Source organism: Streptomyces pseudoechinosporeus, from assembly GCF_054783935.1.
The window spans coordinates 347,164-390,012 of sequence record NZ_BAAGPS010000004.1 but is presented as its reverse complement, the minus strand read 5'-3'; the positions used below and the strand labels follow the sequence as shown (position 1 = coordinate 390,012).

The following is a 42,849-nucleotide window of genomic DNA, read 5'->3' as shown; positions in this document are numbered from 1 at the left end:
CCTCGCGCCGGAGCGCTTGGGTGGAGCTAAGGAGATTTGAACTCCTGACCCCCTGCATGCCATGCAGGTGCTCTACCAACTGAGCTATAGCCCCTTGCGCCACGCGGCGGAGCCGCATATTGACTGCGTCGCCCGGTCGCCCGCGCGGCGACGCCAACATTACACGGTCCTACCGGTGCACCACCAAATCGTTTACGGGGCGCACGCGCTGGCCGGGACAGGGCCGGCACAGGGTCCGGACCGAGCCCGGACCGCCCCCTGTTCAGGCCGTGGCGAACGAATAGAACCGCTTGAGCGTGCAGTGCTCGTCGAGAAGCCGGCCATAGATCGGCTCACCCTCCAGCTCGCGGTACGTCTCGATCGGGTCGCCTTTTATGATCAGCGCCCGCGCGCATTCCTCGCACCAGTACTGATAGTCGTGGTTGACCGGTTCCATGTCGCGGACGATGGGCGTACCACTGCCGCACCAATCGCACTTCCGCCTGTGTGCACCCATCGATCAGCTCCAGCTGTGGCCGCAGGCCGTGCACACGTAGGAAACTCCGCCGTTGTCGCCGAGGACCTGGGCGACGTGGGCCGAACCACAGGAAGGGCAGTCGAGGCGGGTGATCCGGTCCCGTATCACCTCTGCGTCGAGGAGGTCGTCGACCTCCCCGAGGATGCTCGCAGGCATCGCCACTCCTCCCGTCGGGCCGCGCCCCCTTCCGGCCGTTTGATTCTGCCACGGCCGGACCAATACGGTCAGCGACGCCTTCGTACCAGTCCGGCCACGGCACCCGCGATACCCGTCGCGGACAGCGCGAACGTACACACGAGGAGCGCCTCCGAAGAGGTATACGCCTCCGGGGCCCAAGTGACTCAAGCCGGTTCAAGAAGACTGTGCCGATCGGCAACGAAAAATCCCGCTCCCCTGTGGGGAACGGGATCCTCGCGCCGGAGCGCTTGGGTGGAGCTAAGGAGATTTGAACTCCTGACCCCCTGCATGCCATGCAGGTGCTCTACCAACTGAGCTATAGCCCCTCGCGTTCACCCGCCGGGGCGGGCTGAACAAGATGAACTTTAGCCTGCGGCCTGCCGGAAAGTGAAATCCGGGGTCCAGGGGTCTACGGCCTCCTGGAGCCGAGGCCCACCGCCGACGACCTCCGCGCCAGTGACCGTCTCCCGGGGGCAATCGCCGTCTTCCGGGGTCAGTCGTCGTCTCCGAGGACCGGCTCCGGCAGCGTGCCCGCGTTGTGCTCCAGCAGGCGCCAGCCGCGGGCGCCCTCGCCCAGGACGGACCAGCAGCAGTTGGAGAGGCCGCCGAGGCTTTCCCAGTGGTGGGAGTCGAGGCCGAGGAGACGGCCGATGGTGGTGCGGATGGTGCCGCCGTGGCTGACCACCACGAGCGTGCCGTCGTCGGGGAGCTTCTCGGCGTGCCGGAGCACCACGGGGGCGGCGCGTTCGGCGACCTCGGTCTCCAGTTCGCCGCCGCCACGGCGCACCGGCTCACCGCGCTTCCACGCCGCGTACTCGTCGCCGTAGCGCGCGATGATCTCCTCGTGCGTCAGCCCCTGCCAGACGCCCGCGTACGTCTCACGCAGGCCCTCGTCGTGGGTCACGTCCAGGGCGGTGAGGGCGGCCAGTTCGCCCGCTGTGTGGGCCGCCCGCTTCAGGTCTGAGGCGACGATCGCGGCGGGCTTCAGGGAGGCGAGCAGCCGGGCGGCGCGGCGGGCCTGCTCGATGCCGATCTCGGTGAGCTCGACGTCGGTCGTGCCCTGGAAGCGGCGCTCCACGTTCCACGAGGTCTGTCCGTGGCGCCACAGGATGACCCGGCGGCCCCGGCCGGCCTTCTGCCCGGCCTCGGACAGCGGCTTGCCGTCCGCCGAGGCCCCCGTTCCCGCGCTCAACGCAGCTCACCGCCCAGTCCGGCGTCCTGAGCCTCCTGGTGCCTGGCGTGCTCGGCGGCCTTGCCGCGGGTGGCCTTGGCGTCGGCGGGCAGCTCGAGCTCCGGGCAGTCCTTCCAGAGCCGCTCCAGGGCGTAGAAGACGCGCTCCTCGCTGTGCTGGACGTGCACCACGATGTCGACGTAGTCGAGCAGCACCCAGCGGGCCTCGCGGTCGCCCTCGCGGCGCACCGGCTTGGCGTCGAGTTCCTTGTTCAGCCGCTCCTCGATCTCGTCGACGATCGACTTGACCTGGCGGTCGTTGGGCGCGGAGGCCAGCAGGAAGGCGTCCGTGATCGACAGCACGTCGCTGACGTCGTACGCGATGATGTCGTGCGCGAGCTTGTCGGCGGCCGCCTGCGCGGCGGTGGTGATGAGCTCGAGAGAGCGGTCAGTGGCGGTCACTACCAAGGCTTTCCGTCGGCGGTCAGGTCTCCCCGAGGGGATACCCCAAGGGTCTCACGGACCGCCGACACCACCTCACGGATTGGTCCGCCGAGCTGCCCACCCTCACTGACCCGCCTAGGCCCTGTCGTCAAACTCCCGTCGTCCGCCCGGAGGGCGGGCCCCGCGGCGTCAGGTGCGTGCTCTCGGCGTGCCGGGCACAGGCCTTCGTACTGGACGTACTTGGGTCTGTGCCCGGTGCGGCGAGAGTGCGTGCATGGCGTCGCGGGGCAGACGGGAGTTTGACGACAGGGCCTAGCCGCCCACTTCGTAGTCCTGCCCGAGCACCACCGACACCTCCGCGTTCGAGGCGCCCTTGCCCTTCTTCACGGAACTGGCCGGCAGCCCCAGCGTCTTGGCGACCTCCACCGCGTCCGCCTTCTGCGCGGCATCGGCGTAGGTGATCTGAGACACCGTCTGGGCGGCATCGGCCTTGCCGGCGTCGACGAAGGCGTAGCCGCCGTTGAGCAGGACGACGCGGGCCTGCTCGGTGGCGTCCTCCTTGCCGGTGGCGTTCCTGATGCCGACCTGGACGGCCGCGTCCTTCTCGGGGCTCTTCGCGGTTCCGCCGAGTACGTCCTTGACCACGCTGTCGCTCGCCTTCGTACTCAGCCTGCCGTCCGACTGGACCGGCAGCAGCACGGACTTGTAGTCGCCGCCCTTGGCGTGGTCCGCGAGCTTGGCGAGGAAGGTGCCCAGGTCCTTGTCGGTCAAGGGGGGCTCGATGATCTGCGCGAGCGTCTGCACGGTGGTCGTCGCGGCCTGCGGATCCGACGACACCTTGCGCAGCACGCCCTGCATGACCTGCCCGAACCGCTCCAGCTGCGCGCTCTGCGACTCCCCGGAGCCACGGTAGGTGGCGTACGCGATGGCCATCTTCCCGCTGAGCGTCTGGCCCTCGCCCTTGTTGACCAGGGGCGCCTCGCCCTTCCTCTTGGCCTCCGGGTCCGGCACGTCCGCGTTGGTGTCGATGTCGATGTTGCCTACGAGGTCGACGAGGTTGCTGAGGTAGGGGGTGTCGAGGCGCCAGGTGCCCTCGATGTCCGTGCCCAGCACGGTGTCGATCGATTCGCGCGTCCCGGAGGTGCCGTCGTCGTCCACGGACTTGGCGAGTGTGGTCGTGGTGCCGTTGTCGTCCGACACGGAAAGGGAGTTGGGGACCAGGACGGTGGTGCCCTGCTTGATGGTGGTGTTGTTGACGAGCAGCGCCGTCGAGGTGCCGCCGCCCTTGGTGTTGTGCAGGTGGACGACGATCACATCGCGGTTCTGGGCGCCCGCGGCCGTCGCGGTGCCGGTCTTCGCGTCCGACGACGTGCCGGGCAGCTTCCCCGCGTACCAGAGGTAGCCGACACCACCGGCCGCGACCAGGGCGAACACCACGACCAAGGCGACGACGCGACCGCGGGCCCGGCGGCGGGCCTCCTCGCGCCGCTCGGTGCGGTTCTCGGTGAACTTCAGCCAGTCGATGACGTCTTCGGAGTCGTCGGTCGGCTCCTCGACGAAGGTGAACTGCTCGGTGCGGTAGTCCCGTTCGCCTCGCTGCCCGTCCGCCGGCTCCTCGGCCTCCGTCCGCTCCGCGGGCCCCTCCTGCTGGGGGATGTAGGCGGTCTGCTCGGCGACGCGCGGCTGCTGACCGCTGCCCGCGGCCTGCCCGTAGGGGTCATACGAGGCGGGAGGGGCCGGAGGGGGCCCCTGAGCAGTCGCACCGTACGGGTCGTACGAGCCCTGCGAGCCGTATGACCCGTACGAGGCGCCAGGCTGCTGATGGCCGCTGCCGGTGTCGTACGACGGCGCCTGCTGCTGCCCGTTCGTGTACGGGTCGTACCCGTACCCCTGCTGCTGCGAGCCGTAGGTGTCGTACCCCTGCGGCGTCTGGGAAGGCTGTGGCACCTGCCGGTACACCGGCTGGCCGAACTCGTCGTAGCCGACGAGCTCGTAACTCTGGTCGTCGTAACTCTGGTCGCTTCCGTACCCAGCGTCGTATCGGTCGTTCACCGGTGCCCCTCTCGGATCACTCGCCTCACCCGCCGCGGTACAGCTCACGCTTGTCGATGTAGCGCACCACACCGTCCGGCACCAGATACCAGACCGGGTCGCCCTTGGCGACCCTGGCTCGGCAGTCCGTGGACGAGATGGCGAGCGCGGGGACCTCGACGAGCGAGACACCGCCCTCCGGGAGCCCCGGGTCGGTCAGTGCGTGGCCGGGCCGGGTGACCCCGATGAAGTGCGCGAGGGAGAACAGCTCTTCGGCATCGCGCCAGGTGAGGATCTGGGCGAGCGCGTCGGCGCCGGTGATGAAGAAGAGGTCCGTGTCGGGATTGAGCGCCCGCAGATCGCGCAGCGTGTCCGTGGTGTACGTCGGGCCGCCGCGGTCGATGTCGATACGGCTCACCGAGAACTGCGGGTTCTCGGCGGTCGCGATGACCGTCATCAGATAGCGGTCCTCGGCCGGGGAGACCTTGCGGTCGGTCTTCTGCCACGGCTGTCCGGTCGGCACGAACACCACCTCGTCGAGGTGGAACTGCGCGGCGACCTCACTGGCCGCGACGAGGTGGCCGTGGTGGATCGGGTCAAACGTTCCGCCCATGACGCCGAGGCGGCGCTTGCCCGGGTTCGACGGGCCGGGGGCCGGGCTGTTGCCCTGGCCCCTCACCGGACCGCTTGGCATGTCCTGCTCTCCCATGCGTGCAGACCTTACCGGCCCGGTCTGTGAGCCCTGCCCCGCGGACGTCAGCGGTCCCGGTTGAAGCGGGTGGTGATCCACAGCAGCAGAAGGAGGATGAAGAGCGCACCGCCGCCGGTCAGGTAGGGGCTGAGGCTCTCGTGGCCGCCGCCGTGCTCCTCGCCCTCGGCGGCGAGGTGGACCAACTGGGCAGCGGTGCTGTGGAAGCTCATCTTCGGCAGAACCTATCCGGTGTGGGCGGGATGCGGGATACAGACGTACGGCCATCGTAAGCGGGCGCCGCCGCCCGGATCACGCCGACTCCGTCACTCCGATCCCATCACGCCGACTCCGACACGCCGACCCCATCACGCCGGACTCCGCTGCCGGGAACTTCGGCCGGGTCTCAGTCGTCCCGCTTGTAGCCACGCAGCAGGAACCAGGCAACCAGAATGCAGCCGACAACCATCACTATGAGCACGACACGGAGTAGATTCCCGGGTCCCTGCTGTTCCGCGGCGCTCGCTGCCTCGGCGAGCCAGGCTTGGGGGTGGTGCTCCATGACGTGCGACTCCTTCGCTGTACTGCACGTCCACGGTATATCCGCCTAGGCTGTACCCCGCCTTGGGGGCACAGGAGGCAACAGACGCATGGGGGACCACATGCCAGAAGAAAGCCACGAGAACGTACCGAGCAGGCAGCGCAGGCGCTTCGAGGGGATCTCCTCCCGGGCGTACGAACACCCCGCGGACCGCTCGGCCCTGGTCGCCCTGCGCAAGCTCAGCGGCTTCGACACGGTGTTCAAGGCGCTCAGCGGACTGCTCCCGGAGCGCAGCCTGAGGCTGCTGTTCCTGTCCGATTCCGTACGGGTCTCGGACGCCCAGTTCTCGCACCTGAACGACATGCTGCGGGACGCCTGTTACATCCTGGACCTGGAGAAGGTCCCGCCGATGTACGTCAACCAGGACCCGCAGCCGAACGCGATGTGCATCGGCCTGGACGAGCCGATCATCGTCGTCACCACCGGCCTCGTCGAGCTGCTCGACGAGGAGGAGATGCGGGCGGTCATCGGCCACGAGGTCGGCCACGCCCTGTCCGGCCACTCCGTCTACCGCACGATCCTGCTCTTCCTCACCAGCCTCGCGCTCCGCGTGGCCTGGATCCCGCTGGGCAACATCGCGATCATGGCGATCGTGACCGCCCTGCGCGAGTGGTTCCGCAAGTCCGAGCTGTCCGCGGACCGTGCCGGGCTGCTGGTCGGCCAGGACCTGCAGGCCTCGATGCGCGGCCTGATGAAGATCGCGGGCGGCAACCACCTGCACGAGATGAACGTGGACGCGTTCCTCGCCCAGGCCGAGGAGTACGAGGCCGGGGGCGACCTCCGCGACTCCGTACTCAAGATCCTGAACGTGATGCCCCGCTCCCACCCCTTCACCACGGTGCGCGCCGCCGAGCTGAAGAAGTGGGCCGAGTCCCGCGACTACCAGCGGATCATGGACGGCCACTACCCGCGCCGCGACGAGGACGGCGACACCAAGGTCACGGACTCCTTCCGCGAGTCGGCCTCCGCCTACGCCACCCATGTGCGCAGCTCCAAGGACCCGCTGATGAAGCTGGTCACGGACATCGCGGGCGGCGCGGGCGACATCGGCGGCCGGGTCCGGCGCGGGTTCGGGGGCTTCGCGAGCGGCTCGAGCAGCAGCTCCCCCAAGGACCGGCCGCAGGGCGACCGTCCCGACGACGAGAGCCCCAACGGCAGCAGCTGATCACCACCAGGGCCGGCTCACCAGGGCCGGCTCACCAGGGCCGGCCGCTAATCACACCCTGGGCTGGGCACTGGCCGACAGCGACCCGCACAGCGCCGTGGCACTGCCCGTCGCGTACGGGTCGGTGCCGGCCGGTCCGCCCGCCTTGGCCGTCTGCCCCGCAAGCAGCGGGCGCAACTGGTTCGCCGCGTCCTCGGCGCAGGCGAGCGGCCCGGCCTGCACATACGAGACGACCAGCTCCGCCTGGCGCATCCGCAGGTCGTCGCGGTCGAACCGGAAATGCAGCTCGCGCCGCACGGTGAACAGCGAGGCCTTGGCACCGTCGTCCGAGCCCGTCGGCCGCAGCGCGTAGACGAAGGTGTGGTCGGCCGTCACCTCAAGGGTGTCGGAGTCGGTCTCGGCGGCCTGCAGTGTGCCCTGCACCCGGATCTTGGGGTCGGCCAGCTGGGCGTGGGTGGGGTCGAAGCGGACCAGCCAGCCGGTGGGCGCGTGCCGCCCGTTCGCGGTCGGACGGTCGAAGCTCTGGTCGAACTGGTCGAGCTGCTGCGGATCGAGCAGGATCCGTACGGGCCGGGTGGCACCGCCGGTGAGCACGTCCGGATCGAGCGCCGACTCGACGAGGTAGTCCTTCGCCGTGGTGAGCGCGGTGACGACCTGGCTGTCCGAGAAGTGCGCCGTGCGCCGGGAGGCGGGCATCGTGATGCCGTCGGCGCCTATACGGAACTGATCGGCCGGGCTGCGCGCGTACAGCAGCTCGGTGTCGGCGGCGCCCGGCACCGCGCCCTGCGGCGCGAGGGGTATGACCGTCATCCGCAGCGGCTCGGGCGGCTTCGCGGCGGGCGTCTGATACGGGTGACGTACGCCCATGTAGATCGCCGTGCCGAAGGCGACGGCGATCAGCAGGACAAGGATCAGCGCCTGCCGGGACAGGCCGCGACGCATCGGCGGGCGGCGGCGCACGGCCGGGGCGTGGTCGGCGATCCGCTCCTGCGCGGAGAACTCCTGGAGACGGGCAGCTCGGACGAACGACTCGTCGAAGACGACGGATCGGTACTCTTCCTCACCACCACCGGGAGCGCCGTCGGGCGCCCCATCCGGTGGGTCTCCTAGCCCGCCCATACTTTCAGAGTAGGTCTCTGGGACCTCGCGTAAACGCCGCCGTACACGTCAAGTTCACGGCGTACTCGGTTCCGCCGGGAGGGGGCGCTGGGAAAAGTCGGCCGAAGCCGAGGGGCCCGTTCCGCCGCCTTGCTCCACGCCCGTCGAGGCGGGCGGCGGGACCTGAGGCTGGCGGCCCGAGGAGCCGCCGCGGTAGACCGCTGTGAAGGCGAGGGCGACCATGCCGATGCCCATCAGGACGGCGAGCATCCAGGCGACGGGGCGGTGCCAGCGAGCCTGTTTTCCGTACGTCCCGTGACCGTAGCGACCGTCGAAGTCGTCACGGTCGTCGAGATCGTCCAGGTCCGGATCATGGCCGAAATCATGACGGCCGTCGGGTCCGAACCCGTCCTCGTAGTGCTCGTCATCACCGCGCGCGCGGTGGATGCGCCCCCGGCGCGCCTCGGCCTCGGAGGCCTCCGCGCGGGCCTGCGCGGCGGCGAGGAGGCGTTCGACGGCGGTCGGCTCATGGACCGTGGCCGCCCGTACGAAGGCCTCGTCGAAGACCACGGAGGCGAACTCTTCGTCCGAGCCTCCGCGGTCGCGGTCGTCGTCGGGCTCCCAGCCGTCAGGAAACGGCGTGCCCCCCACGTCCTCCGGCACGGCTCCAGAGTAGACCTGGGGTTTCAATTTGGGCAGACGGTACGGAAATTCATCCACCTGGCGAGACAGCTTCTTCGCGGCCCGGCCGAGCGGCGACCGGGAGGCGGGCTCAGCGCCGGATGTGCCCGTCGCCCGTGACGATGTACTTCGTGCTCGTCAGCTCCGGCAGCCCCATCGGGCCCCGCGCGTGCAGCTTCTGTGTGGAGATGCCGATCTCGGCGCCGAAGCCGAACTGGCCGCCGTCCGTGAAACGCGTGGACGCGTTCACGGCGACCGTCGTGGAGTCGACCAGCTGGGTGAAACGGCGGGCGGCCGGCTGCGAGGAGGTGACGATGGCCTCGGTGTGGCCGGAACTCCACAGCCGGATGTGCGCCACGGCCTTGTCGAGCGAGTCGACGACGGCGGCGGCGATGTCGTACGAGAGGTACTCGGTGTCCCAGTCCTCGGTGGTGGCCTCGACGACGGTGGCCTTGGAGCCCTTGGCATACGCCAGCACCCGCTCGTCGGCGTGCACGGTGACCCCGGCCTCGGCGAGGGCGTCCAGGGCGCGCGGCAGGAACTCGGGGGCGATGTCCTGGTGGACCAGGAGCGTCTCGGCGGCGTTGCACACGCTCGGCCGTTGCGCCTTGGAGTTGATCAGGATCTCGATCGCCATGTCGAGGTCGGCGTGCGCGTCCACGTACACGTGGCAGTTGCCGGTGCCGGTCTCGATGACCGGGACGATGGACTCCTGCACGACGGTACGGATCAGGGAGGCGCCGCCGCGCGGGATGAGTACGTCGACGAGGCCGCGGGCGCGCATCAACTCCCGTACGGATTCACGGCTTTCGCCCGGTACGAGCTGGACGGCGTCGGCGGGCAGTCCCGAGCCGCCGACGGCGTCGCGCAGCACGCGTACGAGGGCGGTGTTGGACTCGAACGCGGAGGACGAGCCGCGCAGGAGTACCGCGTTGCCTGACTTCAGGCAGAGCGCGGTGGCGTCGACCGTGACGTTCGGGCGGGCTTCGTAGATGATCCCGACGACGCCGAGCGGGACGCGGACCTGGCGCAGGTCGATGCCGTTCGGGAGGGTCGAGCCGCGGACGACCTCGCCGACCGGGTCGGGCAGCGCCACCACGTCGCGTACGTCGGAGGCGATGGCGCGGATCCGCTCGGGCGTGAGCGTCAGCCGGTCGATGATGGACTCGCTGGTGCCGGCCTCGCGGGCGCGGGCGATGTCCTTGGCGTTGGCCTCGACGATTTCGCTCGTACGGACCTCCAGGGCGTCCGCGATCGCGAGCAGCGCGTCGTCCTTCTCGGCCCGCGGCAGCGGAGCGAGGTCGGCGGCGGCGGACTTGGCGCGGTAGGCGGCCTGGGTGACCGGGGACATCGAGTCGTACGGCGAAAGCGTGGTCATGAGGGAAGCGTAATGCTCGCCGCAGAGCCGTCCAGCGGCTGTCCCAGAAACCGAGACAGGCTCGAAAACACCCCCACGCACCGCAACCATCAATTGAGGAACCCAGACGGCGCGCGACCAGGTCCGCGAGAGCGGCGCCGGTTTAGGCGCAAAAGGGGGCGCGGCGCCGGTTTAGGCGCACTAGAAGGGGTGTACGCCGACCGGGGTTGCGGGCTGGGGGCCGTAGCCCTCGGCGATGCGGTGGTGGTAGGTCTCGCGGTCGATGACCTCCAGGCCGACGATCTCCCAGGGCGGAAGTTTCGCGGTCTGCCGGTGCTCGCCCCACAGGCGCAGCGCGACGGCCGCGGCGTCGTGCAGGTCGCGGGCCTCTTCCCAGTAGCGGATCTCCGCGTGGTCGCCGGCGTACCGGCTGGTCAGCAGAAAGGGGTGGTCGTGGGCGAGCTGTTCGAGCGATCGCCGCACGTCGTTCAGCGGGGCCTCGTCGCCCGAGACGCTCAGCGTGACGTGCCAAAGGCGCGGCAGGTCCTTCGGTTCCTCGGCCTCGTACGTGTCTCCGGCCGCGACGCTGGTGAGGGTGCGCTCCTCACCGGCCGCGCGGGAGGTGCCACCACCGCGGGACGCCGCCCCGGGGCGTACTCGTCTCACGACGGCCTCCTTTACGCAATGGGTTCGCCATGGGTTGCTGCATCACTGGATCCCGGGGGCTCCTTGAATCAAAGTTGAGCAGGCGGGGCGGCTTCGTGGGGCGGTTTTGCCGAACGTAGCCCTGCGGAGGCCGTCCCTTTCAGCCGTTTACGCGTGCAGCAGCACCAGATCGTCCCTGTGTACGACCTCGCGTTCGTACGCGGGACCCAGCTCGCGGGCCAGCTCGCGGGTGGAGCGGCCGAGCAGCTGCGGTATCTCCTTGGCGTCGAAGTTGACGAGGCCGCGCGCCACCGCACGGCCCGTGCTGTCGCGCAGCTCGACGGGGTCGCCAGCGGTGAACTCGCCCTCGACCGCCGCGATGCCCGCGGGCAGCAGCGACTTACGGCGCTCGACGACCGCGTGCACGGCCCCGTCGTCGAGCGTGAGCGCGCCCTGCGGAGTGGACGCGTGCTGGAGCCACAGCAGCCGGTCGGCGGAGCGGCGGCCTGTGGCGTGGAAGTGCGTACCGGTGTCCCGGCCTGCGAGGGCGTCGGCGGCGTGCACGGCGGAGGTGAGGACGACCGGGATGCCGGCCGCCGCCGCGATCCGGGCCGCCTCGACCTTGGTGACCATGCCGCCGGTGCCGACGCCGGCCCGGCCCGCGCTGCCGATCTCGACGTGCGCGAGGTCCGCCGGAGTGCGTACCTCCGCGATCCGCGATGTACCGGGCCTGGTGGGGTCGCCGTCGTAGACGCCGTCCACGTCGGAGAGGAGGACCAGCAGGTCGGCGCGTACGAGATGGGCGACGAGGGCGGCGAGCCGGTCGTTGTCGCCGAAGCGGATCTCGTCGGTGGCGACCGTGTCGTTCTCGTTGACGACGGGCAGGGCGCCCATGGCGAGGAGCTTGTCGAGGGTGCGCTGGGCGTTGCGGTGGTGGGCGCGGCGGCTCATGTCGTCGCTGGTGAGCAGGACTTGGCCGACGCGGACGCCGTAGCGTGCGAAGGAGGCGTTGTAGCGGGCGACGAGCAGGCCCTGTCCGACGCTGGCGGCGGCCTGCTGGCGGGCCAGGTCCTTGGGGCGGCGGCGCAGGCCCAGCGGGGCGAGGCCGGCGGCGATGGCACCGGAGGAGACGAGGACGATCTCTTTCTCCCCGCCGCTGCGGGACTTGGCGAGTACGTCCACCAAGGCGTCCACCCGGTCCGCGTCGAGGCCTCCCGACGCGGTGGTCAGGGACGAGGAACCCACCTTGACGACGACCCTGCGGGCGTCCGTCACGCCGTGCCTCACCGCTTGCCCCGCCCTCGCCTGCCCTGCCGCTGACACGCTCTTCCCCAATGTTCTGACCAGCCCCGTCCGTGCAATCTACGTGATTACGGGCAGGGGGCGCCGCCGCGTTTCGAGGGGCGGACGTGCGGCGGGCACACGGCGGACGCGTGCCGGGTGCGAGACGTACGCGTGACATGCGCCCCAGAAGTTCACCGTGGTTTCATCCGATATCCAGCGATAGCTCCTCCGGAAGATTGCTTGGCGGGCCGCACAGGTCATACGGTCAGGGATCGGCCTCGTTATGTTCGGCCGACCGAACCCGTTGCTTCCCCTCATCCGCCGTATCCCTTCGCAGGAGCCCAGCCCGTGCCTTCCGCAGGCCTCAACCCCCGCCGCGCCACGCAGTTTGCCGCGCTGCTGTCGATGTTCGTGCTCTTCACGGCCCAGATCGTCTCCGCGCTGCTGCCGAACGTCCCGGTGCTCATCGCCGCGAGCGCGGCGGGCCTCGCCCTCGACGTATATCTGCAGTACCGCAGTCCCGGGCTGCTCACGCTGCTGGGCAAGGTCCGCTTCGATGTAACGGTCCGTCAGTTGCTACGCGACATGCTGGTCATGGTGGGGCTCCTGCGGATCGACGGCGTCGACCCGGCGAGCGAGCACGCGCCGCTCCTGGTCGCCCTGTGCGCCTTCTACGCCCTGCACTTCGCCTGCCAGGCCGCCGCGGTCCTGGTCCGCCGCACCCGTACGCTGCCGATCGTCACCCGCAACATCGACGCGTCCGCCCTGCATCTGACCGCCGCACCGCCGCGCATCCTGGCCCGCCGTCAGGGGCACCGGCTGCTGACCTTCTCCATCCCGACGACGGCCGGCCTGCTGATCACGGCGGCCACCACGGACGGGTACTGGGGCGGTATCGGTGTCGGCGTCGCCCTCGCGCTGGTCGGCGGCGGCACGGCGTACCTCGCCACCTGGCTGCTGCCCAAGAAGCGCGCCAAGAGCGAGCAGAAGGTCATGGAGTGGGTGGACAAGTGGCTCGCCGACTACCGGCCGACGGTCGGCATGTACTTCTCGGGCGGTACGACCTCCGCGTACCAGGCGAACATGTGGCTGACGACGCTCTCCTCGATCGACGCGAAGCCGCTGATCGTGCTGCGTGAGCGGTTCATGGTGCAGAAGATCGACGCGACGGACGTACCGATCATCTGCTTCCCGAAGGTCACGACGATGTTCTCGCTGGAGAACTCGACGCTGAAGATGATGCTGCACCCGGCCAACGCCGCGAAGACCTCGCAGGTCCTGCGGATCCCCACCATCAAGCACGCGTTCATCAATCACGGCGAGAGCGACAAGCTGTCCTCCGTCAACCCGTACGCGAAGGCGTACGACGAGGTGTGGGTGGCAGGACCCGCGGCCCGCGAGCGGTACGCGCTGGCGGAGGTCGGCGTCGAGGACAAGGACATCGTGGAGGTGGGCCGCCCGCAGCTCGCGCCGATCCGGCCGTACGCGGGTCCGCCGACCGATCCGTACACGACCGTGCTGTACGCGCCCACGTGGGAGGGCTGGGACGGGAACCCCGGCAACACCTCGGTGGTGCTGGCCGGCGAGAACATCGTGCGGCAGCTGCTCGCGGACGAGGGGGTACGGCTCCTCTACAAGCCGCACCCGATGACAGGTTCCGTCGATCCGCGTGCGGGGGCGGCGAACGAGCGCATCATGGCGATGATCCGCGAGGCCAACGCCAAGCGGTCGGGTTCCCGGCCGGACGCGGAGGCCGCGGCCGAACTGGTGCGCCGGGCGGCCGAGTTGGACCAGCTGACGAAGACGGCCTTCCGGCCTGGTGCGGACGAGATGGAGCGCATGCTGCTCCAGGGGACGCCGCGGGGTGACCGTGAGGCGGCGATCGCCGAGGCCACGCTGGCCTGGGACAAGGCGTACTGGGCGTCCTTCCCGGAGTGGGAGCACCAGATCATCACGGACGCGCGTCCGGCGATCTTCGCCTGCTTCAACCAGGCGGACCTGCTGATCAGCGATGTGTCGTCGGTTGTCTCCGACTGGCTCTCGAGCGAGAAGCCGTACGCGGTCGCCAACACCTCCGGGATGCCGGAGGAGGCCTTCCGCACGGGCTTCCCCACGGTGTCCGCGGGCGTTATCCTCACGCCCTCGGCGGACGGCGTCCCGGAGCTTTTGGAGTCGGTACGCCACCCGGAGAAGGACCGCTTCACGGCGGCCCGCGCCGAACTCAAGGAACACCTGCTGGGGCCCTCGGACCCGCCGTCGTTGGCCCGCTTCAACGCCGCGATCTCCGCGCTGTGCACGGCGGCCGACGAGCGCCGCCTGCGCATGGAGTCGCGCCTGTCCTCGGACGTTCCCTCGCCGCGCGAGGAGGCGGCCGAGGAGACGGCTCAGGACCCGAACGAGGCGGAGGAGACTGCCGTCGGCTAGGCAGGTGAGGTCCAGGGTGCGTGGGGTTTGTTGTTGGGTGCGGGTTCGTTGTGGCTGGTCGCTCCCCCACTCTCGGCTCCGCTCGAGCGGGGGGACCCCCATCGCGGCGGAGCCGCAAATCGATACAGCCCCGCGCCCCTAAAAGCAAAAGCCTGCGCTTTCCCGCGCCCCGGACAAGCCCGGGCCCCGGGAAAGCCCGGACCCCCAACGACCCGCACTTGCCCTCCGGCGGGAGGGGTCGTGGGCCGGTGCGTCGTATGCCCGTCGCGTAGCTTCGGTCTCGGAGAACCCGCACCGTGTACCAGCAAAGGGCCGTACGCCCGGCCTGCGACGGGCTGACGCACCGGCCCACGGCCCCGACCCACCACCCACCCAAGGGGCGCGGGGAACGGCGCGAGCAACCACCACGCACCCGCAGCCGCCCAACCGCCGGAGGCACCACCCCCGTAGGCGCCCTGCTCAACCTCCGGAGGAAAACGGCTCGAAGTCGCCGTACTCCCGCTCCGCCTCGTCCCGCTCCGCCTGCTTCTCCCGGCGGCGCGTGACGGCGGGCCGCGGAGCCTCGAAGCGGTGGTCCTCGCCCCGGCGGCCGAGCATCTCCGCGCCGGCCATGACCGTGGGCTCCCAGTCGAAGACGACGGCGTTCTCCTCGGGGCCGATGGCGACGCCGTCGCCCGTGCGGGCTCCTGCCTTCATCAGCTCGTCCTCGACGCCGAGGCGGTTGAGGCGGTCGGCGAGGTAGCCGACGGCCTCGTCGTTGCTGAAGTCGGTCTGGCGGACCCAGCGTTCGGGCTTCTCGCCGCGAACGCGGAACAGCCCGTCCTCCTCGCGTACGACCGTGAAGCCCGCGTCGTCCACGGCCTTCGGACGGATGACGATCCGGGTCGCCTCCTCCTGCGGCTTCGCCGCACGGGCCTTCGCCACCAGGTCGGCAAGGGCGTACGACAGCTCCTTGAGGCCGGTGTGCGCCACCGCCGACGCCTCGAAGACCCGGTAGCCCCGCGCCTGAAGGTCCGGGCGGATCATCTCCGCCAGATCCTTGCCGTCGGGGACGTCGATCTTGTTGAGGAGGACGATGCGCGGGCGGTCGTCGAGGCCGCCGTACTGCCTCAGCTCCGCCTCGATCAGGTCGAGGTCGGACATCGGGTCACGGTCCGATTCGAGCGTGGCGGTGTCGAGTACGTGGACCAGGACCGAGCACCGCTCGACATGGCGCAGGAACTCAAGGCCCAGCCCCTTCCCCTGGCTCGCCCCGGGAATCAGGCCCGGCACGTCCGCGATCGTGTAGACCGTGTCGCCCGCCGTCACCACCCCCAGGTTGGGGACGAGTGTCGTGAACGGGTAGTCCGCGATCTTCGGTCGGGCGGCGGACATGGCCGCGATCAGGGACGACTTGCCCGCACTCGGGTAGCCGACGAGCGCCACGTCCGCGACCGTTTTCAGCTCCAGGACGATGTCCTGCATGTCACCAGGCACACCCAGCAGCGCGAACCCGGGCGCCTTGCGCCGGGCCGAGGCCAGCGCCGCGTTCCCGAGACCGCCGCGCCCGCCCTGTGCGGCCACGTACGCCGTGCCGTGTCCGACCAGGTCCGCGAGTACGTTGCCCGCCTTGTCCAGTACGACCGTGCCGTTCGGCACCGGCAGGATCAGGTCCTGGCCGTCCTTGCCGGAACGGTTGCCGCCCTCACCGGGCTTGCCGTTGGTGGCCTTGCGGTGCGGCGAGTGGTGGTAGTCGAGGAGCGTGGTGACGGACTGGTCGACGACCAGGATCACGTCACCGCCGCGGCCGCCGTTGCCGCCGTCCGGCCCGCCCAGCGGCTTGAACTTCTCGCGATGGACGGAGGCACAGCCGTGGCCTCCGCTACCCGCGGCGACGTGCAGCTCGACGCGGTCCACGAAGGTGGTCATGGGATGTGCCTCCAGTTACGTACGGAAATCTCTGCGTTTTCTGGCGCAGAAATCTCCGCTGAGAAATCTCTGCTCAGTTGGAACACGCGAAAGGCGGACCCGCTTCCCGTACGGGAAGTGAGGTCCGCCTCGCGAAAGATCCGGTCAGGCGACCGGAACGATGTTCACGACCTTGCGGCCACGGCGCGTACCGAACTCGACCGCACCGGCGTCAAGGGCGAACAGCGTGTCGTCCTTGCCGCGGCCGACGCCGCTGCCGGGGTGGAAGTGGGTGCCGCGCTGGCGGACCAGGATCTCACCGGCGTTGACGACCTGACCGCCGAAGCGCTTCACGCCGAGCCGCTGAGCGTTGGAGTCGCGACCGTTCCGGGTGGACGATGCGCCCTTCTTGTGTGCCATCTCTCCTCAGTCCCTTACTTCGCAGCCGCGGGGATCTCAGTGACCTTGATCGCCGTGTACTGCTGGCGGTGGCCCTGACGACGGCGGTAGCCGGTCTTGTTCTTGTAGCGAAGGATGTCGATCTTCGCGCCCTTGTGGTGGTCCACGACCTCGGCCTGGACCTTGATGCCGGCGAGCACCCACGGGTCGCTGGTGACGGCGTCACCGTCGACAACGAGCAGGGTCGAGAGCTCGACCGTGTCGCCGACGTTGGCCGTGGGAATCTTGTCAACCTCAACGGTGTCGCCGACAGCAACCTTGTGCTGTCGACCACCGCTGCGCACGATGGCGTACACGCGGATCTCTCTCTCGCTCGATTCGGAATCCCCGCAGTCCAGCCGCCGACAGAAGCAGACGGCCTCTCCCGGGGCGCGAGCCACCGGGAGGAAGAGGTTTACGGGAATGCGGCGCGTCTGTGGACACGCCGAGGGTCAAGGTTACGGGGCCCTGACCAGCGGGGTCAAACCGGGCCCCGGGGCGGTCCCGGGCCGTCCGCACGGCACGTTGCCGGCTGACCGGCTTCGAGTACGCCGACGCCCTCTGACCGGCGAGTTATCTGCCGGTCAGAGGGCGTCGGGGTGTCGGTCGAGGCGGTTCAGTCCTCGTCGGTGGCGGCCGTGACGGTGGACGACGACGGGGTCTGCTCCGCCGCCGCGGTCTTCTTCGTCGCGGCCTTCTTCGCGGTCGCCTTCTTGGCCGTGGCCTTCTTGACGGCCGCCTTCTTGGCCACCGTCTTCTTCGCGGCGGCCTTCTTCGCCGTCGACTTCTTGGCCGTCTTACGGGCCGTCTTCTTGGCCGGAGCCGCGACGGCGTCCTCGGTGTACTCGGCTTCCGTGGCCGGGGCCTCGGCAGGTTCCTCCGCCGGGGCCGACGGGACGACCACGACGGCCGTCTCCTCCGGGGCGGTGGGCGCGGTGGCCATCCGGACCGCACGGCGGCGCGGGCGCACCGGGGCCGCGCTCTCGGCAACCGGCTCCGGCCGCTGCTCGGCGACCGGCTCGGGCTGCGGCTCAGCTACGGGTGCCGCGACCGGCTCGGTGACCGTCACCACGACCTCCTCCGCCGCCTTCGGCGAACCGGCCGGCGCGGAGACCTTGCGGGTCGCCCGACGACGCGTACGCCCCTTGGGCGCGGCCTCCTCGACGGCCGGGGCCTCGACCACCGGGTCCTCGGCTGCCATGGGCTCCGCGTGCGCGACGGCGGCCGGCTCCGGCTGTACGGGACGCTCGGCCTCGTCCTCGGCGGTCACGGTCTGCGCCGTCGGAACCTCGGCCTCTGCCCTGCGCTCGGGCCTACGGGACTCGGGGCGCGGCGCACCCGCCGGTGCCGACGCACGCCGACTGGCCCGCCGCCGCGAACGGCCGCCCCGGGTAGCCGCGGCCTCCGCCTCGGCGGCGCTGCTGTACAGATCCTCGTCCGGTACGAAAGCGTCCGTCAGCGGCTCCGCCGCGGGGGGCTCGGCCAGCGCGACGGGCGCGGCGACCTCGGCGACGATCTCCGCCTCGGTCTCGGCCTCCTCCTCGGCGGTCTCGACGGCCTCGGCGATCGCGGCAGGGATCTGCTCGGGCACGGTCTCAGCACCCGCACGCGCACGCTTCTTGCGCTTGCCACCGCCGCCGACAGCAGTCGGCTGCTCCATGTGCACGATGACGCCACGGCCGTTGCAGTGGACGCAGGTCTCGGAGAACGACTCGAGCAGCCCCTGGCCCACGCGCTTCCGCGTCATCTGGACGAGACCCAGCGAGGTCACCTCGGCGACCTGGTGCTTCGTACGGTCGCGTCCCAGGCACTCGAGGAGGCGCCGCAGCACCAGGTCCCGGTTGGACTCCAGGACCATGTCGATGAAGTCGATGACGACGATGCCGCCCAGGTCACGCAGCCGCAGCTGGCGCACGATCTCCTCGGCCGCCTCCAGGTTGTTCCTGGTCACGGTCTCTTCGAGGTTGCCGCCCTGACCGGTGAACTTGCCGGTGTTGACGTCGATCACGATCATCGCTTCGGTCTTGTCGATCACCAGCGAGCCACCGCTCGGCAGCCAGACCTTACGGTCGAGCGCCTTGGCGAGCTGCTCGTCGATCCGGTACGTCGCGAAGACGTCGACCTCGGAGGTCCACCGGGACAGGCGGTCGGCCAGGTCGGGCGCGACATGGGCGACGTACCCGTGGATGGTCTCCCACGCCTCGTCACCGCTGACGATGACCTTGGTGAAGTCCTCGTTGAAGATGTCGCGGACGACGCGGACGGTCATGTCCGGCTCGCCGTACAGCAGGCTCGGGGCGTTGCCGCTCTTCGCCTTCTTCTGGATGTCCTCCCACTGCGCCTGCAGCCGCTCGACGTCACGGCGCAGCTCGTCCTCGCTCGCGCCCTCGGCGGCGGTGCGCACGATGACGCCCGCGTCCTCGGGAACGATCTTCTTGAGGATGGTCTTCAGGCGGGCCCGCTCGGTGTCCGGGAGCTTGCGGCTGATCCCCGTCATGGAGCCCTCGGGGACGTACACGAGGTAGCGGCCCGGCAGCGAGACCTGGCTGGTCAGACGCGCGCCCTTGTGCCCGATCGGGTCCTTCGTGACCTGCACGAGGACCGACTGGCCGGACTTGAGGGCGGTCTCGATACGCCGCGGGCCGTTGGCCATGCCCAGCGCCTCGAAGTTGACCTCACCGGCGTACAGGACGGCGTTGCGCCCCTTGCCGATGTCGATGAAGGCGGCCTCCATCGACGGCAGTACGTTCTGGACCTTGCCCAGGTAGACGTTGCCGACGTACGAGGTCGCCTGCTCCTTGTTGACGTAGTGCTCCACGAGCACGTTGTCCTCGAGTACGCCGATCTGCGTACGGTCGCCGTTCTGCCGGACCACCATCACGCGCTCGACGGCCTCGCGGCGGGCCAGGAACTCGGCCTCGGTGATGATCGGCACCCGGCGGCGGCCCTGCTCGCGGCCTTCGCGGCGGCGCTGCTTCTTGGCCTCCAGACGGGTCGAGCCCTTGATGGACTGCACCTCGTCCACGCCGGTACCGGGCTCGTCCTTCTTGCGGGGTTCGCGGACCTTGACGACCGTACGCTCCGGGTCGCCGTCGCCCGGCTCGGCGTCGACGGGCGCGTCACCGGCACGACGCCGACGGCGCCGGCGGCGACGGCTGCTGGCGGAGCCGCCGGACTCCTCGCGCTCCTCCTGAGCGTCCTCTTCGGCCTGCTCGGCGGCGTCCTCGGCGTCCTGGGCGGCCTGCTCGGCAGCGGTCTCCTCGCTCTCCGAGGCCTCGCCGTCGGTCTCGGCGTTCTCGCCCCGGCGACGCCTACGGCCACCACGACGGCGCCGACGACGCGAGCCGGTCTCCTCGGTCTCGTCGCCCTCTTCCTCGGCGGACTCCTCGGCCTCGGGAGCCTCGGCGGGCTCCTCAGCCGCACCCCGACGACGACGGCGCCGACGCGGACCGGCCTCCTCCTCGACGGACTCGACGGGCTCGACCGGCTCCGGGGCCGCCGTCTCGGTGACGTCCTCCTCCTCGACCTCGGCAGCGGCGGCGGCTGCCGCGCGCTCCGGCGTCTGGAACATCGGCTCGGTGAACACGGGCGCCTGGAAGACGGCGACTGCGGGCCGCGCGGGCCGCTGCGCGGTCTCTTCCTCCTCGGCCTGCGGCTCCTCGGCGGCCCTGGGCGCGGGCTCGGCGAAGCCCGCGGCGGCGGTCTTACGGGTCGCACGACGCCGCGTACGACGCGGGGCGGCGTCCTCGGCTGTGGCCTCCGGCTCGGGGGTGGTGGTCTGGTCGGTCTCGGCAGCGGCCACAGGGGCCTCCCTGCGCTCGTCACGGACAGCGGCCTCGGCGGTGGGCTCCGCCTCGGCGGCCTCTGGCGCACCGGCGGGCGCGACGGCGCGACGTGTGGCGCGACGGCGTGCACGGCGCGGGGCGATGTCCTCGGTCTCGGTGGTCTGCTCCGGCTCGACTACGGCGGCGGGCTCGGTGGTGGTCTGTACGGTCTCGGCGGCGGGCGCGGGGGCCCCACCATCGGCCACCGCGTCGGTCTCGGGAGCGGAGACACGACGCGTGGCGCGCCGACGCGTACGTCCGGCAGGCGCGGCCTCACCGACGGCAGGTTCCGCTTCGGCAGCCGCGGAGGCGGCGGTCTTGGCCGCGGGCTCCTCGGCAGCCGGGGCCTCGGCGGCAACAGCGCTCGTCTCGGGCACCGCGATGTCGCCGCCCGACGCGGCAGCGGACGCGGTCACCACGACCTCCGTCGCCTCGGCGGCCTCGGGCGCACCGGCGGGAGCGGAGGCACGACGCGTCGCACGACGACGCGTACGCCCGGCAGGCTCCTCCACGGCCGAAGCGGCGGCAGCGGCCTCAGCGGGCGCAGTGGTCTCGGCCGGCACGGACTCCTCCGCAGCCGGAGCAACAGCAGCAGCCGCAGCGGTGGCTGCCGTCTCATCGACGGCGACCGCCTCTGGCGCCACCGCCGTCTCCTGCGCAACGACCGTCTCAGAGGTCGCCGTCTCCTCAGCAGCCACCGTCTCAGCGGTCGCCGCGATCTCCTCCGGCTCCTCCGCCGCGAGATCGGCGGAGCTCACCGGCGGTATGGCCGGTGCCGTGGTCTCGGCCACGGTCTCGGACGTCGCCGCGGGCGGCCCCGCGGGGCGGGACGCGGCGCGGCGACGGCGCGGCGGCAAGGTGTCGCTGGGGGTGTTGTTCTCGGGACCCTCAGCGGGTTCGTTCGGCTCGAGCATGCGGGTGGATCTCCCGTCAGGCTCCCGGGCGCCGCACCTGGTCCGGCTGTACCGGTGACGTCCGCGGCTCGCGCGATGCGCGGTGCCGCCGTCCGGGGCGCGGGCGCCGCACGGGAGCTCTCTGTGTTCTGTCTCGCCGGTTCCGTACGCCGTGTTGCGTACGGCCTGGCGAAAGTCTTGTGGTCGGTGCGCTGCCCGACCCAGGTGGCTCCCGAGTACGAGGGCGGCGCTACGACGTCCGTCCTTACGCGGGACCTTCCTTACGCCGGCGCCTTCGCGGCGGCGGTGGCTGCGGCCATGAGTGGGGCGGCTGCCACTGCCTCGCGGTCGGGCGCGAGCGGGTCGGTCACCGTGCCGGTCTCTTCATCGAAAAGCCCCTGCGCCAGCCTGGTCACCGCTGCGGGGACCGGCGGCGCCAGGTCGGCCACAGCTCGGAGACCGGACAGGACGTCGTCGGGTCGTACGGCAGGCGTCACGTGCCGAACAACCAGCCGCAGTATCGCACAGGGCTGGTCGGTCGGCCTATCGGGCTGTGAACTGTCCGTCTCGGTACGGGCACTGTGCGCCTCCAGGCTCGCGACCGCGGCGCGGGCGTCGAAGGTGCGCATGCCGTTCTTCATCTTGCGCTGGACCTCGACGGTCTCGGCCTCCTTGAAGGCGTCGACCGCGCGCTCGGCATCCGCGGGTGCCACGCCGTCGAGGCGCAGCTCCCAGACGGAGGCCGTGAGCCGGTCGGCGAGACCCGACGTACGGGCCTCGACCGCGTCGACGATGTCGAGCCCGGCGGGCAGCGACTCGTCGAGGAGCGCACGCAGCTTCTCGGGATCGCGCGCTTCGGTGAGCGCGATCTCCAGGTACTCGGCCTCGCTGCCCGTGCCGGTGGGTGCGGCATTGGCGTACGACACCTTCGGGTGCGGGGTGAACCCCGCCGAGTACGCCATCGGCACCTCGGCGCGGCGCAGCGCACGCTCGAAGGCGCGCTGGAAGTCACGGTGGCTGGTGAACCGGAGGCGGCCGCGCTTGGTGTAGCGCAGTCGGATGCGCTGCACCGCGGGTGCGGGCGGCGGGCCTTCGGGCTGTCGCTTGCCCAGTGGTTCTTCTCCTCGCTGTGAGGCGGTACGTACTGCGCCACCTCGTGGACGTGCGGTGGACCTCGTCGCTCCCGCGTGGGCGGGAACGGTGGCGGACGACGCCCTCCGGCGTCCCCCCGATCCGGATCACCCCCGCGTCGGCGGGGACAGGTCGTCGCGTCCGAACCTACCACCCAGAGTACGCGCAGCGGGCACCGTGGGTTCCCGGAGTCCCTTGGACAAGGACACCGGCTCGGGTTCCGGCGGCGCCCCGAAGAGCATCCGCCGGATGTCGGCCCGGGTCTGCCGCGCACTCTCACGAGCGCTGGTCAGGGCCTGCCGGGCAGCGCGCCCCACACTGCGCGCGGCCTCGGCGGCGGGCCGCCAGATCGCGTCCCGTACGAGGTGTCCGACGGGCGTGAGCACGCTCTTGTACGCCCACCGCACCGGTTCCACGAAGATCCACCGGAAGAGCCGCCCGAGGAACCGCCCCACGGCGAGCGACACATACCCGGCGACCCGCCACGCGTGCCCGATCGCCGCGCCGATCTCGCGCGCGACGACGGCGATCGCCCGCCCGACCGGCACGAACACCCAGCGCCACAGCGCGACGGCGGGCACGACGAAGACCCACCGCAGCAAGGTCCCGACCACCCCCGCAACCCAGGTGACCCCCACCCAGACCCCACGCCCGACCCAGGTCACACCGGCCCAGAGACCCCCACCGATCCATGCCACAACGGCCCACACACCACGAGCGACCCACACGACACCGGCCCAGACCCCGCGACAGACCCACGTCACGCCCGCCCACACCCCGCGGCACACCCACGTCACCCCGGCCCACACCCCCAGGCCGACCCAGGCGATCCCCGCCCACAGCGTCAGCGCCAACCACGCCACCCCGGCCGCGACACCCCGTGCCACCCAGGCGATCCCCCGCCCGCTCGGCGCGAGCACCCGCGCGTACAGCCAGCCCGCCGGAACGACCACCAGCACCCGCCACAACCAGGCGCAACCGGCCCCGACCCCCCGCAGCGCCGCCACGATCCCGTGCCCGAAGGGCGTCAGCACCCGCGCGTACAACCACACACCCGGCACGACGAACAGCACATGCCCGAGCCACCCCAGCCCTCGGCCGACGGGCACGACCACATACCGCCACAGCCCCACCCAAGGCCACACGAACACCAGCTTGGCCAGCCACCCGAGGACGAGCACAACTCCCTCGACCAGCCACACAACCGCCCGCCCGACAGGCTCGAGCACCCACATGACCGCCCGCCCCAGCGGCCGGAACACCGTGTCCCTGAGGAAACGCCCACCGACCACCAGCGCGTCCCACACCATCCGCACCGGCACGACCAGCACGAGCACCACGATCCGCACGGGTATACGGATCGCGACCGCGAGGCACCCCTCGGGCGCCGCGTCCTGCTGCTTCGTCTCGTACGGCCGTGTCTCAGGCGCCGCGGGCGGCGGCTTCTCCAGGTCCATGCCGACGGAGACGCGTCAGCGCCCCGTATGGATCCAGAACCTCAACTTTCCGTCCCGCTCGTCCTCGAACTCTCCACCATTGGCCTCGATGACCTTGCGGGAACCGACATTGGTGGTGTCACAGGTGACGAGCACCCGGTCGAGCCCGAGGGCACGCGCGTACGGCAGAACGTCGCGCAGCATGGCGGTGGCGTAACCCTTCCGGCGCGCGGTGGGCCGTACGCCGTAGCCGATGTGGCCGCCGTAGTCGCGAAGGTGGGGCGTCAGACGGTGGCGTACCTGGATCCGGCCGAGATAGGTCTCGCCGTCCACGTACCAGTACCAACTGCCCGGCACGTACCCCTCGGGCCGGCGCCCCTCCTCCAGCTCCTCCTCGCGGATCGCGGCGACATAGCGCGCGAACCCGTCCGGCTCATACCAGCTGTCGCCGTACACGGCGAGCTCCCGCTTGAGGGTGTCACCGAAATACTCGCCCTCGGCGAGATTCTCCTGAACCGCTGCCAGGAACGACGTACGGAAACGGGGATCAGGACTGATGAGCTGCGGCATCGGCTCATTGTGCCGCGACGCACGAGGGCCCGGCCACGGCATTTTCGCCGGCGGCCGGGCCCTCGCCTCGTCCTACTTGACCACCGTCAGCGGCAGCAACTTCTTGCCCGTCGGCCCGACTTGAATTGTCGTGTCCATGGCGGGGCATACTCCGCAGTCAAAACAAGGCGTCCACCGGCAGTCCTCGACCTCCGTCTCGTCGAGGGCGTCCTGCCAGTCCTCCCAGAGCCAGTCCTTGTCGAGGCCGGAGTCCAGGTGGTCCCAGGGGAGGACCTCCTCGTACGTACGCTCGCGGGTGGTGTACCAGTCGACGTCCACGCCGTACGCGGGCAGTGTCTTGTCGGCGCACTGCATCCAGCGGTCGTACGAGAAGTGCTCGCGCCAGCCGTCGAAGCGGCCGCCGTCCTCGTAGACGGCGCGGATGACGGCGCCGATGCGGCGGTCGCCGCGCGAGAGCAGGCCCTCGACGATGCCGGGCTTGCCGTCGTGGTAGCGGAAGCCGATGGAGCGGCCGTACTTCTTGTCGCCGCGGATCTTGTCGCGGAGCTTCGCGAGACGGGCGTCCGTCTCCTCGGCCGACAGTTGTGGGGCCCACTGGAAGGGGGTGTGGGGCTTGGGGACGAAGCCGCCGATGGACACCGTGCAGCGGATGTCGTTCTGGCCCGAGACCTCGCGGCCCTTCTGGATCACGCGGGTCGCCATGTCGGCGATCTGGAGGACGTCGTCGTCGGTCTCCGTCGGCAGGCCGCACATGAAGTACAGCTTCACCTGGCGCCAGCCGTTGCCGTACGCCGTCGAGACCGTCCTGATCAGGTCCTCTTCCGAGACCATCTTGTTGATGACCTTGCGGATGCGCTCCGAACCGCCTTCGGGCGCGAAGGTCAGGCCCGACCTGCGGCCGTTACGAGTGAGTTCGTTGGCCAGGTCGATGTTGAAGGCGTCGACCCGGGTGGAGGGCAGCGAGAGGCCGACCTTGTCCTCCTCGTACCGGTCCGCCAGGCCCTTCGCGATGTCGCCGATCTCCGAGTGGTCGGCGGAGGAGAGGGAGAGCAGGCCGACCTCCTCGAAGCCCGTCGCCTTCAGGCCCTTGTCGACCATCTCACCGATGCCCGTGATGGAGCGCTCGCGCACCGGGCGCGTGATCATGCCGGCCTGGCAGAAGCGGCAGCCGCGCGTGCAGCCGCGGAAGATCTCCACCGACATGCGCTCATGGACCGTCTCCGCGAGCGGGACGAGGGGCTGCTTCGGGTACGGCCATTCGTCCAGGTCCATGACCGTGTGCTTGGACACCCGCCACGGGACACCGGACTTGTTGGGTACGACACGTCCGATACGGCCGTCCGGCAGGTACTCCACGTCGTAGAACGCGGGGATGTAGATGCTGCCGGTCTTCGCGAGGCGGAACAGGACCTCCTCGCGGCCGCCCGGCCGCCCCTCCGCCTTCCAGGCGCGGATGATCTCCGTCATGTCGAGCACGGCCTGCTCGCCGTCGCCGATGATCGCCGCGTCGAGGAAGTCGGCGATCGGCTCGGGGTTGAAGGCGGCGTGGCCGCCGGCCAGGACGATCGGGTCGTCCACCGTCCGGTCCTTGGACTCCAGGGGGATCCCGGCGAGGTCCAGGGCCGTCAGCATGTTGGTGTAGCCGAGCTCCGTGGAGAAGCTGAGCCCGAGCACGTCGAAGGCGCGAACCGGCCGGTGGCTGTCCACCGTGAACTGCGGGACGCCGTGCTCCCGCATCAGCTCCTCGAGGTCCGGCCACACGCTGTACGTGCGCTCGGCGAGCACGCCCTCGCGCTCGTTGAGCACCTCGTAGAGGATCTGCACGCCCTGGTTGGGCAGTCCGACCTCGTACGCGTCGGGGTACATGAGCGCCCAGCGGACGTCACAGCTGTCCCAGGCCTTGACGGTGGAGTTGAGCTCACCGCCTACGTACTGGATCGGCTTCTGCACATGCGGCAGCAGGGCCTCGAGTTGTGGGAAGACCGACTCGACAGACATCGTGGTGGGGACCTTCGTGAGCTGACAGGGGGACCCTCAAGACTAACGCGTTCCCAGGAGCCCCCCGGCCGCAGCGAAGATCGTCCCCCAGGCTTCCGGCAGCGCCCGCTCGACGTCCGCCGCCCGCTGCTCCTCCCTGCCGTACAGCACGCCGTACGTGAAGGAGTTCTCGCCCGCCGCGTGGGCCTGGGTGGCGAGGTCACGCAGGGCGAGGCGGGTCATGACGCTGTCCTGGTGGTCGCCGAGAAGGCCCTGGAGGGACTTCATCGACTTGACCAGGTCGACGGCAGGTTCGCCGAGCGCCTTGGTGGCGGCCTCCGCCGCGTACCGGGTGCGCTTGGCCTTCTTGCGGGCCTCGTGGATCGCGAGGTCGCGGTCCGTGCCGGGCGGTGTGTCGATGGCCTGGACGACCAGGGCGGACAGCTTGGCGAAGTCGCCGCGGACGGCCTTGCCGATCGCCCGGTCGGGCGGGCCCGCGGCTGCCTTGAGGAGCGGCGGTTCGGCGACCAGGGAGTCGAGGGTGGCGAGCAGGTCGAGGTACCGCTTGCCGTCGAGGACCGCGATCAGCCGGCGGCGCGATCCGCCGCGCCGGGCGTGCGTCCAGGTGCGCAGGCGGGTGCGGACGGGACCGGTGACCAGAGTGCGCGGCAGCTCGTCGAGGGCCGCGGTCAGCCGCTCGGTCAGCACTTCCTGGTCGCGGTCGACGCCCAACTCCCCGGCCAGCCACTTGAGTTCGTCGCCGATCGGGTCGGTGACGGCCCGGTCCAGGACCTTGCCGTACGAGCGGAAGCTGCTGCGCAGCCGACGGGTGGCGACGCGCATCCGGTGCACGGAGTCGAATACGTCGCGTCGTACGGCCGGGTCGAGTTCGATGAGCGCGTCGCGCTGGGCGCGTACGTACGCGAGGACGTGGTCGCCCGCGGTGAGCGGCTCGGGCTCCTTGGTGACGATGGCCTTGGCGGCGGCCTTGGGCTTCTTGCGACCGGTCGGCCTGGTCTGCTCGGCCGGCCCGGCTTTCCCGGTCTCCGCCAGCGCTCTGGCCAGTTTGGACGCGGACTTGGAGCGGCTGATCCCGGCTTTGCGGAGCTTCTTCTCGACCTTGTCGAGGAAGGCGGGGTCGCCGTCGTCGGCCAGCTCCACCTCGATCTCGGTCCAGTCGGTGCTGCCGTCGCCGCCGCTGAGCCGCTCGGCGCGTACGCGGTCGACGCTGACCTCGGCGAGCAGTCCGCCGGAGGCGTCGACGAGGTGGCGGACGTCGCGCGCGGACTGGAGCCGTACGACGGGGAGCAGTTCGGCGTCACGTACCCGGGAGCGGACGAGTCCGGTCAGGCCGCGGGGCAGGGCGTCGGACAGTGGGGCGCGGATCTCGTCGCGTACGCCGTCGGAGACCGGCAGCTTCAGATGCCAGCCCGCGTCATCGCCTCCGGTACGGCGGCGCAGCGTGACGGACGCCGCGGCGAGCCGCTGGTCGGCCGTGTCGTAGTAGGTCGCGTCGAGTTCGGCGACGCCCTTGTCGATGACGCCGCTCACGCCGCTCACGCCGGTCAGGTCGGGAAGTCCCGCACTCTCACCGGCTTCGTACTTACGCTCGATCTCCCGCTTTGTGTCCGCCATGAACTGAATCTAGTCACGATTCCGCATCGGGGGCAGCCCCCAAAAGGCACCCGCTCGCCATCTGAGACGCATTTAACGTTCTTCTGGGCGTTACTTCGCGCTTGCCCCAGCAACAGCCCTGCCGACGCGATCCCCGCCTACGCGCTCTCTGTCTACGCTGACATCGGCCGCTGCACCCTGATCGACTGCAACAACCCCACAGCCACCCACACCGCGAACATCGACGACCCCCCGTACGACACGAAGGGCAGCGGCAGCCCGGCCACCGGCATGATCCCCAGCGTCATGCCCACGTTCTCGAAGGACTGGAACGCGAACCAGGCGATGATCCCGGCGGCGACGATCGTGCCGTACAGCTCGGTCGTCTCGCGGGCGATGCGGCAGGCGCGCCACAGGACGATGCCCAGCAGCAGGATGATCAGGCCGGCGCCGAGGAAGCCCAGCTCCTCGCCCGCGACCGTGAAGACGAAGTCCGTCTGCTGTTCGGGGACGAACTGGCCGGTGGTCTGCGAGCCGTTGCCGAGCCCGGTGCCGAAGAGTCCGCCCGAACCGATCGCGATGCGGGCCTGGTTGGTGTTGTAGCCGACGCCTGCCGGGTCGAGCTCGGGGTTGGCGAAGGCGGCGAAGCGGTTGATCTGGTACTCGTCGAGGATCTTGAGCTGCCAGACCGCGATCGCGCCGGCGGCGCCCGTGCCGATGAGGCCGAGCACCCAGCGGTTGGAGGCGCCGGAGGCGAGCAGTACGCCGAGCACGATGATCACCATGACCATGACCGAGCCGAGGTCGGGCATGAGCAGGACGATCAGTATCGGGACGGTGGCCAGGCCCAGGGCTTGCAGGACCGTGCGGTGGTCGGGGTAGGGCTTGTCGCCGGCGTCGACTCTGGCCGCGAGGAGCATCGCCATGCCGAGGATGATCGTGATCTTCACGAACTCCGAGGGCTGGAGCGAGAATCCGCCGGGCAGCTTGATCCACGCGTGGGAGCCGTTGATCGTGGCGCCGAGCGGGGTCAGCACCAGCAGGATCAGGAACACCGAGAGGCCGTAGAGGATCGGCACGGCCGTACGCAGTGTGCGATGGCCGAGCCAGACCGTGCCGATCATCAGGGCGAAGCCGATGCCCGTGTTGAGCAGGTGCCGGACCAGGAAGTAGTACGGGTCGCCCTGGTTGAGTTCGGTGCGGTTGCGGGTCGCCGAGTAGACGAGGGCCGCGCCGATCATGGACAGGGTGATGGCCGAGAGCAGTATCGGCCAGTCGAGCCGGCGCGCCAGCGAGTCGCGGGCGAACAGCCGGGCCCAGACGGAGCGTTCGGGCCCGTAGCCGGAGACGGAGAAGCCGTTCGCGCCGGTCATTCGGTGGTCCTCCGCCTCTTCCTGGAGCGATCGGCGCGCCGTCGGGTGTCGCGGTTGTTGCCGGTGTTCGGGGAGGGCACGGTGGCGGCCGGGTCGTCACCGGTCGCCGGCTGCGGGCTCTCCTGGGTGGCTTCCTCCTGCGGCACGTATTTCTTGATCTTCGGGGCGTCGATCGAACCGTCCGGCTGGATCTTCGGCAGGCTCTTCTGCGGCTTGGGCAGCAGGGCCTTCTTCTTGTCGATCTTGCCGTCGTCGGAGACGCCGTACAGCGCGTCGTAGATGTTGCGCACGGCGGGGCCGGAGGCGCCGGAGCCCGTACCACCCTGGGAGATGGTCATGACGACCGTGTATTCGTCGGTGTACGTGGTGAACCACGAGGTGGTCTGCTTGCCGTAGACCTCGGCAGTACCCGTCTTGGCGTGCATCGGGATCTTGTCCTGCGGCCAGCCGGCATCGGCGAAACGCCAGGCGGCCGTACCGCGGGTGGCGACTCCCTCGAGGGCTTCGTCTATCTCGCCGAGCGTCTGCTTCGACATCGGCAGTTTGCCGTGCGGCTTCGGGGCGATCTCCTGGACGCTCTTGCCGTCGGCGCTGACGATCGCCTTGCCGACGGTCGGGTCGTACATGGTGCCGCCGTTGGAGATCGCCGAGTAGATGGTGGCCATCTGGATCGGGGTGACGAGGGTGTCGCCCTGGCCGATGGAGTAGTTGACGGAGTCACCGGCGCGCAGCCTGTTGCCTTCGAGGCAGTTCTCGTACGCGATGCGCTCGGCGTAGTCGCCGTTCTTCTTGCCGGTCTTGCACCAGGAGTCCTTGTTGGCCTTCCAGTAGTCCTGCTTCCACTGGCGGTCGGGGACGCGCCCGGTGACCTCGTTCGGCAGGTCGATGCCGGTCTCCTTGCCGAGGCCGAACTGGTGGGCCGTCCTGTAGAACCAGTCGTTGGCGTTCTTCTTCGGCTTGTTGCCGCCGTCCCGCTTCCACTCCTCGTGGGAGAGCCGGTAGAAGACGGTGTCGCAGGAGACCTCGAGCGCGCGGCCCAGCGAGATCGGGCCGTACCCCTTGGACTCGAAGTTCTTGAAGACCTGGCTGCCGATGGAGTACGAGCTGGAGCACTCGTACGGGCCGTCGAAGGAGTAGCCGGCCTTGATCGCGGCGGCCGTCGGGATGACCTTGAAGACGGAGCCGGGGGCGGACTGGCCCTGAATCGCCCGGTTCAGCAGTGGGTAGTTGGACTTCTTGCCGGTGAGCTTGGCGTAGTCCTTGCCGGAGATGCCGCCGACCCAGGCGTTCGGGTCGTACGACGGGTTGGACGCCATGGAGACGATGCGGCCCGTCTTGGACTCCATCACCACGACGGCACCGGAGTCCGCCTTGTAGTTCGTGCCGGTGTTGTCGTCGAACTCCTTGCGGGCTTCCTTCATCGCCTTTTGCAGCTCGTACTCGGCGACGCGCTGGACCCGGGCGTCGATGCTGGTGACGAGGTTCGCGCCGGGCTCGGCCGGGTCGCTCTTGGCCTCGCCCATGACGCGGCCGAGGTTGTCGACCTCGTAGCGGGTGACGCCGGCCTTGCCGCGCAACTGCTGGTCGTACTGGCGCTCAAGGCCGGAGCGGCCGACCATGTCGGAGCGCAGGTACGGGGAGTTGGTGTGCTCGGCCTTGGTGATCTCCTCGTCCGTGACGGGCGAGAGATAGCCGAGGACCTGCGCGGTGTTGGCCTCACCGGGGGCCGCGTAACGGCGTACGGCCTGGGGTTCGGCGGTGATACCGGGGAAGTCCTCGGAGCGTTCGCGGATCTGGAGGGCCTGCTTGGGCGTGGCCTCGTCGGTGATGGGGATCGGCTGGTAGGGCGAGCCGTTCCAGCACGGCTGCGGCGTCTCGGAGTCGCACAGCCGCACCTTGTCCATGACGTCCTTGGGCTTCAGACCCAGCACGTCGGCGAGTTTGGTGAGTACCGCCTCGCCGTCGTCCTTCATCTTCAGCAGATCGGTACGGGAGGCGGAGACCACGAGCCGTGTCTCGTTGTCGGCGATCGGCACACCGCGCGCGTCGAGGATCGAGCCGCGTACGGCAGGGCTGACGACCTGTTGGACGTGGTTGCCGGACGCCTCCTTGGCGTAGGCGTCGCCCTCGCGGATCTGGAGGTACCAGAGGCGCCCGCCGAGGGTGGCGAGGAGGGAGAAGACGAGGATCTGGATGATGATGAGCCGGATCTGGACCCGTGGGGTCCGGCCGGTCTCGGGGATGTTGGTCACTGCGGCTGCCTCCCCCTCTCAGTGTGTGTATGTGTCATATCCGACGCACCTGTGAGACCCGGGGCCCGCCAACTTCCATGCGCTCACAGCCGCTTGACCCCCTTGATGCGTCCCGCGCGGGCGATGCGCGACTTCGTGGACTTCATGCGCAGGCCGGTGCGCTGACCGCCCAGGCGCAGGCCGCCGCGCTGACCGCCGAGGCGCCCGCCCGTGCCGGAGGACAGCCAGCCCGTGGAGACATCGGTCTTGGCGGAGGTGGTGGTCTCGGCGAGGGGGTCGTTGTCGGCGCGGCGGGCCAGATACATGATCCCGGGCACCACGAAGGGCGCGAGCAGCAGGTCGTACAGCGCGGCCGTGAACAGCAGGCTGCCCAGGCCCACATGACGCGCGGCGGTGTCACCGACGAGGGCCCCGACTCCCGCGTACAGCAGCGTGGACCCGATCGCCGAGGCGACGACCACGACCATCGGACCGGTCGCGGATCTGATCTGGCCCTTGTCGGGCTTGGCGAGCCCCGCGAGGTAGCCGATGACGCACAGTACGAGCGCGTAGCGCCCGGCGGCATGGTCGGCGGGTGGCGCGAGGTCGGCGAGCAGTCCGGCGCCGAAGCCGACGAGGGCGCCGCCGACGTGGCCGTACACCAGGGCTAGGCCGAGCACGGTGAGCAGCAGCAAGTCCGGTACGGCGCCCGGGAGTTGGAGGCGGGCGAGGATGGTCACCTGGATCACCAGGGCGACGATCACCAGGGTGGTGGAGAGCAGCATTCGGTTGAAGCGCATGCGGGTTCAGCTCCTACTGCTCTTGCTGCTCTTGGGGCAGGCCGTCGGCGGGCACCTCGGCCGACGGGGTGACCGTCACGGTCACCGTCGGCCTGGGGGTCGGCTTGGGTTTGGGCGGGAGCACCTGGTCGCGCGGGTCCCTGGGCGGGGCCTTGGTGACGACGCCGACGACGTCGAGCTTGCTGAAGCCGACGTACGGCTCGACGTAGATGGTGCGGGTCAGATCGCCGCCGGAGGGGTCGACGCGGGAGACGACACCGACGGGTACGCCGGGCACGAACGGCTTGTCGGCCTGGGAGCCGAAGGTGACCAGGCGGTCCCCCTTCTTGATCTTGGCCTTGCCGTTGAGCATCTCCACGCGCAGCGGCCGGTCGCCCTGGCCGGAGGCGAAGCCGAGTTCGTCGGTGGACTCCATACGCGTACCGACCGTGAAGTCCGGGTCGCTGGCGAGGAGCACGGTGGCGGTGTTGGGCCCGACAGTCGTCACCCGCCCGACGAGACCGTCCCCGTTCAGGACAGTCATGTCGCGCTGGATGCCGTCGTTCGCGCCGACGTCGATGGTGACGGTCCAGGAGAAACCCTGGGCCGCTCCTATCGCGATGACTTCGGCGCCCTTGATGCCGTACTGCCCGGCGCCCGCCGTCTTCAGGATCTTGTCGAGCTGCTTGAGCCGGCTGCGGTTACGGTCGTCGCTGCCCAGCTCCGCCTTCAACGCGGCGTTGTCCCGCTCCAGTTGGGCGATACGGTCGTGCCGGTCGCCGGAGTCGCGGATCGCTGCGATCGCGTTGCCGACGGGGTCGACCGCGGAGGACACCCCGTTCTCGATCGGGCCGAAGACCGTGGCGGCGGCCGAGCGGGCCCCGTCGACGGGTGAGTCCTCGCCGCCGCGGATATCCACCGTGATCAAAGCGAACGCGATGGCGATCAGCAGCACCAGGAGCAGCCGGCTCTCTCGTGTGTCCCTCACGTGCGGCGGCCGTGCCTTCCTCGTCGGATTCGTGTGGGGCTCCCCGAGGCCGGGGCGCTATGGGGGAGCTTATGTCTCTATATCAACGCTCCGCCGCACGAGAAGAGATCGTCTCGTACGGCGGAATCGAAGAGTTACGTCATCTGCGGGGCTGGGCGTCCAGCACCTGCTGGAGCGCCTCGAACTCCTCTACGCACTTGCCGGAACCGAGCGCCACGCTGTCCAGCGGATCCTCGGCGATATGGATCGGCATACCGGTCTCGCGCCGCAGCCGCTCGTCGAGCCCGCGCAGCAGCGCACCGCCACCCGTAAGGACGATCCCGCGGTCCATGACGTCACCGGAGAGCTCCGGAGGACACTTGTCGAGGGTCGTCTTGACCGCGTCGACGATCGCGTTGACCGGCTCTTCTATGGCCTTCCGTACTTCGGCGGCGGAGATGACGACGGTCTTCGGCAGACCGGAGACGAGGTCCCGGCCGCGGATTTCGGTGTGCTGGTCATCGTCGAGGTCGTAGGCCGAGCCGATCGTGATCTTGATCTGCTCGGCCGTTCGCTCACCGAGGAGGAGCGAGTACTCCTTCTTGATGTGCTGGATGATCGCGTTGTCCAACTCGTCGCCCGCGACGCGGATGGACTGCGCCGTGACAATTCCGCCGAGCGAGATGACCGCGACCTCGGTGGTGCCGCCGCCGATGTCCACCACCATGTTGCCCGTGGCCTCGTGGACCGGCAGTCCGGAGCCGATGGCCGCGGCCATCGGCTCCTCGATGATGTGCACCTGGCGCGCACCGGCCTGCGAGGAAGCCTCGATGACGGCGCGCCGCTCGACGCCCGTGATCCCGGAGGGGACACAGACGACAACCCGAGGACGGGCGAGATACCTCCGCTTGTGGATCTTCAGAATGAAGTAGCGGAGCATCCGCTCGGTGATCTCGAAGTCGGCGATGACACCGTCCTTCAGCGGGCGCACAGCGACGATGTTGCCGGGGGTCCGGCCGATCATCTTCTTCGCTTCGGCACCGACCGCGAGGATGCCACCGGTGTTGGTGTTGATCGCGACGACGGACGGCTCATTGAGTACGATCCCTCGACCCCTGACGTACACCAGCGTGTTGGCGGTCCCGAGGTCGACAGCCATGTCACGGCCGATGAACGACATTGAGTTCCCCATCAGGATTCGTCTGGCCTTCCCAAGTGGAGCTTTTGATGGCTTGTTAGGTCGGCGAGGGTGAGCGCTGTGACGTGAAGGCTTCCATCGTAGTCTCGCCTGCACCGAACACCGCGCGAGGGTCTTCGCCATTGTCAGCAGATGATGTGCCGCCTCGCTTGTGGAGACGAGCCAATGGGGCCATGCGTTCCCCCGATCGGCACGCATATGCCAGGCCCTGGCCGCTTTTTTGCGGCAGGGCCTGGCCAGATACGACTCTGGATTGACGCAGCGTCAGAAAATCTTCATGTACGCCGGGTGGGTGGCCGCCGTGTCGCGGGGGAACGCGGTCGGGCGGTGATCAGGTCCGGCTGATCAGGTCCGGCTGATCAGGTCCGGCTGATCAGGTCAGTCTGATCAGGTCAGGCCGGGGAAGAAGATCTTCAGTTCGCGCTCGGCGGACTCCTCGGAGTCCGAGGCGTGGATCAGGTTCTCGCGGACGATCACGCCGAAGTCCCCGCGGATGGAACCGGGCGCCGCCGCGATGGGGTCCGTCGGCCCCGCGAGCGCGCGTACCCCCTCGATGACCCGCTCCCCCTCGACGACCAGAGCGACCACGGGACCGGAGGCCATAAAGGCGACCAGCGGCTCGTAGAAGGGCTTGCCCTTGTGCTCGCCGTAGTGGAGCTCCAGGGTCTCCTGATCCAGGTTCCGCAACTCCAGCGCGGTGATCTGCCAGCCGGCCTTGCGCTCGATACGGCTGATGATCTCGCCGGTCAGGCCACGACGAACCGCATCGGGCTTGAGAAGGACGAGGGTGCGCTGGCTCACGTGGGAACTCCTTCGACAACAGATGTGCGGATCACTGAGATTACAGGGCATACGTGGGGGCTGCGCCCCTTCAGGGGCGCGGGGAACTGCGCGACCAGCCACGACCGGCCCGCAGCCGAAGCACGACCCCTCAAGGGGGCCTGGGGGCGCAGCCCCCAGTTTCGGGAAGGGGCGGGGCTGGGGAAAAAGCCCCCCCGCAGGCGACTACGCCGCCTTGTGCCCCTGCTCAGCCTGCGCAGCAAACCGCGCCTTCGCCTCATCCACCTTCCGCCCGTAATGGACCGAGGCCCACCACAGCGCGGCAAAGATCGCCCCCAAGAGGAACATCGTCGGCACGACGAACCCGGACGCGATCAGCGCGATCTGCAGGGCCCAGCCCAGCTGAACACCCCCCGGCCGCGTCACCATCCCGCACAGCAGCACGCACAGCAGCATCGCGACGCCACTCACCGTCCAGACCGTGGTCATGGACAGATCGGGATCCTTCATGGCGACAAGGCCGGCGAAGCCGATGACGAAGACCTCACCGATCAGCGTCGAAGCGCAGAGCGTACGCACAGCTCAGCCCCTCCCCAACAGCAGTCGGGCCTCGCCCACGGTGATGACGGAACCGGTGACGAGAACGCCCCCGCCCGCGAACTCACCCTCCTCCTCGGCCAGCGTGATCGCGGCTTCCAGGGCGTCGTCGAGCCGTGGCTCCACCTGAACCCGCTCCTCACCGAACACCTCGACGGCCAGCGCGGCCAACGCATCCGCGTCCATCGCCCGATGACTGGAGTTCTGCGTGATCACCACCTCGGCGAAGATCGGCTCGAAGGCCTCCAGCAGACCTCGTACGTTCTTGTCGCCGCTCATGCCGACCACCCCGATCAGCCGGCTGAAGTCGAACACCTCACTGACGCCTTCGGCGGTCGCACGGGCACCCGCCGGATTGTGCGCGGCATCCAGTACAACGGTCGGCGACCGCCGCACGACCTCCATCCGCCCCGGCGCGGCAACCGCCGCGAACGCCTTGCGGACCGTGTCGATATCGAGCCGCTCGGCCCGCGCCGCGCCCACACCGAAGAACGCCTCCACCGCGGCGAGCGCGACGGCCGCGTTGTGCGCCTGGTACGCGCCGTGCACCGGCAGGAACACCTCTTCGTATTCCCCGCCGAGCCCACGCAATGTCAACATCTGCCCGCCGACAGCCAGTTGACGCGATACGACCCCGAACTCCAGCCCTTCGCGGGCGACCGTCGCATCGACCTCGACGGCCTTCTTCAGCATCACCTGCGCCGCGTCGACCGGCTGCTGGGCCAGAATCACGGTCGCACCTTGCTTGACGATGCCCGCCTTCTCCGTGGCGATCTCGCCGGGCGTGGTGCCCAGCCGGTCCGTGTGGTCCAGATCGATGGGGGTCACCACGGCGACATCACCGTCGATCACGTTCGTGGCGTCCCAGCTGCCGCCCATACCCACCTCGACAACGGCCACATCGACCGGCGCGTCCGCGAACGCCGCGTACGCCATCCCGGTCAGCACCTCGAAGAAGGACAGCCGGAACTCCTGCTGCCCGTCCACCATCTCGACGTACGGCTGAATGTCCCGGTACGTCTCCACGAACCGCTCGGCGTCCATCGGCGCGCCGTCCAGGCTGATCCGCTCGGTGATCGACTGGACGTGCGGCGAGGTGTACCGCCCGGTGCGCAGTTCGAAGGCGCCGAGCAGCGCCTCGATCATGCGGGCCGTGGACGTCTTGCCGTTCGTCCCCGTGATGTGGATCGAGGGGTACGAGCGCTGCGGCTCCCCCAGTACGTCCATCAGCGCAGCGATCCGCGTGACCGACGGCTCCAGCTTCGTCTCACCCCACCGCGTGGCCAACTCGGCCTCGACCTCGCGCAACGCCTTGTCGACCTCGGGATCGGCCGGCCGCGCGGGAATATCGGCCTCCGGCGGCCCGCCCTGCGCACGCAGGGTACGGCTGCCGGCCTCGATCACCGCGAGATCGGGATCGCGGTCGGTCTCCGCACCGACGATCTCGTCGAAGGGGTCGGGCTCGCTGCTGTGGTCTGGGGGGAGCTCACTCACGGGGCCCAGTCTACGTTTCAGCAAAAGGCGCCCGAAGCCTTCCAGCTCCGGGCGCCTTCCACCACGTAACACCGTCTAGCCCTGCGGCAACCGCTCCAACTGGGCCTGAATCCGCGCGATGTCTTCCCCCGCCTTGGCAAGCCGCGTACGGATCTTGTCCACGACCTGCTCCGGGGCCTTCGCGAGAAACGCCTCGTTGCCCAGCTTCGCCTCGGCCTGCTGGCGCTCCTTCTGTGCGGCGGCGAGATCCTTCGCGAGCCGCTTCCGCTCGGCGGCCACGTCGATCGTGCCGGAGAGATCCAGCGCGACCTGCGCGCCCGCGACCGGCAGCGTCGCCGTGGCCGCGAAGCCCTCGCCCTCAGGCTGGAGGCGCAGCAGCTGGCGGATGGCCGCCTCGTGCGGGGCCAGGGCGGTCCCGTCGAGCGTCAGCCGGGCCGGGACACGCTGGCCGGGCTGGAGCCCCTGGTCGGCGCGGAAGCGGCGGACCTCCGTGATGACTTGCTGAAGCGTCTCGATCTCCCGCTCGGCCGCCGTGTCACGGAACCCGCCCGGGGCGTCAGCCCCAGGAACAAGCACAGCGGCCGGCCAGCCCGCGATCACGACGGACTCGCCGCCCGTGAGGGTGGTCCACAGCGTCTCCGTGACGAACGGAACGATCGGATGCAGCAGCCGCAGCGTGACGTCCAGGACCTCACCCAGGACCCGCTTGCTGGCGTCGGCTGCCGCGCCGCCCGCGTTGAACGTCGTCTTGGACAGCTCGACGTACCAGTCGAAGACCTCGTCCCACGCGAAGTGGTAGAGGGAGTCGGAGAGCTTGGCGAACTGGAAGTCGTCGTAGAACGCGTCGACTTCGGCGACGGTCTCGTTGAGGCGGGACAGGATCCACCGGTCCGTCGCCGACATCTCGGACGGGTCCGGGAGCGGGCCCTCGACCGTCGCGCCGTTCATCAGCGCGAAGCGCGTGGCGTTCCAGATCTTGTTGGCGAAGTTCCGGGAGGCCTGGACCCAGTCCTCGCCGATCGGCACGTCCGCGCCCGGGTTGGCGCCGCGGGCGAGCGTGAAGCGGACGGCGTCGGAGCCGTACGCGTCCATCCAGTCCAGCGGGTCGACCGAGTTGGGGTTCGACTTGGACATCTTCTTGCCGTGCTCGTCACGGACGAGACCGGTCAGCGCGATGGTCTTGAACGGAGCCTCGCCGTCCATCGCGTACAGACCGAACATCATCATCCGGGCGACCCAGAAGAAGATGATGTCGTGCCCGGTGAGCAGGACGTCCGTCGGATAGAACTTCTCGAGGTCCGGCGTCCGCTCCGGCCAGCCGAGCGTGGAGAACGGCCACAGGCCGGAGGAGAACCAGGTGTCGAGGACGTCGGTGTCCTGGGTCCAGCCGTCGCCGCTCGGGGGCTGCTCGTCGGGGCCGACGCAGACGACCTCGCCGTTCGGCCCGTACCAGACAGGGATCCGGTGGCCCCACCACAGCTGGCGCGAGATGCACCAGTCGTGCATGTTGTCGACCCAGTCGAAGTAGCGCTTCGACATCTCCTTCGGGTGGATCTCCACCCGTCCGTCACGGACGGCGTCACCCGCCGCCTGCGCGAGCGGGCCGACCTTGACCCACCACTGAAGGGACAGTCGCGGCTCGATGGTGGTCTTGCAGCGCGAGCAGTGGCCGACGGAGTGGACGTACGGACGCTTCTCGGCGACGATCCGGCCCTGCTCGCGCAGCGCGGCGACGATCGTGGATCGGGCCTCGAAGCGGTCGAGCCCCTGGAACGGGCCGTGGACGGTGATGACGCCGCGCTCGTCCATGACCGTCAGCGACTCCAGGCCGTGCCGCTGGCCGATCTCGAAGTCGTTCGGATCGTGCGCGGGCGTCACCTTGACGGCGCCGGTGCCGAACTCGGGGTCGACGTGCGTGTCCGCGACGACGGGGATGGTGCGGTCGGTGAGCGGCAGCTTGATCCGTTTCCCGATCAGGTGCTGGTAGCGCTCGTCCTCGGGGTGAACGGCCACGGCGGTGTCACCGAGCATCGTCTCGGCCCGGGTGGTGGCGACGACCAGAGTCTCCTCGCCCTCCCCGTACTTGATGGAGACGAGCTCGCCGTCGTCGTCCTGGTACTCGACCTCGATGTCCGAGATGGCGGTGAGGCAACGGGGACACCAGTTGATGATGCGCTCGGCGCGGTAGATCAACTCGTCGTCGTACAGCTTCTTGAAGATGGTCTGGACGGCGTGGGACAGCCCCTCGTCCATGGTGAACCGCTCGCGGCTCCAGTCGACGCCGTCGCCCAGCCGCCGCATCTGGCCGAGGATCCGGCCGCCGTACTCTTCCTTCCACTGCCAGACGCGCGAGACGAACTCCTCGCGCCCGAGGTCATGGCGGGACTTGCCTTCCTCCGCGAGCTGCTGCTCGACCTTGTTCTGCGTGGCGATACCGGCGTGGTCCATGCCGGGCAGCCACAGCGACTCGTACCCCTGCATGCGCTTACGGCGCGTGAGGGCGTCCATGAGCGTGTGCTGGAAGGCGTGGCCCAGGTGGAGCGAGCCGGTGACGTTCGGCGGCGGGATGACGATGGTGTACGGCGGCTTGTCGCTCTTCGCGTCGGCGCCGAAGTAACCCCGCTCTACCCAGCGCTCGTACAGCTTCCCCTCTACCTCGGCCGGCGCGTACTGGGTCGGCAGTTCGGGGGTGTTGGCTGGCGGCTGCTGCTGAGCGTTCTCGGTCACGGGGTCAGTTTAGAGGTGTTACGGACCCGTCCCGAAACCGGATTGTTTGGTAACGGTGGGACCCCCGGTGCTCCGCGCGGGCGCTCCTTACGCCAGGATGTTCGGATCGCATAAGTATCTGGAGGGGAACCCAGAAATGAGCTACAACCAGCCGGGCCCGTACGGCGGGCAGCCCCAGCAGCCTGGACCGTACGGTCAGCCGGCCGGCCAGCCCGGCCCCTACGGCCAGCCGCCGCAGGCCCCGCAGCCCGGCTACGGCTACCCGCAGCAGGCTCCTCCGCAGCAGCCGGGCTATGGGTACCCCCAGCAGACGCCTCCCGGGGCCCCGCCCCAGCAGCCCGGCTACGGCCAGCAGCCGCCGTACGGCCAGCAGCCCCCGCCCTACAGCATGCCGCAGCCGTCCGCTCCCGGCGGCGGCAAGAAGAAGACGGGGATCATCATCGGCGCGGTGGCGGTCGTGGCCGCGATCGCGGTGGGCGCGTACTTCGTGATCGGCGGGGGCGGCGGCGGTTCCTCGGACGTGGCGGACGACGGCCCGCACAAGCTGACCACGCCGGCGACGGTACTCAGCGGTGAGTACAAGAAGGGCGAGGACGGGGCCGACAGCGGCGGGTTCAGCAAGGATGACCTCAAGGATGCGGAGAAGCACGGCGTCACGAACCCCAAGGACATCGACGCCACCTACCAGGCCGGGGACGAGAGCAATCCGCTCGCCATGAAGATGCTCCAGTTCATGGGCGTCTACGGCGAGATCGACGACCCGGAGAAGGTCGTCGACGCCATGTTCGCCGAGCTGAAGACGAACTCCGCCAAGGACGAGGAAACCGAGGCCCAGGTCGTCGGAAGCCCGAAGAGCTACGAGCCCAGCGGTCTGGACGGCGCGATCCTGAAGTGCCAGGAGACCAAGTTCAAGAACGACGAGGCCGAGGCGGGCGACCCGGCCTCCGGGCCCGCGGAGATGAGCATGCCGGTGTGCATCTGGGGTGACCACAGCACGCTTGGCGTCGTCATCAACATCGACCTGGCCGACGCCATGGCAGGCAAGAGCGCCGACCTCCAAGACGCCGCCGACATCACGGCCAAGTTCCGCAAGGAAGTCCGCGTCAAGATCTGACGCCGCGCATCGACGCCGCATCGTACGCCTGCCGACGGCTACGCCGTCTTCTGCTCCCCCGGGCCCCGCCCACGGGCGTCCCGCGGGATCAGCGTCGGGTTGACGTTCGAGAGGACGACGTCCGCTGTGATGACGACTCGGCCGACGTCCTTGCGGGACGGGACCTCGTACATCACCGACTGGAGGACCTCTTCCATGATGGCGCGCAGGCCACGGGCGCCGGTCTGCCTCAAGATGGCCTGGTCGGCGATGGCTTCGAGGGCCTCGCGCTCGAAGTCCAGCTCCACGCCGTCGAGTTCGAAGAGGCGCTGGTACTGCTTCACGAGCGCGTTGCGCGGCTCCACCAGGATCTGGAGAAGCGCCTCGCGGTCGAGGTTGTGCACGCTCGTGATGACCGGGAGGCGGCCGATGAACTCCGGGATCATGCCGAACTTGACCAGGTCCTCGGGCATGACGTCCTCGAACTGGTCCTTCTCCTCCAGCTCGCGCTTCGAGCGGATCGTCGCGCCGAAGCCGATGCCCTTCGCGCCCGCGCGGGACTCGATGAGCTTCTCCAGGCCGGCGAAGGCGCCGCCCACGATGAACAGGACGTTCGTCGTGTCGATCTGGATGAACTCCTGGTGGGGGTGCTTGCGTCCACCCTGGGGCGGGACCGAGGCCGTCGTGCCTTCGAGGATCTTCAGCAGCGCCTGCTGGACACCCTCGCCGCTCACGTCCCGCGTGATCGACGGGTTCTCGCTCTTGCGGGCCACCTTGTCGATCTCGTCGATGTAGATGATCCCGGTCTCGGCCTTCTTGACGTCGTAGTCCGCGGCCTGGATGAGCTTCAACAGGATGTTCTCGACGTCCTCGCCGACATACCCCGCCTCCGTCAGCGCCGTCGCGTCGGCGATGGCGAAGGGGACGTTCAGCATGCGCGCCAGGGTCTGGGCGAGCAGGGTCTTGCCGGAGCCCGTGGGGCCGAGGAGCAGGATGTTCGACTTCGCCAACTCGATGGCGTCGTCGCGGTTCTGCCCCGTGCTGTTCTCGCCGGCCTGGACCCGCTTGTAGTGGTTGTACACCGCGACGGAGAGGGCCTTCTTCGCCGACTCCTGGCCGACGACGTATCCCTCGAGGAACTCGTAGATCTCGCGGGGCTTGGGGAGTTCCTCCCAGCGGACCTCGCTCGTTTCCGCCAGCTCTTCCTCGATGATCTCGTTGCAGAGATCGATGCACTCGTCGCAGATGTACACACCGGGGCCTGCGATGAGCTTCTTGACCTGCTTCTGGCTCTTGCCACAGAACGAGCACTTGAGCAGATCGCCGCCGTCACCGATGCGTGCCACGGTGTGCTTCCCCTTCGCCTGGGAGACGCCTAGGTCCAGCGGCTCCTGGTGCTGCCTTATGTCCGACGGTACCTTGCCGAGCCCCCCGTTCGGGCCCCCCTTGGCGCGGTTCACTTTGACGCGTACGGCGCCAAACCGTGCCAAGGGGCGGCTGACGATACAGCGCTACGTCACGCGACCGCGGCGTTGTTCATCTTCCGGGTCGAGATGAT

Annotated in this window: 36 protein-coding genes and 2 tRNA genes (1 of these 38 only partly in view); 3 read left to right on the top strand and 35 right to left on the bottom strand. The window is 69.6% G+C overall.

Annotation, left to right across the window (positions count from 1 at the left end; all coding sequences use genetic code 11):
* Positions 1-21: 21 nt before the first annotated feature.
* From ACYVO6_RS06360 to ACYVO6_RS06315, 10 genes are all read right to left on the bottom strand, one after another.
* Positions 22-94 (bottom strand) — tRNA-Ala (locus ACYVO6_RS06360).
* Positions 95-262: 168 nt separating this feature from the next.
* Positions 263-496 carry a hypothetical protein gene (locus tag ACYVO6_RS06355; RefSeq protein WP_010986886.1) on the bottom strand — a complete coding sequence of 78 codons (234 nt, stop codon included), beginning with the start codon at positions 494-496 and terminating at the stop codon, positions 263-265.
* 3 nt (positions 497-499) lie between these two features.
* Positions 500-673, bottom strand: a complete 174-nt coding sequence (locus tag ACYVO6_RS06350) for a hypothetical protein (RefSeq protein ID WP_461058107.1) — start codon at positions 671-673, stop codon at positions 500-502.
* A 274-nt stretch (positions 674-947) separates the two neighbouring features.
* A tRNA-Ala gene (locus ACYVO6_RS06345) sits at positions 948-1,020 on the bottom strand.
* 167 nt (positions 1,021-1,187) lie between these two features.
* Positions 1,188-1,886 carry a histidine phosphatase family protein gene (locus tag ACYVO6_RS06340; protein ID WP_461058105.1) on the bottom strand — a complete coding sequence of 233 codons (699 nt, stop codon included), beginning with the start codon at positions 1,884-1,886 and terminating at the stop codon, positions 1,188-1,190.
* On the bottom strand, positions 1,883-2,326 hold the full coding sequence (gene rsfS / locus ACYVO6_RS06335; RefSeq protein ID WP_461058103.1) for a ribosome silencing factor: 444 nt from the start codon (positions 2,324-2,326) through the stop codon (positions 1,883-1,885). The genes ACYVO6_RS06340 and rsfS overlap by 4 nt, the downstream gene beginning before the upstream one ends.
* A gap of 294 nt (positions 2,327-2,620) precedes the next feature.
* Entirely contained in the window at positions 2,621-4,360 is a 1,740-nt protein-coding gene (locus ACYVO6_RS06330) for an LCP family protein (protein WP_461058101.1), read from the bottom strand.
* Positions 4,361-4,385: 25 nt separating this feature from the next.
* Positions 4,386-5,048 carry a nicotinate-nucleotide adenylyltransferase gene (gene nadD / locus ACYVO6_RS06325; RefSeq protein ID WP_461058099.1) on the bottom strand — a complete coding sequence of 221 codons (663 nt, stop codon included), beginning with the start codon at positions 5,046-5,048 and terminating at the stop codon, positions 4,386-4,388.
* 47 nt (positions 5,049-5,095) lie between these two features.
* Complete coding sequence (locus tag ACYVO6_RS06320) at positions 5,096-5,260, bottom strand: hypothetical protein (RefSeq protein ID WP_461058097.1); 165 nt, start codon at positions 5,258-5,260, stop codon at positions 5,096-5,098.
* 173 nt (positions 5,261-5,433) lie between these two features.
* Complete coding sequence (locus ACYVO6_RS06315; protein WP_461058095.1) at positions 5,434-5,589, bottom strand: hypothetical protein; 156 nt, start codon at positions 5,587-5,589, stop codon at positions 5,434-5,436.
* 100 nt (positions 5,590-5,689) lie between these two features.
* Between ACYVO6_RS06315 and ACYVO6_RS06310 the strand changes: the two genes are divergently transcribed.
* Complete coding sequence (locus ACYVO6_RS06310) at positions 5,690-6,793, top strand: M48 family metallopeptidase (RefSeq protein ID WP_461058093.1); 1,104 nt, start codon at positions 5,690-5,692, stop codon at positions 6,791-6,793.
* 51 nt (positions 6,794-6,844) lie between these two features.
* Here ACYVO6_RS06310 and ACYVO6_RS06305 read toward each other — a convergent pair whose 3' ends face one another.
* From ACYVO6_RS06305 to proB, 5 genes are all read right to left on the bottom strand, one after another.
* On the bottom strand, positions 6,845-7,912 hold the full coding sequence (locus ACYVO6_RS06305) for an SCO2583 family membrane protein (protein WP_461058091.1): 1,068 nt from the start codon (positions 7,910-7,912) through the stop codon (positions 6,845-6,847).
* Positions 7,913-7,966: 54 nt separating this feature from the next.
* Positions 7,967-8,554 carry an SCO2584 family spore wall biosynthesis protein gene (locus ACYVO6_RS06300; protein WP_461058089.1) on the bottom strand — a complete coding sequence of 196 codons (588 nt, stop codon included), beginning with the start codon at positions 8,552-8,554 and terminating at the stop codon, positions 7,967-7,969.
* Between the two features lie 109 nt (positions 8,555-8,663).
* Positions 8,664-9,950 (bottom strand): glutamate-5-semialdehyde dehydrogenase, encoded by a 1,287-nt coding sequence (locus ACYVO6_RS06295; RefSeq protein ID WP_461058087.1) that lies wholly within the window; start codon positions 9,948-9,950, stop codon positions 8,664-8,666.
* A 180-nt stretch (positions 9,951-10,130) separates the two neighbouring features.
* Positions 10,131-10,595 (bottom strand): hypothetical protein, encoded by a 465-nt coding sequence (locus tag ACYVO6_RS06290; RefSeq protein ID WP_461058085.1) that lies wholly within the window; start codon positions 10,593-10,595, stop codon positions 10,131-10,133.
* 147 nt (positions 10,596-10,742) lie between these two features.
* The gene (proB, locus tag ACYVO6_RS06285; RefSeq protein ID WP_461058083.1) at positions 10,743-11,849 is read right to left on the bottom strand and encodes a glutamate 5-kinase; all 1,107 of its coding nucleotides are present in this window, start codon (positions 11,847-11,849) and stop codon (positions 10,743-10,745) included.
* Between the two features lie 357 nt (positions 11,850-12,206).
* Here proB and ACYVO6_RS06280 point away from each other — a divergent pair, with 357 nt between their 5' ends.
* Complete coding sequence (locus ACYVO6_RS06280; RefSeq protein WP_461058081.1) at positions 12,207-14,282, top strand: hypothetical protein; 2,076 nt, start codon at positions 12,207-12,209, stop codon at positions 14,280-14,282.
* A 459-nt stretch (positions 14,283-14,741) separates the two neighbouring features.
* Here ACYVO6_RS06280 and obgE read toward each other — a convergent pair whose 3' ends face one another.
* The 18 genes from obgE to ACYVO6_RS06190 all read right to left on the bottom strand — a co-directional run bounded on the left by obgE (position 14,742) and on the right by ACYVO6_RS06190 (position 40,198).
* Positions 14,742-16,190: a GTPase ObgE gene (obgE, locus tag ACYVO6_RS06275; protein ID WP_461058079.1), complete on the bottom strand. Its 1,449-nt coding sequence runs from the start codon at positions 16,188-16,190 to the stop codon at positions 14,742-14,744.
* Positions 16,191-16,334: 144 nt separating this feature from the next.
* Positions 16,335-16,589, bottom strand: a complete 255-nt coding sequence (gene rpmA / locus ACYVO6_RS06270; RefSeq protein WP_033328070.1) for a 50S ribosomal protein L27 — start codon at positions 16,587-16,589, stop codon at positions 16,335-16,337.
* Between the two features lie 14 nt (positions 16,590-16,603).
* Entirely contained in the window at positions 16,604-16,924 is a 321-nt protein-coding gene (gene rplU / locus ACYVO6_RS06265; protein ID WP_443231618.1) for a 50S ribosomal protein L21, read from the bottom strand.
* Positions 16,925-17,223: 299 nt separating this feature from the next.
* Positions 17,224-21,345, bottom strand: coding sequence for an Rne/Rng family ribonuclease (locus tag ACYVO6_RS06260; protein ID WP_461058076.1), 4,122 nt, complete (start codon positions 21,343-21,345; stop codon positions 17,224-17,226).
* 260 nt (positions 21,346-21,605) lie between these two features.
* On the bottom strand, positions 21,606-22,394 hold the full coding sequence (locus tag ACYVO6_RS06255) for a TIGR03936 family radical SAM-associated protein (protein ID WP_461058074.1): 789 nt from the start codon (positions 22,392-22,394) through the stop codon (positions 21,606-21,608).
* 168 nt (positions 22,395-22,562) lie between these two features.
* On the bottom strand, positions 22,563-23,912 hold the full coding sequence (locus ACYVO6_RS06250; RefSeq protein ID WP_461058072.1) for a hypothetical protein: 1,350 nt from the start codon (positions 23,910-23,912) through the stop codon (positions 22,563-22,565).
* 15 nt (positions 23,913-23,927) lie between these two features.
* The gene (locus tag ACYVO6_RS06245) at positions 23,928-24,461 is read right to left on the bottom strand and encodes a GNAT family N-acetyltransferase (protein ID WP_461058070.1); all 534 of its coding nucleotides are present in this window, start codon (positions 24,459-24,461) and stop codon (positions 23,928-23,930) included.
* Between the two features lie 72 nt (positions 24,462-24,533).
* Positions 24,534-26,459: a TIGR03960 family B12-binding radical SAM protein gene (locus ACYVO6_RS06240; protein ID WP_461058068.1), complete on the bottom strand. Its 1,926-nt coding sequence runs from the start codon at positions 26,457-26,459 to the stop codon at positions 24,534-24,536.
* Positions 26,460-26,501: 42 nt separating this feature from the next.
* Positions 26,502-28,073, bottom strand: coding sequence for a CYTH and CHAD domain-containing protein (locus tag ACYVO6_RS06235; protein WP_461058066.1), 1,572 nt, complete (start codon positions 28,071-28,073; stop codon positions 26,502-26,504).
* A gap of 152 nt (positions 28,074-28,225) precedes the next feature.
* Positions 28,226-29,425: a rod shape-determining protein RodA gene (rodA, locus tag ACYVO6_RS06230; protein WP_461058064.1), complete on the bottom strand. Its 1,200-nt coding sequence runs from the start codon at positions 29,423-29,425 to the stop codon at positions 28,226-28,228.
* The gene (gene mrdA / locus ACYVO6_RS06225; protein ID WP_461058062.1) at positions 29,422-31,677 is read right to left on the bottom strand and encodes a penicillin-binding protein 2; all 2,256 of its coding nucleotides are present in this window, start codon (positions 31,675-31,677) and stop codon (positions 29,422-29,424) included. Before mrdA ends, rodA begins: the two co-directional genes overlap by 4 nt.
* Before the next feature lie 83 nt (positions 31,678-31,760).
* Entirely contained in the window at positions 31,761-32,456 is a 696-nt protein-coding gene (gene mreD, locus ACYVO6_RS06220) for a rod shape-determining protein MreD (RefSeq protein ID WP_461058060.1), read from the bottom strand.
* Between the two features lie 13 nt (positions 32,457-32,469).
* A complete protein-coding gene (gene mreC, locus ACYVO6_RS06215) occupies positions 32,470-33,423 on the bottom strand; it encodes a rod shape-determining protein MreC (protein WP_461058058.1) in 954 nt (317 codons plus the stop codon).
* A 139-nt stretch (positions 33,424-33,562) separates the two neighbouring features.
* Positions 33,563-34,582 (bottom strand): rod shape-determining protein, encoded by a 1,020-nt coding sequence (locus tag ACYVO6_RS06210; protein ID WP_361059281.1) that lies wholly within the window; start codon positions 34,580-34,582, stop codon positions 33,563-33,565.
* 405 nt (positions 34,583-34,987) lie between these two features.
* The gene (ndk, locus tag ACYVO6_RS06205) at positions 34,988-35,401 is read right to left on the bottom strand and encodes a nucleoside-diphosphate kinase (protein WP_033328051.1); all 414 of its coding nucleotides are present in this window, start codon (positions 35,399-35,401) and stop codon (positions 34,988-34,990) included.
* Positions 35,402-35,605: 204 nt separating this feature from the next.
* The gene (locus tag ACYVO6_RS06200; RefSeq protein WP_461058055.1) at positions 35,606-35,959 is read right to left on the bottom strand and encodes a DUF4233 domain-containing protein; all 354 of its coding nucleotides are present in this window, start codon (positions 35,957-35,959) and stop codon (positions 35,606-35,608) included.
* A 3-nt stretch (positions 35,960-35,962) separates the two neighbouring features.
* On the bottom strand, positions 35,963-37,471 hold the full coding sequence (folC, locus tag ACYVO6_RS06195) for a bifunctional tetrahydrofolate synthase/dihydrofolate synthase (protein ID WP_461058053.1): 1,509 nt from the start codon (positions 37,469-37,471) through the stop codon (positions 35,963-35,965).
* 75 nt (positions 37,472-37,546) lie between these two features.
* Complete coding sequence (locus ACYVO6_RS06190; RefSeq protein WP_461058051.1) at positions 37,547-40,198, bottom strand: valine--tRNA ligase; 2,652 nt, start codon at positions 40,196-40,198, stop codon at positions 37,547-37,549.
* Between the two features lie 136 nt (positions 40,199-40,334).
* Here ACYVO6_RS06190 and ACYVO6_RS06185 point away from each other — a divergent pair, with 136 nt between their 5' ends.
* Positions 40,335-41,312, top strand: coding sequence for a hypothetical protein (locus ACYVO6_RS06185; protein ID WP_461058049.1), 978 nt, complete (start codon positions 40,335-40,337; stop codon positions 41,310-41,312).
* A gap of 38 nt (positions 41,313-41,350) precedes the next feature.
* Here ACYVO6_RS06185 and clpX read toward each other — a convergent pair whose 3' ends face one another.
* Both clpX and ACYVO6_RS06175 read right to left on the bottom strand, forming a co-directional pair.
* Positions 41,351-42,637 (bottom strand): ATP-dependent Clp protease ATP-binding subunit ClpX, encoded by a 1,287-nt coding sequence (gene clpX, locus ACYVO6_RS06180; protein WP_033328041.1) that lies wholly within the window; start codon positions 42,635-42,637, stop codon positions 41,351-41,353.
* Positions 42,638-42,807: 170 nt separating this feature from the next.
* A protein-coding gene (locus ACYVO6_RS06175; RefSeq protein WP_033328039.1) for an ATP-dependent Clp protease proteolytic subunit crosses the window boundary here: on the bottom strand, positions 42,808-42,849 show its final stretch. 639 nt of this gene lie beyond the right edge of the window; the window shows 42 of its 681 coding nt (coding positions 640-681); its start codon lies off the right edge, out of view; it ends in the stop codon at positions 42,808-42,810.

Excerpts from the sequence above, each read along its gene's own strand:
- ACYVO6_RS06235 (WP_461058066.1), bottom strand. The coding sequence starts at position 28,073 with ATGGCGGACACAAAGCGGGAGATCGAGCGTAAGTACGAAGCCGGTGAG.
- ACYVO6_RS06355 (WP_010986886.1), bottom strand. The coding sequence starts at position 496 with ATGGGTGCACACAGGCGGAAGTGCGATTGGTGCGGCAGTGGTACGCCC.
- ACYVO6_RS06185 (WP_461058049.1), top strand. The coding sequence starts at position 40,335 with ATGAGCTACAACCAGCCGGGCCCGTACGGCGGGCAGCCCCAGCAGCCT.
- obgE (WP_461058079.1), bottom strand. The coding sequence starts at position 16,190 with ATGACCACCTTCGTGGACCGCGTCGAGCTGCACGTCGCCGCGGGTAGC.
- ACYVO6_RS06295 (WP_461058087.1), bottom strand. The coding sequence starts at position 9,950 with ATGACCACGCTTTCGCCGTACGACTCGATGTCCCCGGTCACCCAGGCC.
- ACYVO6_RS06250 (WP_461058072.1), bottom strand. The coding sequence starts at position 23,912 with ATGGACCTGGAGAAGCCGCCGCCCGCGGCGCCTGAGACACGGCCGTAC.
- mreD (WP_461058060.1), bottom strand. The coding sequence starts at position 32,456 with ATGCGCTTCAACCGAATGCTGCTCTCCACCACCCTGGTGATCGTCGCC.
- ACYVO6_RS06240 (WP_461058068.1), bottom strand. The coding sequence starts at position 26,459 with ATGTCTGTCGAGTCGGTCTTCCCACAACTCGAGGCCCTGCTGCCGCAT.
- ACYVO6_RS06260 (WP_461058076.1), bottom strand. The coding sequence starts at position 21,345 with ATGCTCGAGCCGAACGAACCCGCTGAGGGTCCCGAGAACAACACCCCC.
- ACYVO6_RS06210 (WP_361059281.1), bottom strand. The coding sequence starts at position 34,582 with ATGTCGTTCATCGGCCGTGACATGGCTGTCGACCTCGGGACCGCCAAC.
- ACYVO6_RS06245 (WP_461058070.1), bottom strand. The coding sequence starts at position 24,461 with ATGCCGCAGCTCATCAGTCCTGATCCCCGTTTCCGTACGTCGTTCCTG.
- ACYVO6_RS06320 (WP_461058097.1), bottom strand. The coding sequence starts at position 5,260 with ATGAGCTTCCACAGCACCGCTGCCCAGTTGGTCCACCTCGCCGCCGAG.
- nadD (WP_461058099.1), bottom strand. The coding sequence starts at position 5,048 with ATGGGAGAGCAGGACATGCCAAGCGGTCCGGTGAGGGGCCAGGGCAAC.
- ACYVO6_RS06315 (WP_461058095.1), bottom strand. The coding sequence starts at position 5,589 with ATGGAGCACCACCCCCAAGCCTGGCTCGCCGAGGCAGCGAGCGCCGCG.
- ACYVO6_RS06310 (WP_461058093.1), top strand. The coding sequence starts at position 5,690 with ATGCCAGAAGAAAGCCACGAGAACGTACCGAGCAGGCAGCGCAGGCGC.
- rodA (WP_461058064.1), bottom strand. The coding sequence starts at position 29,425 with ATGACCGGCGCGAACGGCTTCTCCGTCTCCGGCTACGGGCCCGAACGC.
- ACYVO6_RS06305 (WP_461058091.1), bottom strand. The coding sequence starts at position 7,912 with ATGGGCGGGCTAGGAGACCCACCGGATGGGGCGCCCGACGGCGCTCCC.
- rpmA (WP_033328070.1), bottom strand. The coding sequence starts at position 16,589 with ATGGCACACAAGAAGGGCGCATCGTCCACCCGGAACGGTCGCGACTCC.
- ACYVO6_RS06350 (WP_461058107.1), bottom strand. The coding sequence starts at position 673 with ATGCCTGCGAGCATCCTCGGGGAGGTCGACGACCTCCTCGACGCAGAG.